Source organism: Limnobacter sp., assembly GCF_036846585.1.
Classification (GTDB): Bacteria; Pseudomonadota; Gammaproteobacteria; order Burkholderiales; family Burkholderiaceae_B; genus Limnobacter.
In genome coordinates this window covers 1-56615 of sequence record NZ_DAIUBR010000014.1, presented here as the reverse complement: position 1 = coordinate 56615, position 56615 = coordinate 1, and the positions used below count along the sequence as shown (strand labels likewise).

General features: G+C 53.2%; 61 protein-coding genes (1 of these 61 running past the window's edge). 18 read left to right on the top strand and 43 right to left on the bottom strand.

Annotated elements, in window-relative coordinates:
• Positions 1-1594, bottom strand: partial view of a S8 family peptidase gene (locus V7028_RS08395; RefSeq protein ID WP_334119632.1) — the 5' portion only. 341 nt of this gene lie to the left of the window's left edge; 1594 of the gene's 1935 nt are visible here — the first part of the coding sequence; the start codon lies at positions 1592-1594; its stop codon lies off the left edge, out of view.
• 241 nt (positions 1595-1835) lie between these two features.
• On the opposite strand from V7028_RS08395, the gene V7028_RS08390 reads away from it, so the two are divergent.
• Both V7028_RS08390 and V7028_RS08385 read left to right on the top strand, forming a co-directional pair.
• A complete protein-coding gene (locus tag V7028_RS08390; RefSeq protein WP_334119631.1) occupies positions 1836-1973 on the top strand; it encodes a hypothetical protein in 138 nt (45 codons plus the stop codon).
• Between the two features lie 130 nt (positions 1974-2103).
• Positions 2104-3729 (top strand): methyl-accepting chemotaxis protein, encoded by a 1626-nt coding sequence (locus V7028_RS08385; protein ID WP_334119630.1) that lies wholly within the window; start codon positions 2104-2106, stop codon positions 3727-3729.
• A gap of 19 nt (positions 3730-3748) precedes the next feature.
• On the opposite strand, the gene V7028_RS08380 is transcribed toward V7028_RS08385, so the two are convergent.
• The 6 genes from V7028_RS08380 to mltG are packed head-to-tail and all read right to left on the bottom strand — an operon-like array spanning position 3749 to position 8306.
• Positions 3749-4405 carry an ankyrin repeat domain-containing protein gene (locus V7028_RS08380; RefSeq protein ID WP_334119629.1) on the bottom strand — a complete coding sequence of 219 codons (657 nt, stop codon included), beginning with the start codon at positions 4403-4405 and terminating at the stop codon, positions 3749-3751.
• A 14-nt stretch (positions 4406-4419) separates the two neighbouring features.
• Positions 4420-5208, bottom strand: coding sequence for a TatD family hydrolase (locus V7028_RS08375; protein WP_334119628.1), 789 nt, complete (start codon positions 5206-5208; stop codon positions 4420-4422).
• Positions 5208-5591 (bottom strand): PilZ domain-containing protein, encoded by a 384-nt coding sequence (locus V7028_RS08370; RefSeq protein WP_334119627.1) that lies wholly within the window; start codon positions 5589-5591, stop codon positions 5208-5210. Before V7028_RS08370 ends, V7028_RS08375 begins: the two co-directional genes overlap by 1 nt.
• A gap of 21 nt (positions 5592-5612) precedes the next feature.
• Entirely contained in the window at positions 5613-6608 is a 996-nt protein-coding gene (locus V7028_RS08365) for a hypothetical protein (protein ID WP_334119626.1), read from the bottom strand.
• Positions 6605-7255: a dTMP kinase gene (gene tmk / locus V7028_RS08360; protein ID WP_334119625.1), complete on the bottom strand. Its 651-nt coding sequence runs from the start codon at positions 7253-7255 to the stop codon at positions 6605-6607. The genes V7028_RS08365 and tmk overlap by 4 nt, the downstream gene beginning before the upstream one ends.
• A 7-nt stretch (positions 7256-7262) precedes the next feature.
• Positions 7263-8306: an endolytic transglycosylase MltG gene (gene mltG, locus V7028_RS08355; protein WP_334119624.1), complete on the bottom strand. Its 1044-nt coding sequence runs from the start codon at positions 8304-8306 to the stop codon at positions 7263-7265.
• Positions 8307-8448: 142 nt separating this feature from the next.
• Here mltG and ygfZ point away from each other — a divergent pair, with 142 nt between their 5' ends.
• The 3 genes from ygfZ to V7028_RS08340 are packed head-to-tail and all read left to right on the top strand — an operon-like array spanning position 8449 to position 10474.
• Positions 8449-9351, top strand: a complete 903-nt coding sequence (gene ygfZ / locus V7028_RS08350; protein WP_334119623.1) for a CAF17-like 4Fe-4S cluster assembly/insertion protein YgfZ — start codon at positions 8449-8451, stop codon at positions 9349-9351.
• A complete protein-coding gene (locus tag V7028_RS08345; RefSeq protein ID WP_334119622.1) occupies positions 9348-9662 on the top strand; it encodes a DUF4936 family protein in 315 nt (104 codons plus the stop codon). The genes ygfZ and V7028_RS08345 overlap by 4 nt, the downstream gene beginning before the upstream one ends.
• A complete protein-coding gene (locus V7028_RS08340) occupies positions 9653-10474 on the top strand; it encodes an NRDE family protein (protein WP_334119621.1) in 822 nt (273 codons plus the stop codon). The genes V7028_RS08345 and V7028_RS08340 overlap by 10 nt, the downstream gene beginning before the upstream one ends.
• Here the strand turns inward: V7028_RS08340 and V7028_RS08335 are convergent.
• Both V7028_RS08335 and V7028_RS08330 read right to left on the bottom strand, forming a co-directional pair.
• Positions 10462-10764: a Dabb family protein gene (locus tag V7028_RS08335; protein ID WP_334119620.1), complete on the bottom strand. Its 303-nt coding sequence runs from the start codon at positions 10762-10764 to the stop codon at positions 10462-10464. The two genes, V7028_RS08340 and V7028_RS08335, sit on opposite strands and share 13 nt — an antisense overlap.
• Before the next feature lie 8 nt (positions 10765-10772).
• Positions 10773-12410: a 3-(methylthio)propionyl-CoA ligase gene (locus tag V7028_RS08330; RefSeq protein ID WP_334119619.1), complete on the bottom strand. Its 1638-nt coding sequence runs from the start codon at positions 12408-12410 to the stop codon at positions 10773-10775.
• Between the two features lie 96 nt (positions 12411-12506).
• Between V7028_RS08330 and V7028_RS08325 the strand changes: the two genes are divergently transcribed.
• The 5 genes from V7028_RS08325 to V7028_RS08305 are packed head-to-tail and all read left to right on the top strand — an operon-like array spanning position 12507 to position 16192.
• Positions 12507-14033: a protein adenylyltransferase SelO gene (locus V7028_RS08325; RefSeq protein ID WP_334119618.1), complete on the top strand. Its 1527-nt coding sequence runs from the start codon at positions 12507-12509 to the stop codon at positions 14031-14033.
• A 12-nt stretch (positions 14034-14045) separates the two neighbouring features.
• Complete coding sequence (msrB, locus tag V7028_RS08320) at positions 14046-14459, top strand: peptide-methionine (R)-S-oxide reductase MsrB (RefSeq protein WP_334119617.1); 414 nt, start codon at positions 14046-14048, stop codon at positions 14457-14459.
• An 8-nt stretch (positions 14460-14467) separates the two neighbouring features.
• Complete coding sequence (locus V7028_RS08315; protein ID WP_334119616.1) at positions 14468-15091, top strand: septation protein A; 624 nt, start codon at positions 14468-14470, stop codon at positions 15089-15091.
• A 4-nt stretch (positions 15092-15095) separates the two neighbouring features.
• On the top strand, positions 15096-15368 hold the full coding sequence (locus V7028_RS08310) for a BolA family protein (protein WP_334119615.1): 273 nt from the start codon (positions 15096-15098) through the stop codon (positions 15366-15368).
• A 41-nt stretch (positions 15369-15409) separates the two neighbouring features.
• Positions 15410-16192, top strand: coding sequence for a peptidylprolyl isomerase (locus V7028_RS08305; protein WP_334119614.1), 783 nt, complete (start codon positions 15410-15412; stop codon positions 16190-16192).
• A 53-nt stretch (positions 16193-16245) separates the two neighbouring features.
• Here the strand turns inward: V7028_RS08305 and nagZ are convergent, their stop codons facing one another.
• The 21 genes from nagZ to V7028_RS08200 form a co-directional block, all read right to left on the bottom strand.
• Entirely contained in the window at positions 16246-17268 is a 1023-nt protein-coding gene (nagZ, locus tag V7028_RS08300) for a beta-N-acetylhexosaminidase (protein ID WP_334119613.1), read from the bottom strand.
• Between the two features lie 18 nt (positions 17269-17286).
• Entirely contained in the window at positions 17287-17697 is a 411-nt protein-coding gene (acpS, locus tag V7028_RS08295; protein ID WP_334119612.1) for a holo-ACP synthase, read from the bottom strand.
• 14 nt (positions 17698-17711) lie between these two features.
• Entirely contained in the window at positions 17712-18452 is a 741-nt protein-coding gene (locus tag V7028_RS08290; RefSeq protein WP_334119611.1) for a pyridoxine 5'-phosphate synthase, read from the bottom strand.
• On the bottom strand, positions 18449-19183 hold the full coding sequence (gene recO / locus V7028_RS08285) for a DNA repair protein RecO (protein WP_334119610.1): 735 nt from the start codon (positions 19181-19183) through the stop codon (positions 18449-18451). Before recO ends, V7028_RS08290 begins: the two co-directional genes overlap by 4 nt.
• Positions 19176-20072 (bottom strand): GTPase Era, encoded by an 897-nt coding sequence (gene era, locus V7028_RS08280; protein ID WP_334119609.1) that lies wholly within the window; start codon positions 20070-20072, stop codon positions 19176-19178. The genes recO and era overlap by 8 nt, the downstream gene beginning before the upstream one ends.
• Positions 20073-20074: 2 nt before the next feature.
• A complete protein-coding gene (gene rnc, locus V7028_RS08275) occupies positions 20075-20791 on the bottom strand; it encodes a ribonuclease III (RefSeq protein WP_334119608.1) in 717 nt (238 codons plus the stop codon).
• Between the two features lie 20 nt (positions 20792-20811).
• Positions 20812-21678 (bottom strand): signal peptidase I, encoded by an 867-nt coding sequence (lepB, locus tag V7028_RS08270; RefSeq protein ID WP_334119607.1) that lies wholly within the window; start codon positions 21676-21678, stop codon positions 20812-20814.
• A gap of 2 nt (positions 21679-21680) precedes the next feature.
• Positions 21681-23474 carry a translation elongation factor 4 gene (gene lepA, locus V7028_RS08265; RefSeq protein WP_334119651.1) on the bottom strand — a complete coding sequence of 598 codons (1794 nt, stop codon included), beginning with the start codon at positions 23472-23474 and terminating at the stop codon, positions 21681-21683.
• A 126-nt stretch (positions 23475-23600) separates the two neighbouring features.
• On the bottom strand, positions 23601-25073 hold the full coding sequence (locus V7028_RS08260) for a DegQ family serine endoprotease (protein ID WP_442918711.1): 1473 nt from the start codon (positions 25071-25073) through the stop codon (positions 23601-23603).
• Positions 25074-25088: 15 nt separating this feature from the next.
• Entirely contained in the window at positions 25089-26069 is a 981-nt protein-coding gene (locus V7028_RS08255; RefSeq protein ID WP_334119606.1) for a MucB/RseB C-terminal domain-containing protein, read from the bottom strand.
• Between the two features lie 14 nt (positions 26070-26083).
• Positions 26084-26734 (bottom strand): sigma-E factor negative regulatory protein, encoded by a 651-nt coding sequence (locus V7028_RS08250; protein WP_334119605.1) that lies wholly within the window; start codon positions 26732-26734, stop codon positions 26084-26086.
• Between the two features lie 21 nt (positions 26735-26755).
• Positions 26756-27358, bottom strand: a complete 603-nt coding sequence (gene rpoE / locus V7028_RS08245) for an RNA polymerase sigma factor RpoE (RefSeq protein WP_334119604.1) — start codon at positions 27356-27358, stop codon at positions 26756-26758.
• Positions 27345-27743 carry a hypothetical protein gene (locus V7028_RS08240; RefSeq protein WP_334119603.1) on the bottom strand — a complete coding sequence of 133 codons (399 nt, stop codon included), beginning with the start codon at positions 27741-27743 and terminating at the stop codon, positions 27345-27347. The genes rpoE and V7028_RS08240 overlap by 14 nt, the downstream gene beginning before the upstream one ends.
• Positions 27744-27754: 11 nt before the next feature.
• The gene (gene fabF, locus V7028_RS08235; protein ID WP_334119602.1) at positions 27755-28993 is read right to left on the bottom strand and encodes a beta-ketoacyl-ACP synthase II; all 1239 of its coding nucleotides are present in this window, start codon (positions 28991-28993) and stop codon (positions 27755-27757) included.
• A gap of 83 nt (positions 28994-29076) precedes the next feature.
• Positions 29077-29316 carry an acyl carrier protein gene (acpP, locus tag V7028_RS08230; RefSeq protein ID WP_008249131.1) on the bottom strand — a complete coding sequence of 80 codons (240 nt, stop codon included), beginning with the start codon at positions 29314-29316 and terminating at the stop codon, positions 29077-29079.
• An 83-nt stretch (positions 29317-29399) separates the two neighbouring features.
• A complete protein-coding gene (gene fabG, locus V7028_RS08225; RefSeq protein WP_334119601.1) occupies positions 29400-30152 on the bottom strand; it encodes a 3-oxoacyl-ACP reductase FabG in 753 nt (250 codons plus the stop codon).
• Positions 30153-30167: 15 nt separating this feature from the next.
• Positions 30168-31112, bottom strand: a complete 945-nt coding sequence (gene fabD, locus V7028_RS08220; RefSeq protein ID WP_334119600.1) for an ACP S-malonyltransferase — start codon at positions 31110-31112, stop codon at positions 30168-30170.
• A gap of 37 nt (positions 31113-31149) precedes the next feature.
• Positions 31150-32127, bottom strand: a complete 978-nt coding sequence (locus tag V7028_RS08215; RefSeq protein ID WP_334119599.1) for a beta-ketoacyl-ACP synthase III — start codon at positions 32125-32127, stop codon at positions 31150-31152.
• Entirely contained in the window at positions 32127-33209 is a 1083-nt protein-coding gene (gene plsX, locus V7028_RS08210) for a phosphate acyltransferase PlsX (protein WP_334119598.1), read from the bottom strand. Before plsX ends, V7028_RS08215 begins: the two co-directional genes overlap by 1 nt.
• A 66-nt stretch (positions 33210-33275) precedes the next feature.
• Entirely contained in the window at positions 33276-33458 is a 183-nt protein-coding gene (rpmF, locus tag V7028_RS08205; RefSeq protein WP_256763688.1) for a 50S ribosomal protein L32, read from the bottom strand.
• Between the two features lie 24 nt (positions 33459-33482).
• Complete coding sequence (locus V7028_RS08200; RefSeq protein WP_334119597.1) at positions 33483-34073, bottom strand: YceD family protein; 591 nt, start codon at positions 34071-34073, stop codon at positions 33483-33485.
• A 74-nt stretch (positions 34074-34147) separates the two neighbouring features.
• Here V7028_RS08200 and V7028_RS08195 point away from each other — a divergent pair, with 74 nt between their 5' ends.
• Together V7028_RS08195 and V7028_RS08190 are read left to right on the top strand one after the other, a co-directional pair.
• Positions 34148-34729, top strand: coding sequence for a Maf family protein (locus V7028_RS08195; protein ID WP_334119596.1), 582 nt, complete (start codon positions 34148-34150; stop codon positions 34727-34729).
• A 1-nt stretch (position 34730) separates the two neighbouring features.
• The gene (locus V7028_RS08190; RefSeq protein ID WP_334119595.1) at positions 34731-35426 is read left to right on the top strand and encodes an SAM-dependent methyltransferase; all 696 of its coding nucleotides are present in this window, start codon (positions 34731-34733) and stop codon (positions 35424-35426) included.
• 1 nt (position 35427) lies between these two features.
• On the opposite strand, the gene V7028_RS08185 is transcribed toward V7028_RS08190, so the two are convergent.
• Genes V7028_RS08185 through V7028_RS08170 form a run of 4 tightly spaced genes read right to left on the bottom strand, consistent with a single transcriptional unit; the run spans position 35428 to position 38434 of the window.
• Positions 35428-36384, bottom strand: coding sequence for a S49 family peptidase (locus V7028_RS08185; RefSeq protein ID WP_334119594.1), 957 nt, complete (start codon positions 36382-36384; stop codon positions 35428-35430).
• A gap of 2 nt (positions 36385-36386) precedes the next feature.
• Positions 36387-36764: a Rieske (2Fe-2S) protein gene (locus V7028_RS08180; protein ID WP_334119593.1), complete on the bottom strand. Its 378-nt coding sequence runs from the start codon at positions 36762-36764 to the stop codon at positions 36387-36389.
• Positions 36765-36767: 3 nt separating this feature from the next.
• A complete protein-coding gene (locus tag V7028_RS08175) occupies positions 36768-37430 on the bottom strand; it encodes an HAD-IA family hydrolase (protein ID WP_334119592.1) in 663 nt (220 codons plus the stop codon).
• On the bottom strand, positions 37427-38434 hold the full coding sequence (locus tag V7028_RS08170; protein ID WP_334119591.1) for an RluA family pseudouridine synthase: 1008 nt from the start codon (positions 38432-38434) through the stop codon (positions 37427-37429). Before V7028_RS08170 ends, V7028_RS08175 begins: the two co-directional genes overlap by 4 nt.
• A 420-nt stretch (positions 38435-38854) precedes the next feature.
• Between V7028_RS08170 and V7028_RS08165 the strand changes: the two genes are divergently transcribed.
• A complete protein-coding gene (locus tag V7028_RS08165) occupies positions 38855-41785 on the top strand; it encodes an Rne/Rng family ribonuclease (RefSeq protein ID WP_334119590.1) in 2931 nt (976 codons plus the stop codon).
• A 180-nt stretch (positions 41786-41965) separates the two neighbouring features.
• Here the strand turns inward: V7028_RS08165 and V7028_RS08160 are convergent, their stop codons facing one another.
• From V7028_RS08160 to V7028_RS08120, 9 genes are all read right to left on the bottom strand, one after another.
• A complete protein-coding gene (locus V7028_RS08160) occupies positions 41966-43042 on the bottom strand; it encodes a formate dehydrogenase subunit gamma (protein WP_334119589.1) in 1077 nt (358 codons plus the stop codon).
• A 12-nt stretch (positions 43043-43054) separates the two neighbouring features.
• Complete coding sequence (locus V7028_RS08155) at positions 43055-43318, bottom strand: hypothetical protein (RefSeq protein WP_334119588.1); 264 nt, start codon at positions 43316-43318, stop codon at positions 43055-43057.
• Between the two features lie 2 nt (positions 43319-43320).
• The gene (fdh3B, locus tag V7028_RS08150) at positions 43321-43923 is read right to left on the bottom strand and encodes a formate dehydrogenase FDH3 subunit beta (protein ID WP_130556483.1); all 603 of its coding nucleotides are present in this window, start codon (positions 43921-43923) and stop codon (positions 43321-43323) included.
• Between the two features lie 25 nt (positions 43924-43948).
• On the bottom strand, positions 43949-46888 hold the full coding sequence (locus V7028_RS08145) for a molybdopterin-dependent oxidoreductase (protein ID WP_334119587.1): 2940 nt from the start codon (positions 46886-46888) through the stop codon (positions 43949-43951).
• Between the two features lie 15 nt (positions 46889-46903).
• Positions 46904-47122 (bottom strand): twin-arginine translocation signal domain-containing protein, encoded by a 219-nt coding sequence (locus V7028_RS08140; RefSeq protein ID WP_334119586.1) that lies wholly within the window; start codon positions 47120-47122, stop codon positions 46904-46906.
• A gap of 14 nt (positions 47123-47136) precedes the next feature.
• Positions 47137-47763 carry a TorD/DmsD family molecular chaperone gene (locus V7028_RS08135; RefSeq protein ID WP_334119585.1) on the bottom strand — a complete coding sequence of 209 codons (627 nt, stop codon included), beginning with the start codon at positions 47761-47763 and terminating at the stop codon, positions 47137-47139.
• The gene (locus V7028_RS08130) at positions 47760-49874 is read right to left on the bottom strand and encodes a 4Fe-4S binding protein (RefSeq protein ID WP_334119584.1); all 2115 of its coding nucleotides are present in this window, start codon (positions 49872-49874) and stop codon (positions 47760-47762) included. The genes V7028_RS08135 and V7028_RS08130 overlap by 4 nt, the downstream gene beginning before the upstream one ends.
• Before the next feature lie 176 nt (positions 49875-50050).
• Positions 50051-50713 (bottom strand): DUF3306 domain-containing protein, encoded by a 663-nt coding sequence (locus tag V7028_RS08125; protein ID WP_334119583.1) that lies wholly within the window; start codon positions 50711-50713, stop codon positions 50051-50053.
• A 4-nt stretch (positions 50714-50717) separates the two neighbouring features.
• Complete coding sequence (locus V7028_RS08120; protein ID WP_334119582.1) at positions 50718-51164, bottom strand: DUF3305 domain-containing protein; 447 nt, start codon at positions 51162-51164, stop codon at positions 50718-50720.
• 141 nt (positions 51165-51305) lie between these two features.
• Between V7028_RS08120 and moaA the strand changes: the two genes are divergently transcribed.
• The 5 genes from moaA to V7028_RS08095 all read left to right on the top strand — a co-directional run.
• Positions 51306-52424 carry a GTP 3',8-cyclase MoaA gene (gene moaA, locus V7028_RS08115; RefSeq protein ID WP_334119581.1) on the top strand — a complete coding sequence of 373 codons (1119 nt, stop codon included), beginning with the start codon at positions 51306-51308 and terminating at the stop codon, positions 52422-52424.
• Positions 52425-52434: 10 nt separating this feature from the next.
• Positions 52435-53304 (top strand): formate dehydrogenase accessory sulfurtransferase FdhD, encoded by an 870-nt coding sequence (locus tag V7028_RS08110; protein ID WP_334119580.1) that lies wholly within the window; start codon positions 52435-52437, stop codon positions 53302-53304.
• Positions 53301-53894: a molybdenum cofactor guanylyltransferase MobA gene (gene mobA / locus V7028_RS08105; RefSeq protein ID WP_334119579.1), complete on the top strand. Its 594-nt coding sequence runs from the start codon at positions 53301-53303 to the stop codon at positions 53892-53894. Before V7028_RS08110 ends, mobA begins: the two co-directional genes overlap by 4 nt.
• Before the next feature lie 14 nt (positions 53895-53908).
• A complete protein-coding gene (gene moeA / locus V7028_RS08100; RefSeq protein WP_334119578.1) occupies positions 53909-55153 on the top strand; it encodes a molybdopterin molybdotransferase MoeA in 1245 nt (414 codons plus the stop codon).
• A gap of 114 nt (positions 55154-55267) precedes the next feature.
• Positions 55268-56615, top strand: a 1348-nt coding sequence (locus V7028_RS08095) for an ABC transporter transmembrane domain-containing protein (protein WP_334119577.1), incomplete at its 3' end; no start/stop codon positions are given.

Below are 56615 nucleotides of genomic sequence, written 5' to 3'. Positions count from 1 at the left end.
TGGGGACATCGGGGCTTGATTTAATCACATTGATCACATCGAACGACACCGCAGACACTTCCTGTCCGGATGCATTGAACGATCCTTCGGATGAAAAAGTTCGTGTTTCACCCGGGGGAATTACGTTGCCAGTGTTGGAAAACAGGTTGGTCAAACCGCCAAATACTTGAGTATTGACCAGATTGGCAACATCCAGCATGCCTGCACCGCAAAGCGCTTGCGTGCAGTTGCATTCGGTGTTCGTCAAATCCGCCGAGCAGGCAGGGCGGTTGTTCAGGGACAAAAATGGGCGAGATGTCGATTTCAGCAGGCTCTCGACCATATCCACCGATGCAGCCGGGTTCAATGACCAATACAGGGACGCCGCCGAAGCAACCATGGGTGCAGAAAAACTGGTGCCCACCTTGGTGCTGTAGGTGTTGCTGACAGGCCCATCGGTGCCAGTGTTCGATGCGCTCCAGATAGGAAATGCACCATCACCACCCGGTGCGGCAAGTTGAATGCCAGGTCCAAAATTACTGTAACTCGCCTTCAAACCCTCCTGATCAATGGCTGCCACACCGAACGCACCGGGGCAATTGGCAGGCGAATCAACGGTACTGCCGTCGTTGCCGGCAGAAACCAGCACCAAGGCACCGACCTGGCGCGCCGCTGTAATGGCAGCGCCTTCAATAGACGCCACGCAGGCACCTTGCGCGCCAAGGCTAAGATTGATCACCTTGGCAGGGAAGGGGTTTGCAGGTGCCCCAGGCACGCCTAGCCCGGCAGCCCACCGAATGGCATCGGCCAGATCACTGGAAAAGCCACCACATTTGCCCAACACGCGAACCGGGAGAATGGCTGCATTCCAGTTCACGGAAAATATGCCTTCGCTGGCAATGGGGTTACCGGCCACCAGGCTGCTTACAAACGTGCCATGCCAGCTTGATTGGCTAAGCTGCCCACACACCGGGTCGGCAGCAAGATCGGCTGGCGTCACCCCATCACCGGGGTCTGAAGGATCTGAATCACGGTCTGTAGAACCCGTGCTTTGTCCATCTGCCGCGATAACCGGATCACTGATGAAATCGTAACCGGGCAACAAATGGCCTTGCAGCATGGGATGGGAAGGCAACACACCGGTGTCCAGTACAGCAACAACCGTGGGTGCCGTTCCGTGAAAATTTGTCCACATTACACCCGTGTTTATCGAGGCAGGTTGTGTAGCCAGGTCCTGATGAAACCACGAGCGGCTTTGCCGCGCGGGGTCGAGCGCATTGAGCAAACCAATCAAGGGTGACTGGGCACGCAACTGGATGCGGCGATCCTGATCAACCGATTCAATCGCAGGATCAGACAACAAACGCTGACGCACCTGTGCAGGTTCGTCGCTGTCAGCGACAACTACTGCACCTCGTTCTCCGAATGGACGAATAAGAAGAAAATTCTGCTTGTGCACGCGGGCAAGTTCTGAAATCTTGCCTGAAAGTTGCTTTGCGTCGCCAATCGTACCTGGCTTGAATTGAATGACCCAGCGCTCGGCTGACAAGGCAGCAGAGGACACCGAGGAAAAAGAAACAGCCAACGCACAAGCGATAAAAGGTCGTAACCACATGGTGAGCCCAAATCGAAGTTCGCATGATGTTTATACCGAACGTGCGGGGGATGCGGATTCAGATATGCGGTTCAAACCACGAAGAATCCACTAGTTTACATAATACAAATTATGCGCCAAATCGAATGGGCGCTTTAAATGGGTTACCTAGAGTGATCCCCACCAATTCTGGCGATGCTTTCAACCCGAAAACAACCGAAAAAGTACATAGGTTCTTTTATTTTATATTCGAGGTATCGCCATGTACAAATTCATGTTTTTCGCTTTGGTTGCATGCGCTGTATATCCCGATTGGCCAGTTGAAGCGATGGCTGCCGGCCAGGGGTTGATTGGCAACCTTCAAACCAAAGTCATTGTGGTCGGTCAACTAAGCCAGTAAAACCCGTTCGGAAATATTTCAATGCAAATCAGCAAGCTGAGGTCCTAATCGACCTCTTTTGCTGATCTTCTAAAATTGGCGAATTTGTATGATGGGTAGGATTCTTCCTCCATCTTTATGCGAAATCGCCATGTCAAACCTATCACAATCCGAATTAAAAGGCCGCAGCGCCCGTATGGCTGTACCCACAACAGGCGTTGAGCGCCTGCTTGACCCCAAAATTCCCATTGTGACCAAAACAGACCTGAAGGGGCGAATTACCTACGCAAACCCGGCTTTTGTGGACATTTCGGGCTTTACCCTGGATGAATTGCTGGGCCAACCGCACAACATTGTTCGCCACCCGGACATGCCCCGCGATGCGTTCAAAGACCTTTGGAACACCAACCACCGCGATGATCCCTGGAAAGGCCTGGTCAAAAACCGCTGCAAAGACGGTGGCTATTACTGGGTGGATGCCTACGTTACGCCGTTGACGCAAAATGGCGAAAAAATTGGTTACATGTCCGTTCGCTCAAAACCAAGCGACACGCAAAAAGCGCAAGCCGATGCATTGTACAAGGCCATCAATTCCGGCAGCGCCAGTTTTCCGTTCACGAAAACCACCAAAGGGCGCCCGTTCATTGTTGACATGGCTGTGGTGGGTTTCCTTCCCGTGCTCATCGCCCTGCTCTCGCTGATCGATATTCCCGCCGTTGTCTACGGCAGCACCGCTGCTTCATTTGTTGTGGCTGCGCTTGGGTTGATGTGGCTTAAAGGGCGTGTGGAGCACACCAACAATGCCATGCTGAACGCATTGCGTGCCTTGGCTGAGGGCAATTTCAAACATGAAATTCCGGAATCGTCGACGCGGGAATTCAACAAGGTTCACACCGCATTCAAAAACATGCAGGTCAATCTGCGTGCCATTATTGCCGACGTGGTGTCCAGTTCAAGCGAAGTAAAAAACAATGCCGAAACATTGAGCAAGCTGGCCATTAATTTGATGAGCCGATCGCAACAACAATCAGATGGCATCAACGGTGTGGCTTCTGCGCTGGAAGAATTGTCGGTGTCAGTATCTGAAATTTCAGAGGCAACCAGCAAAAGTTCATCGCACGCGAGAAACGCCATGGAAGTAGTCGACAGGGGTGCACAAAGCATGGACAAGTCCACACAGGCCACCCAGAAAGTGTCGATGGTGGTTCAAGACGCCAAACAAAACATCGAGGAACTTAACCGTGCTGTGCAAAAGATCAGCAGCGTAACCCGAACCATTACCGAAATTGCAGAAAGAACAAACCTGCTCGCCTTGAACGCTGCCATTGAGGCTGCACGCGCCGGCGAATCCGGACGAGGCTTTGCTGTGGTGGCTGATGAGGTGCGCAAACTTGCGGAAATGACTCGCCAATCAACCACTGAAATTGCGGCCACGGTGCAGGAAGTACAAAGTGGCACCAACAAAGGCTTGGAAACCATGGGGCGTGCAGTGGACGAGGTAAACATTGGAACCGCGCTCATTCACGATGCCAGTGAAAGCCTGCAAGCCATCAAGATGGCCAGCAGTGGCGTGGCACAATCCGCCAAAGACATTTCATCCATGCTGGAGCAGCAATCCCAAGCCTCGCTTGAAGTGGCCAACAGCATGGAAAAAATGAGTGCCTTGACGGAAAGTAACGTGGCAGCCATTAACGACCTGGACGGGGCGGCCAAAAAACTGGCCTCCACCTCCGGCGAATTGCGCACACTGGTCAAACATTTTGAGGCCAGTTTATAAAGCAAAATACGCGAACAGGCTAATTGGGCTTGTTCGGTTTCAAGGGCGCTGTTCGCAGCGCCTTTTCTTTTTTCATAATTTCAAAAGCAAGTTCCTTGCGCCCTGCTTTCATGGCGTACCCTGCTGCGTTATAGCCTGCCTGGTTGGTCAGCGCGGGGTTTGCTCCCAGCTTTAACAGCGTGCGCACCGCATCTTCCCTGCCCTCACGCGCCGCCATCATTAGCGGTGTGGTTTCATTGGGTGACAGCACATCCACTTCTCCGTGGGCATTGACCAACAATTCAATTGACCGGGAAGAACCCGAGGCGGCCGCGTTGTGCAAGGCAGTCCATTGTCCGTCTGCACCCTGTTTTGCACCTTTGACCAGCAATGTGGCCACCCATTGTGGTTTATTCAAGGTGCTGGCCACCATCAGGGGCGTTTCACCGCGACGGTCTGGCTGGTTTGGATCCAGTTTCCCAGACAACAACAACGCCCGCACAGCGTTGGGTGAATCTTGCATCATCGCGAACGTGATGGCGGGAAACCCGTCCCCGTTCACGGTATTCGGGTCCATGCCTTTGAGCAGCAAGGCCCGCAAACGGGGCTCATCATCAAATTGAATGGCCAGGAAAAAATCTTCAAATGCGCCAGCACAAACCACACCGGAGAGGGTCAGCAACCCTACACAGGCCATGAACATGCGCCGCTTCAAATGGCGGCCACACCCGACGATTGCACAAAACCAAACAGGCGATCGAAGTTAAGGGATGTTTGAACACCCACTTCCTCCGTGGAAACGCCCTTTTCCTGCCCAATCACTTTGGCCACATGTGGCACGAAACTGGGTTCATTGGTTTTGCCGCGGTGTGGAACAGGTGCAAGGTAAGGTGAATCGGTTTCGATCAGGATTCGGTCCATGGGTGCGAATTTCGCCACCTCTCGCAGATCGGCTGCATTCTTGAAACTGACAATACCCGAGAACGACAAATACATGCCCAGATCAAGCGCCTTGCGCGCAAATTCAAGGCTTTCAGTGAAACAGTGAATAATGCCACCACAGCCCTGCACATTTTCCTCGGCCAGAATGCGCAAGGTGTCATCACCAGCAGACCGGGTGTGAACAATCACCGGTTTTTTGCACACATTCGCAGCGCGCAAATGCACCCGAAAACGCTCGCGCTGCCATTCCAAGTCACCCTTCAAGCGAAAGTAATCCAAGCCGGTTTCACCAATGCCAATTACCTTGGGGTGATTGGCCAGTTCCAGTAGCTTGCCCACTGTTGGCTCAGAAATGTCTTCATAATCTGGATGTACGCCGGCAGTGGCCCACAGGTTGGTGTGGTTTTCGGCCAGGGCCAGCACATTAGGGAAGTCTTCAAGTTGAACGGAAATGCACAAGGCGCGGCTAACCTGCGCAGCTTTCATGCGGTTCAGAATTTCTGGGAGCTGCTCGACCAGACCGGGAAAATCAAGATGGCAATGTGAATCAGTAAACACTACAAGGTTGCTGTTTTTTTCATGGAACTTTGCATTTTACCTATCATTTGCTCGATTGCCACCCGGGCACCATCACCACTGTCGTCTTTCGGGAACTGAATACCGATTCCCTGCGCCTTGTCGCCGCGCGCATTGGCGCTGCAAATCCACACCACCTTGCCGTTGATCGGGAATTTTTTGGCGTCTTCACCCACGGTCAACAACACAAACACCGGGTCGCCCAGGCAATATTCCTTGTCTGATTCCACAAACACCCCACCACCCTTGATAAAAGGCATGTACAAACTGGCAGCCGTTGTTTTGTCAGCCAATGTCAGTGACAACATCCAAGGGCGATTGGCTTCTTTGTTCATGCGGGAATTTGCGATCAGCTTGCTGCTCATGGCATATGGCGTCCGGTAGTGTTATCTGGTTAAAGTTTGCCATTGTTGACCCACATACTCTAGCGCCAAACGGGGGTTAATTGGATGGTTTGCCAAGCGAAATTCTTTTTGAAGGTTTTGATAAAGCTGGCTGAGCCGGTCAACACCCACTGCTTTGACCCACATCAGTTTGGGTTGCAACCAGGGAAAATTGCTGCCTTTCAAACCATGGGCTTGCTGCACGCAGTCACTACACAGGCGCATCGCCAATTCAAGAACAATGGGCAAACCCACCTTTTCCAATCCGGCAGGCGGGTTGGCGTGCTGTTCCGGATTGGCCAGCCAATCCAGAAACTTTTTTCGCAAATCCAGTTGATCTGTTGAATTGTTGGCCAAATCAAGCGCCTCAAAGGGGTCGTTCATGGCCACACCCAAGGCCACATCGGCTTGCGCAACGCCATGCCCTTCAAGCCAGCTTAAACACTCGGCAATTGCAGGCATTGGCATGGTCAGTTCCTGGCAGCGGGAACGGATGGTTGGCAACAGCTTGTCGATCCGGCTGCCCACCAGCACAAAACGCAGGCCATTGGCGGGCTCTTCCAGCGTTTTAAGCAAGGCATTGGCCGTGTTGGCATTCATGTGATCGAAGGGGTACACCAGTACATAACGCGAAGCGCCGCGGCTTGATGCCGTGTTGAAATAGTTTTGCAAATCACGCACATCATCAATTCGAATGTCCTGGCTGGGCTTCACGCCACTTTTTACCTCAACATTGAAACCCAATTCCAGCGCCTTGGCCTGGGGCATCAAATAACGCAGATCAGGATGATTGCCAGCAAGGCGCATGTGGCAGCCAGGGCACTGCAGGCAGGGTTTTGTGCCAGAAGGCGCTTCACACAATTCTTCGGCAAGGTGTTGGCTTGCCAACTCGTAAAGGCCCTTCGGTTGATGCCCGTGCACCAATATTGGCGCAGTGGTGGTTTGCATCAAATTCGCCAATTGGCCCTGGGCACGCAGCAACCAGCTGGCAGTGCTCATGCCAGCCCCAGATTCAAATGGGTGCGCATGAATTTGTCGAGTTCAGCCAATACGGTTTCCCCCACCACCTCCTCGGCGGGCTGCGCATCGATCAGGCGAATTCGGCGCGGGTTCAGTTGCGCCCGTTTGATGAAACCTGCCCGCACGGCCTCGAAATACGCAACCGGTTTCCCTTCGAATTTGTCACTGGCCCCCGCCCTGCCCTGAATACGTGCTTGCGACACGGCAATGGGTAAGTCGAACAAAAAAGTCAGCGTGGGCTCAAAACCCTTCAAGGCCCATTTGCCAAGCTGTTGGCAATCTTCCCAGCTGGCACCGCCCGCACCAGCCTGGTAGGCAAAGCTGCTGTCCTCGAACCTGTCTGTGATAACCCACACACCGCGGTCAAGTGCAGGTTGAATGGTTTGCACCATGTGTTGCCTGCGTGCCGCATACATCAGCAACAACTCGGTGTTCACATCCATCTCGTGGTGCAGCACCAGTTCCCGAATGGCTTCGCCCACGGGCGTGCCGCCGGGCTCGCGGGTTTGAAGGCATTCATAACCCATTTCCTCGAGGCGGGCCTTGACACGCGCAATGTGCGAAGACTTTCCCGCACCATCCACGCCTTCAAAACTGATCAGGTAACCCGGTTTGTGTTTTTTCATGGAACGTTCACCGCCTCAGTTGGTACTTGCGCACTGCGTTGTTGTGTTCATTCAGATTCTTGCTGAAATAACTGCTGCCGTCACCTTTGGCCACAAAATAAAAATAAGGCGTTTTTTCAGGATTCAATGCGGCATGCAACGCAGCCTTGCCGGGGTTTGCAATCGGCGTGGGCGGCAAACCTGCACGGGTGTAGCTGTTGTAGGGTGTATCGGTTTGCAGGTGTTTGCGGGTCAAGTTGCCATCAAAGGTCTCGCCCACACCGTAAATCACAGTGGGGTCGGTTTGCAGCAACATGCCCACACGCAAGCGGTTAACAAACACGCTGGCCACTTTGCCACGGTCACTGGCAAGGCCTGTTTCCTTCTCCACGATCGATGCCATTTTCAAGGCATCGTATGGCGTTTTCAACGGGCTTTGCGGATCGCGTTGAACCCAGGCTTTGTCAAGTTCAACCTTTTGCAAACGCACGGCCCTGCCCAGCAATTCCGACAACTTCGAGCCGGGGGAGTATTTGTAGGTGTCCGGGTAAATCCAGCCTTCCAGACTGTTGCCTTCCAAGCCCATTTTCACGGCAATTTCACGGTGATCCATGCCCGGCAAATCATCCACCAAATCGATCTGGGTGCGCAATTTGGCAAGCAAGGCGCCTGCTGTTTGCCCTTCTACAAGGGCCACACTGCTAAGCACACCCTGCCCTTTGCTTAAATAGTCCACCAACCCCAATGTGCTGATACCGTCGGGCAGGTCATACCGCCCAGCTTTCAGCTGACTGGCCCGGCCCGTAACCCGGGCAGCAAGCACAAACATGTCAGGATTGACATCAAGCCCCTGCTGGTTCAGTTCATTGGCAATGCCACGGGCACTCAAGCCGCTGCTGACGTGCGCATCAACCCTTGCCTGAGTGCGGTCAATCGACAAACTCAACGCAAAATACACACCAACAATAGCTGCGCAAAGCAGGACAACACCCGCCACCGCAATGCGCTTGATCCATTGCCACGGCGATGTTTTTTTCTTCAGCACTTTCCTGGATTTTTTGCCTTTGCGCACGACTTTGCTTCACCTTGGGTTACTGGAAGGCGAGACCTTACCAGATGCCACTACAATATGGGAATTGGCCTACATGATAGCGGGAATCTTTTTCAGATTCGCTGCCACAGGGTTTGTTTCACTGGATACAAAGGATTTGAACATGTCTGCACAGTTTTTATCGCGTTGGGGTGTCATTGGCGTGGACGGGGACGACGCAGTAACCTTTCTTCAGTCACAGCTTAGCAACGACGTGGCAGGCATGGCTGAAAACCAACTCCGCATGGCCGGGCTTTGCACCGCAAAGGGCCGCCTGCTGGGCAGTTTTTTCGTAATGCGCCGTGGCCCACAAGTGTTGTTGATGTGCCGCAAGGAAACCGTGCCTGCGCTGGTAAAGCGCCTCGGCATGTTTGTGTTGCGCAGCAAATGCAAGGTGCGTGATTGCTCGGCTGAATACCAACTGGCTTATCTGGCCGACTCTGGCCTGATGGCCCCCATGCGCGTGCAATGGGACGAACAGGGCAATGCGACCGCCAGCTTGCGGGCCATACAAGGCACTGCCCCCGGCATTCAATTGCAGGCCAGTGATTCACCACCCGAACAGGCCGATGGTGATGACGCGTTTGAACACGCCTTGCAACAACTGGGCATTGCGTATGTGTCGCAAGCCACGGTGGAAGTGTTTGTGCCGCAAGCGATCAATTTTGACCTGGTGGGAGGGGTCAGTTTCAGCAAGGGTTGTTACCCAGGACAGGAAATCGTGGCGCGCAGCCATTATTTAGGCAAAGTCAAACGGCGGGTGTTTCAGGCCACTGCGCCGGATTCAATTCCCGTAAGCGCAGGGCAAGACGTGTGGTTAAGCGGCAAGGAAAACGAGCCCGCCGGCGTTGTTGCAACCGCAGTAACTTTCAACAATCAGCAATATTTGCTGGTGGAACTGACCGTAGACGATGCCGAAAAGGCTGGTGCCCAATTCGCGGTGAAAAGCGATGCAGGCGAAGCCCGCCTGCGAGTGCAGGCACCGCCCTACGATGTACACCAGAAAGGCAATGTGTTCGAGCCATGACATGCCAGTTGTTCATCTACTACCGCATCCCGAAAACCGACATTGTCTTGGGCTTGGCGTGCGCAAGAAACTTGATGGAATCGGTTCGGCAGCAGGGCTGGGGGCAAGGTAAATTATTCCAACGCGAAGAAGCTGACAAACCCTATTTCACATTGATGGAAGTGATTGAACCCGCAGCACCACATGCAACGCATGTTGCGGAATTCAGCGTGCAAATTGAACTGCTGGCTGCACGTTGTTTTGCGGATTTTACCAATGCGCCCAACCGCCATATTGAGGTGTTCCACGAGGTGTCAAACCCATGTGCCTAGCAGCAGTTGCCATTAACACACACCCTGATTTCCCGTTTGTTTGCCTGGCCAATCGGGACGAATTTCATGATCGCCCCACTGCGCCATTGCATGCCTGGGAAGATGAGGCAGGCACCCTGTATGCAGGCAAAGACATGCAGTCGGGCGGCACCTGGCTGGGTGTGGGCAGCAATGCCGAATTCGCGCTGTTGACCAATGTGCGCAACAGCACACTGAACATGCCCGGCACTGCACCCTCGCGCGGCGCACTGGTGGTCAATGCCATACAAAACGGGCACGGACCAGGCGAAGCGGAATCAGTGTATTACGCTGGCTTTAACCTGATTCACGGCAATTTGGGCTCACTGGCCTTGCGCTACACCAGCAACCAGGGCTTGCGGTTGAACAATGGTTTTCCATTTTCATCGGCGTTGCGGCAAGGCATTCACACATTGTCCAACGGACATCTGGACGCACCCTGGCCAAAGTCCCGCCGCTTGAAAGAAGGGCTGACGGCAGAAATTGACAAGTCAATTTCCAGCCCCGTCGAATTACCGGAATTTGAGCAATCACTGCTCACTCTGCTTGAGCACACTGGCTTGGCTGACGACGGCGAATTGCCAAGCACAGGGGTGCCCCATGAATGGGAAAAAATGTTGTCTGCCGTAAAAATAATTTCGCCACTGTACGGCACCCGCTCCAGTGCCATTATGTTGCTGGACAGGCACCATACTGTTCATTTCACTGAAATTACTTTCGACACAGCTGGCCGTGAAATTGAGCGACAAAGGTTTGAAATACCCCTGCCACCCAACTCGCCTTACACTTCGTAATCCATGCACTGGCGTGCGCTGCGCACTTCACCAATCAAGCCTTTAATGGCCTCGTGTTGGGGGTGAACCTGGTAGGCATCCAGTGCGGCCTTGTTCTCGAATGTTGAATACAAGGCCACGTCATACGTGCACTCCAGGCCCTTGCCACCCAGGCCCACTTCAAAGTCCAGCATGCCGGGCACGATGTTGGCGCAGGCCATCAACTTTTCCTTCACCAGTTCCATGTTCTGGGCCTTGGTGTTGCCAAGGGCTTCGTCTTTAAACTGCCAAAATACGATGTGCTTGATCATTGAATACCTCAATTTGGTAACTGATAGTCTTTGAACTGCTCGCGCAATTTCAATTTCTGGATTTTACCAGTCGCGGTGTGGGGCAATTCATCCACAAATGCCACATCGTTGGGCAAACAGTATTTGGCTACTTTGCCTTCATAGAATTTAAGCAATTCTTCCTTGCCCACTTCCACGCCTGGCTTGCGCACCACCACCAGCAAGGGGCGCTCATCCCACTTGGGGTGGTGCACGGAAATGACTGCTGCCTCGTGCACGGCCGGGTGCGCCATGGCCACGTTCTCCAGTTCAATTGAACTGATCCATTCACCGCCCGACTTGATCACGTCTTTGCTTCGGTCCGTGATCTGCATAAAGCCTTCGCGGTCAATCTTCGACACATCACCCGTGGCAAACCACTTCTTGCCGGCTTTGTCGGTCGTGAATGCCTTGCCGCCTTCCCCACCGTAGTAGCTGTCAATTACCCAGTGCCCGCGCACCAGCAAATCGCCAAAGGCGTTGCCATCCCATGGCAATTCCTCGCCATCGTCGCTGACAATTTTCATGTCCACGCCGAAAATTGCAGTGCCCTGCTTTTGCATGATTTTCTGTTTTTCTTCCAGCGGCAAATCAAGGTGCTGCGCCTTCAAACGGCACACTGTGCCCAGCGGTGAAAGCTCGGTCATGCCCCAGGCATGAATCACCTCCACACCCAGGCTGTTCAGTGTTTTGATCATGGCCTCCGGTGCAGCAGAACCACCAATCACCGTGCGGTTGAAGTGGTTGAACTTCAAACCGTTTTGCTGCACATGGTTCAACAGGCCCAACCACACCGTGGGCACGCCTGCCGAAAAATTCACCTTCTCGCTTTCCAGCAGTTCGTAAATGGACGCACCATCCAAAGCAGCGCCGGGCATCACCATTTTTGCGCCGGTAATGGCCGCAATGTATGGAATACCCCAGGCGTTCACGTGGAACATGGGCACAACAGGCAAAATTGTATCTCGGCTACTTAGGCCCAGCGCATCTGGCGTGCAGGCAGCCATGGCATGCAGCACGGTTGAACGGTGGGAATACAAGGCACCCTTGGGGTTACCGGTGGTGCCCGATGTGTAACACAGGCCCGAAGCGGCATTTTCATCCAGCTGCGGCCACACGTATTGGTCCGAAGCATCTTTGATCAAGGCTTCGTAATTCAGGCAGCCAGCAACTGCGGGTTCTTCGGGCATTGCGGCCTCGTCGCACATTTGCACCCAACGCTTCACCGTGGGGCAAGCTGGCGCAATTGCTTTCACCAGCGGTGCAAAAGTGCTGTCGAAAAATACCATGGTGTCTTTGGCGTGGTTGATGATGTACACCAACTGCTCGGGAAACAGGCGCGGGTTCAGCGTGTGTACAACCGCCCCCATACCCGACACCGCATAATAAATTTCAACGTGGCGGTAGCCGTTCCAGGCCAGTGTGGCAATGTTCTCGCCCTGCACCACGCCAAGCGCGGTCAGCGTGTTGGCCAACTTCTTGGCGCGCCTGGCCACTTGCCCGTAACTTGTTCGATGAATGTCGCCTTCAGTGCGGCGGGACACAATTTCACCATGCGGGTGGTGCCGTTCTGCGTGTTCCATCACCGATGAAATCAACAGGGGCATATTCATCATCAAACCTTGCATTTGCGGTCTCTCCTCCAGCTCAATTGTTTGTTCTCGTGTGTTACCCGACTACAATGGTAGGGTTGTTCTATCGAAACTATACTGCAGGACCACCCTTTGTTTCATAACCACGATTCTATTTTGGTTCAGGAATACGCAAGTTTGGGCGCCCCCTACCTTGCCGAAGTACCCGCCACGCCGCTGCGAACCGAACCGGCTTTGCTGCATTTGAATACGCAATTGGCAGCTGATATTGGTTTGAATGCCGATGAACTTGCAAGCAAACCCGGCATTGATGTGCTTGGCGGCAACGCCCCATGGCCAGGCTACGCCAGCCGCGCCAGCGTATATTGCGGCCACCAGTTTGGCGTATTTGTGCCACAACTGGGCGACGGCCGGGCGCTGCTACTTGCCGAGGTGCGCAAAGGCAAACAGTACCGGCAACTGCAACTGAAAGGCGCAGGCCCAACCCCCTATTCACGCCACGCCGATGGCCGTGCGGTGCTTCGTTCATCAATCCGCGAATACCTGGCTTCTGAAGCCATGCACGCCTTGGGCATACCCACCACACGCGCCCTCAGCCTGACCGCAAGTGCCGACCCCGTGTTTCGTGAAACCACCGAAACAGCCGCCGTGGTGTGCCGCGTCAGCGAAAGCTTCTTGCGCTTTGGGCATGCAGAATTTTTCTGCTACACCAATCAACTGGAAGCACTGCGCAACCTGTTGACCTGGCACATTGAGCAGCACCACCCGGAAATTGACCTGGGCAACACCGATGCCAGTTTCCACCAAGGCCTGCTGCAATGGCTTGGCACTGTGATCGAACGAACAGCGCAAATGGTGGCGCAGTGGCAGGCCGTGGGCTTTTGCCACGGTGTGATGAACACCGACAACATGAGCTTGCTGGGCCTGACCATTGACTATGGCCCCTATGGCTTTGTTGATGGCTTCGACATTGACCACATTTGCAACCATTCCGACCACCAAGGCCGCTACAGCTACCGCAACCAGCCTCGCATCGCGCATTGGAACCTGTACGCGCTGGCACAAGCCATCAGCCCCTTGCTGCCCGACAGCAAGGAAACCCTGCAAAACCTGCTTGATAACTTTGCGGATATCTTTCAAACCCGGCACAGCGCCCTGTTTGCCAACAAGCTGGGGTTGCCTTCAGAACAAGGCGAGGCCGCGAACACACTGATCGAAAACACCCTGAAATTCATGCATGAACACACACTGGATTTCACCCGATTTTTCCGCTCGCTCTCTGCATTAAACCCAACCGCCAGCGTTGCCGGAAATTTTGCAGCCTGGCAGCAAAGTCCGTTCTTTCCACTTGCATTGGGTGATGAAGCGCAAGTGAACAACGCCCAGACCTGGATCGAACAATGGCTTGCACTTGCAGGCCAAACCCCTGTAGAACCTGGCGTTTGGCGCACCCGGCTTGACCGCAGCAACCCTGCTTTTGTACTGCGAAACCACTTGCTGCAAAACTCCATTGAACAGGCACAAAAAGGCGACTTCGCTGAAGTGAACCGTTTATACAAAGCCTTGTCTGACCCGTACACGGCAGAAAAACTGGCGCCAGAATACACAAGCGAGCCACCCGACTGGGCCAAAACGCTGGTGCTGAGCTGTTCATCTTGAGGAAACACGCAAATGGCTGACAAAGTAAGCAAGACCGAAGCCCAGTGGCGTGAAGAATTAACGCCCACCAGCTTTGAAGTAACCCGCAAAAAAGGCACGGAACGCGCTTTCACCGGCGAATACTGGGATCACCATGAACCTGGAATTTATCGCTGCATTTGCTGCAAAACGCCCCTGTTTGCTTCTGACACCAAATTCGATTCCGGTTGCGGATGGCCCAGTTATTTCGCGCCATTGAACCCGGACAACATTGAAGAACACACAGACCGCAGCCACGGGATGATCCGCACAGAAGTGACATGTAAAATATGCGATTCGCATTTGGGCCACGTATTTGAGGACGGGCCAGCGCCAACGGGCCTGCGGTATTGCATCAACTCGGTCAGCCTGGCCTTTGAACCCTTTGCATCCGATTCCTCGGCATAATCAAACCCATGAAACTGTTACTCGATTTCCTTCCGATTGTTCTGTTTTTTGTCAGCTTCAAATGGGCTGGCAGCAACCCCGAACAAGCCCAATCCATCTTGCAGCCCATTTTGGGCAGCATTTCCAACGCCGAAGTACAAACAGCCCAGCTACCCATTTTGCTGGCAACCGTAGTCGCCATCGTGACCACCGTGCTGCAAATTGTTTACCAGAAAGCCACTGGCAAGAAAGTAGAAAACATGCAGTGGATCGGCCTGGTACTGATTGCCGTGTTTGGTGGTGCCACACTGATTCTGCAAAACGAAACCTTCATCAAGTGGAAACCCACAGTACTTTATCTGGCCATGGCGGTCGGCTTTCTGATTGCCCATGCCTTCAAACGCAACCCCATTGAAATGATGATGAAGGGACAAGTTGAATTGCCAAGGCACGTCTGGGTAAATTTGTTGTGGGCCTGGGTCGGCTTTTTTGTCACCATGGCCGTTTTGAACATCATGGTCGCCTACTCGTTCTCAACCGACGTGTGGGTCGATTTCAAATTGTTTGGCTCCCTGGGGGCGACGTTGGTATTTGTATTCGGGCAAGGCTTTTACATGTCCAAACACATGAAACAAAGCAGCGAGGCCAAGTAACAGCATGGTCACCAGTGAAGACATCAAAAAGCGCCTGGAAACTACGCTAAGCGCCGAAGTAGAAGTGATCGACGAATCGCACCTGCATGCCGGGCATGAGGGTGCAAAATCAGGTGGTCGGCACTATCGGGTGAAATTGAAGTCTGCCCGGTTCAATGGCTTGAGAACCTTAGCGCGCCATCGTCTCGTGTATGATGCTTTGGCAGAATGGATGAAAAAAGAAATCCACGCTTTGGCAATCGATGCCGCTGAGGACACTACTGAAGACGCCAGCTAGAGCCCACGTATTAACTCATTGAGACACAAGGTTATTTTTTTATGTTGAAAACCACACTGAAAGCAACTTGCCTGGCCGCCGTATTGGTTCTGGGCAACCCGGTTCACGCTCAAAACGCCGCAGTGGTGAATGGCCAGTCCATTCCCAGCGCATTGGTCGACTTCATCATGGCCGAACAGGAAAAGCGCGGTCAAGCCGCCTCACCTGAAATGCGCGCCACCATTCGCCAGGAACTGATCAACCAGGAAGTGATGAAGCAGGAAGCCGTTAAGAAAGGCTTGGCTAGTGCACCTGAAGTAAAATATCAGGTGCAAATGATGAACCAGGCCATTTTGGCCAACGCCCTGCGCGAAGACTTCTACAAGAACACCAAGCTGACCGACAAAGAAGTGCAAGACGCCTACGAGAAAATTGCACAAATGATGGGCGGCAGTGAATACCGTGCCAGCCACATTTTGGTGGAAAAGGAAGAAGAAGCCAAAGCCATCATCGACAAACTGGGCAAAGGCGGAAAATTTGAAGATCTGGCCAAAGCCCAGTCCAAAGACCCCGGTTCTGCACCCAATGGTGGCGACCTTGACTGGGCCAACCCAAACAGCTTTGTGCCCGAGTTTTCACAAGCAATGGTGAGCCTGAAAAAAGGTGAATTCACCAAAACGCCCGTGAAAAGCCAGTTCGGTTACCACGTCATTTTGTTGGCCGATACCCGCCAAGCCACTCCACCCAAGCTGGACGAAATTCGCCCGCAGCTTGAACAGAAAATGATCAACGACAAGTGGGAAGAGTACCAAGGCAAGTTGCTTTCAAGCGCCAAGGTCAAGTAAACCGCAGCAATGTAAAAAAAGCCGCCTGTTTTTTAAACAGGCGGCTTTTTTTATCAAAGGTTCGTAATTCGGTCAATAGCAGCTTGATACATGTAGGTTTGACGCAAGCTCTCCCAATCCAGCAATGGCCCCGACAACAAACGGCTCAACCGGCGATCGCGTACTTCCCGATTTTCATGCACCTCTGGTACCGGGTTGTTTACCAAGGTGTCAATGTCGTCGAAGTTGTTGCATACCAGAACCGCATCACACCCCGCCTGCAAAGCGGCACTGGCGCGGGCGCGAATATCGCCCACCCCGTGCGCACCCACCATGTCCAAGTCGTCGCTGATCACGGCACCATCAAAACTGAATTTCACACGCAGCACTTCCTGAATCCAGAAACTGGAAAAGCAAGCGGGCTTGGGATCCACTTCTGAATAAACTACATGGGCAGGCATGATGCTGGCCATATTCAGCGTGGAATTCAACTGATAAGGCAAAGCATCCACCTTCAGAATGTCATTCAACGGGCGGGGATCGTGTGGCAGGGCCAAATGACTGTCCTGCTTTACCCAACCATGGCCAGGAAAGTGTTTACCACACGCCTGCATGCCGGCCAGCATCATGCCGTTCATTAGCGCTGCTGACAGGCGAGCCACCATGCGGGCATCTGGTCCGAAGGAACGATCACCAATAATCTCGCTATTGCCCCAGTCAAGATCCAGAACGGGCGCAAAGCTCATGTCAATGCCGCAGGCCCGAAGCTCGGCTGCCATGACAAAGCCCGCCTCGCGCGCAAGCAGCACCGCATCGTCAAAATCCACTTCAGCCCGTTGGCCGATTTGGCGCATGGACGGTATTGCTGTGAATCCTTCACGGAACCGCTGAACACGCCCACCTTCGTGATCAACAAAAACTGGTTTGTGTTCACCACCATTTATACGAATAGATTCCACCAAATCAATAAGCTGCGCTTTGCTTTCAAAGTTTCTTGTAAAAAGAATCAAACCGCCAACAGCAGGATTTTGAATTCGTACAACGTCCTCTGAAGACAAAGTCAAACCTGTCAAACCAATGATGAATGGACCTAGCATGGAGAATAAATTCCTCTTTTAAGTTATTGTTTTTGAATACAAAATAACCGTTGACATGGCATAATGTTGTTCATCACTGATTGACACTTGAGCAAAAGCCCGTTTTGATTCTAGCCAAAGCGCCAATTTCTCGGAATAGACCAAGATGGGTTGCCCTGTGTCTTGATTCAACACCGACAAATCCTGAAACGAAAAATGTTCGCCAACACCCGTGCCCATGGCCTTGGAAAACGCCTCTTTGGCGCAGTACCTGGTCGCGATGTACAAGGTGCCGCGAATGGCTGATTTGTCCAACCTGCGTTCATATTCGACAATCTCAGCGCTGGTTAACACGCGCTTGATAAAACTGTCCCGCCCCTTGCGCAGCAAATTCTCCAGCCTCTCGACCTCAAGAATGTCACAACCCAAACCAAGAACATCTTCTATCATCGCGCATTTACCAATTATCTTGGCCGTATTGATTCCAATCTTGCAGTAACCATCAATTCTTTCATTTTTTTGATTGCAGCTTCCCAACCCATGAAAACCGCATTGGCCACAATACTGTGCCCAATATTCAGTTCGGAAATGGTTTCAATTGCCGCAATTGGCGACACATTGTCATAATTCAAACCATGGCCAGCGTTTACTCGCAAACCTTCCGCAACGCCAAAGTTCGCCGCATTGCGGATGCGCTCCAGCTCCGCCTGGTGCGCAGCGCCGTTTGCATGAGCGTAGCTTCCCGTGTGCAATTCGATTGCATCTGCCCCGCATTTCAAAGCAGCCTCTATCTGATCCAGATCCGGGTCGATAAAAAGGGAAATGCGCATGCCTTGGCTTTTCAAACGGGCCACTGCTGGCGCAATCAAATGAAAACCACCAATTACATCCAGTCCACCTTCAGTGGTCACTTCTTCCCGGCGTTCCGGCACAAAACACACATCATGCGGCTTGATCTCCTCGACCAAACGAATCATTTCTTCAACCACCGCACACTCAAAATTCAAGCGCGTACTGATTTGCGGGCGAATGCGGCGCACATCATCGTCTTGCATGTGTCGCCGGTCTTCCCGCACATGCACGGTTATGGCGTCAGCACCAAATTCTTCAGCCAGCAAAGCAGCTTTCAATGGATCCGGCTCGTGACCGCGCCGCGCTTGGCGAATTGTGGCCACGTGATCAATATTTACACCAAGTTCAATCATGCTCTTAACAAATGCTCCATCCAGACTCTAGACATCAAACCATTGGGTGCAACATGGGTCAGCAGCAATTTCCGGGTAACGGGTTTTAACGCACTGGCGGCCACTTTTGACCACTGCCCCTGCTGAATTTGAGCGATCAACAGTCCTTGGACCGAATAATCAACGGCGGCGTTCTGCAATCCGTTTACATCCCCCCCGCTTGAGGGAGTCCAGCCAACTTGATCCACCCAAACATAATCACGCGACGTGTCAATTTCCCTTCCCTGCGCATCGTTCTGCCAATCCAGACCATACCCAAATGCTTGCAACAAACCCACCTCAAAGCGGCGCACACACAAATTCATGTCTTCACCACCCACCAGGCCCATCAGGGTGTCCTGATACAAATCAAAAAGCTCGGGATGGGCGTCTTCCCGGCTTAACCCACGCATCAACAATTCGTTCAGATAATAAGCCGCAAAAAGGGCCTTGCCATCGGGTGCCATCAGGCCGCCCATCCACTCGGCATGGCTCAGCGTTTTAACTTCTGATTTGCCACTAAACCGAACCTGCAAAGGCTGAAAGCTGACCAGCACCGCACGCAAACCAGAATATGGCCGCTTGGCCCCTTTGGCCACCACAGGCAATCGCCCATGCTCCCTACAGAACAATTCAACAATCAAACTGGTTTCCTTGTACGGCACGCTGTGCAGTACATAGGCAAAATCAGCATTGAACCGAGGGTTATTCATACCCCAGGCTTTGCAGCAGTGTCGCGTTATCAGCCCAGCCACTGCGCACCTTGACCCAGGTTTCAAGGTGCACGCTACCGCCGAACAGGCGTTCCATGTCCTGACGCGCCTCGGAACCAATGCGCTTTAGCTTCTCGCCGCCCTTGCCGATAATCATCGCCTTGTGCGAGGAACGATCGACCAGAATGGACGCAAAAATAACCCGGCGCCCCTCTTCAATTTCAAATTTGTCGATCACCACGGTGCAGGTGTAAGGCAATTCATCACCCACCAAGCGAAACAATTTCTCGCGAATGCGTTCCGCAGCCAGAAACTTTTCGGGGCGATCAGTCAGCGTGTCTTCGTCGTAGAAAAAAGGCTGTTCTGGCAACAGCGCCGACACAGCTTCTTTCAGGCTGTCCAGGTTTTTGTTGGCCTGGGCACTGAGGGGCACAATTGCATCAAAATTGCGTTGCCCGCTCACCTTCTGCAAGAACGGCAACACTTCATTTTTTTTCTCAAGCAGATCAACCTTGTTCACCACAGCCACCAAGGGCACGCCTTTGGGGCAAAGCTCCAGCACCTTGAGGTCGGCTGGCGTCAACTTGCCTTGCTCGATCACCCACACAATCACATTCACATCCGCCAGCGCGGTCAGCACCGCACGATTCATGGTTTTGTTCAAGGCGTTGGAATGCTTGGTCTGGAAACCGGGGGTGTCTACAAAAATAAACTGCGTGGGCACGTCTTTCACAGTTTCAGTCATCACACCCAACACGCGGTGGCGGGTGGTTTGGGGCTTACTGGACGTGATCGACAAATGCTCGCCAATCATTCCATTCATCAATGTGGACTTGCCCACATTCGGGCGCCCTACTACGGCAATCACGCCACATTTTGATTCGGCCATGGTTATTGCCTCCTGCTGGTTTGATTGGGATCAGAATACTCCCGCTCAAGCAATTCGATAAGCACCGCTTGCGCGGCGTGCTGTTCGGCAACTCGCCGGGAATGCCCCTGCCCGACCGTGGTAATTTCCAGGTCATCAATTGAACATTCAACGCTGAATTCCGGGCTGGCCGATGTACCACCTTCAACCAACACCCGATAGGTGGGCAATTTCATCCGCTTGCCCTGCAACAATTCCTGAAGGCGTGTTTTGGGATCTTTGCCCATGGATTCGATGGGCGTTTCAAGCATCACGGGGGTCAGCAAGCGAATGACACAATCGCGCGCATCTTCAAAACCGGAATCCAGAAGAATAGCGCCGAACAAGGCTTCCAGACCATCGGCCACGATGCTGTCTTTGATGGTCTTTGCGCTGCGCAATTCGCCCGCCCCCAAAGACAAATACCTGTCCAGCTGAAGGTTGCGACCAATCATGGCCAGACAATCCTGCTTCACCAAATGGGAACGAACACGGGACATTTTCCCCTCATCCATGTCTGGATGTGTTTCAAACAGCAAGATGGACGCAGCGCAGTTCAGCACGCTGTCCCCGAGAAACTCCAAACGTTCATTGTGCTGGCTGCAATAGCTGCGGTGGGTCAGCGCAACCTGAAGCAACGCCTGATCCTTGAAATGATAACCAAGCGCCGATTCAAGTCCTGAAAACCTGGAACTATTCATTTGAAACCCCCAAGCTGGCTTTAATGAAACAGGCCAATTCTGGAAAAGTCATTGAAATTCATCCACACCAGAAACGCTTTTCCAACCACCTGATCATCGGACACAAATCCCCAGATACGGCTGTCGCTCGAGTTGTCGCGGTTGTCACCCATCATGAAATAATGCCCTTGTGGCACCACACAACGGAAACCATTGACATCGTATTTGCAGTTGTCCCGGTTCTTGAATGTTTGCGCACCAATGACATAGGGTGGTGCATCCTCGTCGTTCAGTACCAGGTGCTTTTTGGCATTCAAAGTTTCCTGATACTGCAAGGAATACGAAAAGTTATTGGGATCGTAATATTTGTCGAGTTGCTTCACTGGCAGCGCCTTGCCGTTGATCAACAGTTTTTTGTTGCGGTATTCAACCACATCACCACCTACACCCACCACACGCTTGATGTAGTCCAGTGAGGGGTCCAGCGGGTAACGAAACACCATGACATCACCGCGTTGCGGATCTGAAACCGGGATGATTTTTTTGTCGATGATTGGCAGGCGAATGCCATAGGTGAATTTGTTGACCAGAATCAAATCACCGATCAGCAAGGTGGGAATCATGGAGCCCGACGGGATTTTGAACGGCTCAACAACGAAAGAACGCAACACAAATACAAACAGAATGACCGGAAAAAAACTGGCACTGTATTCCAGCCACAAGGGCTGCTTCATGTATTGGTTGCGAATGCGCTGCTCGGCATCCCCTTTCAGCGTTGCAGCACCCGCCGTACAAGCCAGCGCCTGTTCTGCTGCCATTCTTCGTTTTGGCTTGAAAACCATCAGGTCAAGCACGTAGAAAAAACCGGTAAAAAGCACCAGCAAAAATAAAATCAGGGAAAAATTCATTGTTATTTGTCTTCCACTTGGAGAATGGCAAGGAAAGCTTCTTGTGGAATTTCCACGTTGCCCACCTGCTTCATGCGTTTTTTACCTGCTTTCTGTTTTTCCAAGAGTTTTTTCTTTCTTGAAATATCACCGCCGTAACATTTGGCCAGCACATTCTTGCGCAGGGCTTTCACGGTTTCACGCGCAATAATGTTGGCACCGATTGCAGCCTGAATGGCCACATCAAACATTTGGCGAGAAATGATCTCGCGCATTTTCCCGGCCACGGCACGGCCACGATACACCGCATTGCCCCGATGAACCATGATGGATAAGGCATCCACTTTCTCGCCGTTGATCAACATGTCCACTTTCACAATATCGGCCGGACGGTATTCCTTAAAGGCGTAGTCCATCGACGCATAGCCACGGGAAGTTGATTTCAATTTGTCAAAAAAATCCAGCACAATTTCAGCCATGGGCATCTCGAACGTCAAACGCACCTGGCGACCGTGATAAACCATGTTTGTTTGTGTGCCACGCCGCCCGGTACACAGAGTCATGACAGACCCCACATATTCCTGCGGCATCAACAAGTTCACGATCACGATCGGCTCCCGAATTTCGTCGACCTTGCTCAGGTCGGGCATTTTCGACGGGTTGTCCACTCGCAAAATGGTGCCATCACGCTGCTTGATTTCATAGACCACAGTGGGGGCCGTGGTAATCAAGTCCATGTCAAATTCGCGCTCCAGGCGCTCCTGCACAATGTCCATGTGCAACATGCCCAGGAAACCACAGCGAAAACCAAAGCCCAAGGCTTGTGACACTTCGGGTTCGTAGTTCAGGGCCGCATCATTCAGACGCAATTTGTCCAGCGCTTCGCGCAACGCCTCGTATTGGTTCGACTCCACCGGAAACAAACCGGCAAACACCTGCGACTGCACTTCCTTGAAGCCAGGCAATGGCTTGTCCGCAGGCTTGCCAGCCAGGGTTACCGTATCGCCCACTTTTGCGCTTTCAAGCATCTTGATGCCCGCATTGATATAACCCACCTCACCGGCCGACAACGATTCACGCGGAATCGACTTCGGGGTGAACACGCCCACATCGTCGGCAATGTAGGTGTCGCCAGTGGCCATCAACTTGATTTTGTCTTTGCGGTTCAACACCCCATTGACAACGCGAACCAGCATCACCACGCCCACGTAGTTGTCAAACCAGCTGTCAATGATCAAGGCCTGCAACGGCGCATCACGGCTACCCCGTGCAGCCGGAACCTTGTTGACCACCAGTTCAAGCACCTCATCGACACCCAAACCGGTTTTGGCGGAAATGGCAATTGCGCCTGACGCATCAATACCAATCACATCTTCAATTTCAGATTTTGCGTTTTCGGGGTCGGCCTGGGGCAGATCGATTTTGTTCAGCACAGGCAACACTTCAACACCCAGATCAAGCGCGGTGTAGCAATTGGCCACCGTTTGCGCTTCTACACCCTGGGAAGCATCCACCACCAGCAAAGCGCCTTCACAGGCAGACAAGGAGCGGCTAACCTCGTAGGAAAAATCCACATGGCCCGGGGTGTCGATCAGGTTAAGCAGGTAAGTGTTGCCATCTTTGGCCTTGTAGGTCAATGCCGCGGTTTGGGCCTTGATGGTGATGCCGCGTTCTCGCTCAATGTCCATTGAGTCAAGCACCTGCGTGTCCATTTCCCGATCGCTCAGCCCCCCGCACATTTGAATCAAACGATCCGCTAGCGTAGATTTCCCGTGATCAATGTGGGCGATGATCGAAAAATTGCGTATGTGCTGCATTTGCATCATTAAAAAGGGGGCTTCTTGGCCCCCTGAAAATTTCGGTAACACGTTATTTTACCTGATCAGACCTTGCTTTACAGCATATTTCGCAAGGCCCGTGCGCCCACGGCGGGCGCGGATGGATCAAGGCGTGATGACCACGAAGAATGAGTTTTCGCCGCGACGCACCAACAAGGGCGCAGCCTGACCTTTTGGAATGGCTTTGACCAATTCAGCAAACTGTTTTTCGGAGGTGATATCAGTGCGCCCAAGCCGCAAAATAACATCGCCCGTGGCGATACCGGCTGCTGCCGCCATACCCACGGAATTTCGCACAACAACACCGCCGGTCAGACCCAAGGACGATTTCTCTTGTGCAGTGGGGTCAGTCACAGTCAAGCCCAATTTGTCTGTTTCGGCAGGCTTGGGTTTCTCTGCAGGCGCGGGCGTGGCCTTGGCTGCATCCGCCTCAAATTCCGCCACTGTAATGGCAACAGCTTTTTCAGTGCCTTTGCGCCACAGCACCATGCTCACCTTCGAACCGGGCTTGGTTTCACCCACAATACGGGGCAAATCAGAGGCCTTCACAACTTTTTTGCCATCGAAACGCAAAATAATGTCGCCTGCAATGACACCGGCTTTCTCGGCCGGGCTGTCTTTGCCCACCGATCCAACCAAAGCACCCACAGCCGAATCAAGCCCCAGGGCTTTGGCCACGTCTTTGTCCACTTCGCCAATGCCCACGCCGATGCGGCCGCGGCTTACCTTGCCGTTTTCACGCAACTGCTTGGCCACACGCATGGCTTCATCAATTGGAATGGCAAAGGAAATACCCATAAAACCACCTGTGCGGCTGTAAATCTGGGAATTGATACCAATCACTTCACCGTCCAGGTTCAGCAATGGGCCACCCGAGTTGCCGGGGTTCACCGCCACGTCAGTTTGAATGAAAGGCAGGTATTCGCCTGTATCGCGGCCCTTGGCACTTACAATACCGGCTGTTACCGAATTCTCAAGACCGAATGGTGAGCCAATGGCAACTACCCACTGCCCCACCTTGGTGTTGTTCACATTGCCGATTTTCAGGAAGGGCAGGTTTTTGCCTTCAATTTTAACCAAGGCAACATCGGTGCGCTGGTCTGAACCAATCACCTTGCCCTTGAATTCACGCTTGTCCGGGAAAGTCACAATGATGGATTCTGCGCCATCAACCACATGGTGGTTGGTCAGCAGATAGCCATCGGCGTCGATCACAAACCCGGAACCCACACCACTGGGAACTTCGCGCTCAGGTGCAGGGGCGCCTCGAGGTGTTTGACCCGGTTGGCCTGGTTGACCCGGCATGGGTGTTCCGGGCGGCATAAAGCGCCGAAAAAACTCAAAGAACGGATCGTTGGGATCCATCCCGGGAAAGCCCTGGGGATTTTGGCTTACTTTCTGGGTGGTACGAATATTCACCACACCTGGACCAACACGATCCACCAGATCGGAAAAGTCGGGCAAATCACGCGCAGCCGCATTCACGGGTGCGGAAAAATTCAGCACCGACACTGCCATGGCCAGAAAAAGAAAAGCCGTCCAAACAATTTTTCGGGAATTCAACACTTCAGATCTCATTTAAAAATTTCCTTGTTATTGAGATTTCCAACGCACAGACTTCAAAAAAAGTCCCAGAGTCTTTTCGGGCACCTCGCCCAAAACGGTCACCATGTGCCCGCCCTGTGTTTCTGATTTCGACATCACTGCCCCGTGACTCATGGGAACCTGCGGCATGGAATGGTTTGCCTGATGCTTTTGAATAAAAACGGACAAGGTGGACAAACCGTCTGAGTACACAGTTTGGTGAATCTGTTCATCTTTGCCCTTGACCCTGCAAACCGTATCGGCCTTTTTAAAACCGAAAGCCAGATCGGGCAAATCATAGGGTAACTCATTCGAATCCAGTGAACGCACTTCGGTGCTGCTGGTGCGCCATCCGGGGCCAGCCTTCACCAACGAAGGGGTTTCAATCAAGGCAGGCTCGAAAGAAATTTCCTTGAACCCCACATTCTCGAGCACATCGCCCCGTGGTGAATACAATTCCGAGCGCAACAGCAACTTGTTTTCCCGATCCAGATAAAGGCGGTATTCGTAACGCATGTCATCGTTCGGGCTTAATTTCAGCACACGAACAGCCCTGCCGGCAACTCGCCGCCCCGGCAGTTCACTGATGCTGTAAAAGCGTTCCAGCATGGACGCACCATTGGCTTCGGCCAACACTCGGGGAAACGAAACAGACGTGTGCCGACGATCGGTCAATATCATTTTGCGATCGGGAATGACGCACTGAATTTGGTCGTTGTGGCGAATCCATTTGGCGGGCTGACCATCGAGCCGTTCAAGCACCTCGAATTCACTACCCCCGGTGGACTGATGAAGCAAACGGCTGCTTTGGGAATATTTGCCTGACTCGGTGATCAGCAAGCCAGAATAACTCAGGGACTTGGCCTGTTCATGGCTGGCCCAAACCAAATTCCACAGGCCTTGATCCGCCTGCACACCCAATGCAATACTGGCGAGAAACACGCCAGTTACGAATTGCCTGATTAAACGAAGCGGGCGGTACAACATCATGGCTTGGTCGTCACTCAACGGCTGGAGGAAACATAATTAAATTGCACGGACTGATCAGTGCCGTACGCAGAGGGCTCCCAGACATTCATCCATTCGGCAGCACCCAGGTTGTTGACGATCACACGTTCTGTGTTGTTCAGCGAGGGGCGATCGGCCTCTACACGAGCAATCGGAGACACACCGGAAAGGCCACTGCGAACACTGTTTTGCTGGTGGGCCATAAAATATTCTTGCCACAGGGCCAGCTCTTCATCCGTGAAGGCACTGTCAACAGCTTGTGTGCGTACCATTTGGACCTGGCTGTCCAGCGGAGGTATCGCCTGGTTCATTGCAAAACTGAAGAAACCCACAGCGGCGAGTGAAGCCAGCAAACGTTTTGAAAGGCCCACTGCGAACACGCGCTGCGCCGCCGATTGCCGAACCAGGACTGTGGCCAATACAGGTGCAAGCACCGTGGGTTCCTGCTCCAGACTTTCCCCGATTCTCTGAAGCAAGGGCGGTGAGTGAAACGCCGCTGTATCAGACGATCGAATCAAATCGCCCACAGCGCAGTAACCTTGCCACGCCTGCACGTCCTCATCGGCCATCGAAGACAACATGGCTTTCAGGCTTGCTTCATCAAGCTCGCCGTCCAGCATCGCGGAAATTTGTTCGTTCCTGTTCATCACTTTATTCACCTGACCTGTTTACCAACGCTTGCTACCCTTGGGTTCTAACAAGGGCTTGATTTTTGCTGCAATGGACTCCCGGGCACGAAAAATTCGTGACCGAACGGTTCCAATTGGACAATCCATCGCTGCTGCAATCTCTTCATAGCTGAGTCCGTCGATTTCCCGCATTACAATTGCAGACCTTAATTCTTCAGGCAACGCAGCCATGGCTTCATTGACCGCCTCGCCAATCTGCTTGGTTTGATACAACGATTCAGGCGTGTCAATGTTACTAAGAGCGGCATTGTCTTCAAAAGTTTCACTGTCACCGTCATTTGACTCTTTTAAGGTAGATGGGCGTCTTCCCTGGGTCACCAACAGGTTTTTTGCAGTGTTGATCGCGATCCGGTAAATCCAGGTGTAAAACGCGCTGTCTCCCCGGAAGTTGCCAATTGCTCGGTACGCCTTGATAAAGGTTTCCTGCACAATATCTTCTATGTCTTCCTGATTTCGCACCATGCGCGTCAACAAACGCCCAACACGCCGGTGGTACTTGCTGACCAACAGGTTAAATGCCAACTTGTCGCCAGCCTGAACCCGCTGGACGATCAACAGGTCATCGTCTTTATCGGAGGACATTCATCCTCCAGAAATAGGCTGACAGCGTGGGTTTGTCCAACGACTCATCGGAACGCAAGCGGTTCAAACAGGTACGCAGCATTGCGCTTGGGGAACTTGACGCTGAAACAAACAAGGTGCAAGCAGACCCACGGGGGGCGCCGCGGATGAACAGAAAAGTACCAAAAAACAGGGTCCAGGCGCGGACCAGTTCAACGGGCGTATGATCTGACTGCGAGCCCTGCGGGATCAGCAGGAAAAACCGGGGACTGAATTTGACAGCAGGATCCAGTTCATCACACAAGCTGAACCGCACTACCCATTGCTTAAAGGCAGACAAAGCAGACACATCACGGGCAGCGAACATGAATTCATTCAAGATGCCGCCCGGCCGTGTGTTTGACAAGGAGTGCCCCGTTACACCCGTGCAATGGCCAAAGTACCGTTGGTACCGCCAAAGCCAAAGGAGTTGGACAAGGCCAGTTTGATGTTCATGTCCCGTGCCGTGTTGGCGCAGTAATCAAGGTCGCAGCCCTCGCCGGCTTCAAGCAGGTTGATGGTGGGTGGCGACACCTGGTAGTGAACAGCCAGCGCGGTGAACACCGCTTCAATGCCACCCGCAGCACCCAGCAAGTGACCGGTCATGCTTTTCGTGGAATTCACCACGGTTTTGAATGCATGGTCGCCCAAGGCGCGCTTCACGGCCATTGTTTCGGCCACATCGCCCAAGGGGGTCGAAGTGCCGTGTGCATTCAGATAATGTACGTCTTCGGGGTTCATGCCGGCATTGCGCAAGGCGGCCTTCATGCAACGCGCAGCGCCATCACCATCTACACAAGGTGCGGTCATGTGGCTGGCATCGGCACTCATGCCGTACCCTACTACTTCACCATAAATTTTTGCACCGCGCTTTTTGGCATGCTCGTATTCCTCAAGCACCAATACACCCGCGCCCTCGCCCAGCACGAAACCGTCACGGTCTTTGTCCCAAGGGCGGCTGGCTGCCGCAGGGTCATCATTGCGGGTAGACAAAGCGCGCATGGCCGCAAAACCGCCCACGCCCAAGGGCGAAACGGTGGATTCAGCGCCACCTGCAATCATCACGTCAGCATCGCCGTATTCAATGATACGCGCAGCTTCACCAATGGAGTGGGTGCCCGTGGTACACGCGGTCACCATGGCAATGTTCGGGCCTTTCAAGCCGTACATGATGGACATATGGCCAGAAATCATGTTGATGATGCTGCCTGGCACGAAAAACGGGGAAATTCGACGGTAGCCTTTGTTGGTCAAATCGGTGTGCGTGTCTTCAATCATTGGCAAGCCGCCAATGCCAGAGCCAATGCTGACACCAATTCGCTCAGAATTTTGGTCGGTCACTTCCAGACCGGAATCTTTGAATGCCTGAATACCAGCGGCCAAACCATAATGGATAAAGGTATCCATGCGGGCAGCTTCCTTTCCGGGAATGTACTCAGCCACGTCGAAGCCTTTGACTTCGCCGGCAATTTTGACGCTCAAAGCCTCTGTTTCGAACCGGGTAATGGACGAAATTCCAGATTTGCCTTGGGTCAGGCTTGTCCAAGCCTCGCTTACAGAATTACCCACAGGGCTGATGATGCCCAAACCGGTAATAACAACACGTCTACGGCTCACAAGCCCTCCTTTATCTGGTTTCTGCTTAAACCACCAGGGGTAAAAACGGCCTTGGCCGCTTTTACCCACCGGCAATTCAACCATTAAGACTTAGAGTTTGTCTTAACGTAATCAATCGCTTGCTGGACAGTCGTGATCTTTTCAGCTTCTTCGTCAGGAATTTCTGTTTCAAATTCTTCTTCCAAAGCCATGACCAATTCCACTGTATCCAAGGAATCAGCGCCCAGATCATCTACGAAAGAAGATTCGTTTTTGATTTCCTCTTCTTTGACGCCGAGCTGTTCGGCCACAATCTTTTTAACGCGCTGTTCAATGTTTTCCATTACGGAGCCTCCGTGGGTTTTTAATAAAAATCAAAAGAGTGTAGCAAAGCGATATGACAGATCATATTCTAAATGCCTTGCCATCACCCCATCCACATTCCACCATTCACGTGTAACGTGGTTCCAGTTACATACCCCGCTTGATCGCTGGCCAAATACAACACCGCAGCTGCGATGTCTGTGACTTGGCCCATGCGGCCCAGCGGGATTTGTTGCTTCAACTGATCCACCTGTGTTTCAGACAGTGCATCAGTCATGTCAGTTTGAATAAATCCGGGCGCCACACAGTTTACAGTGATATTGCGGCTTCCCAGTTCACGCGCCAGCGCTTTTGTCATTCCAGCAACGCCTGCCTTGGCGGCGGCATAATTTGCCTGCCCGGCATTGCCGCTGGTGCCCACCACAGATGTGATGTTGATCATACGCCCGGTGCGTGCTTTCATCATTGGTTTCATGGCCAATTTCGACAGCTTGAACACCGACGACAGGTTCGTGGCAATTACGGCATCCCAGTCGTCGTCTTTCATGCGCATGGCCAATTGATCGCGGGTAATGCCCGCGTTATTCACCAGAATAGACAGTGGACCCAATTCTTCTGCAATGCGCGCAAACAGGGGCTCAAGGCTGGTAGTGTCTGTTACGTTCAGCACAGCGCCAAAACCTTTTGCACCAACAGCATTCAGCCCGGCCGTAATGTCGGCAGCGCCCGCCTCGGAGGTGGCTGTACCCACCACAGTTGCCCCGGCTTTGCCCAGGGTAACGGCGATTTCACGACCAATGCCACGGCTTGCGCCAGTGACCAATGCAATTTTTCCAGTCAAGTCGAATAAGTACATTCGTTTTTTCCTTTTTTACTGCGCCTGCAAGGCCGCATGAATGCTGTCCGGATCAAAAATATTGACCACAGGCACATCGCTGATGCGCTTGACCAGACCAGCCAGCACCTTGCCGGGGCCGCATTCTACAAACAGTGTGGTTCCGGCTGCAGTCATGGCTTCAATGGTTTCAACCCAGCGCACCGGACCATAGGCCTGGCGCACCAGCGCATCGCGGATTCTTGCGGGGTCGGATTCTACAGCCACATCAATGTTGTTGTATACAGGCAATGTTGGCGCGTTGAATTTTGCGTGCCCCAGAGCCGCCGCCAATTTCACGGAAGCAGGCTTCATCAGACTTGAATGAAACGGCGCAGAAACCGGCAATTCAAGCGCACGCTTGGCACCCAAGGCTTTGGCAGCGTCGCAGGCGGCTTTCACACCCCGCGCACTGCCAGCAATCACAACTTGGTTGGGTGCATTGAAGTTCACAGCCTCGGCCACTTCACCGTTCACACTGGCCTGTTGGCATGCCTGTTTTACCTGATCGTCGCTTAAACCCAAAATGGCGGCCATTCCGCCCTGCCCGACCGGCACGGCTTCCTGCATTGCCTGGGCACGAATACGCACCAAGCCAAGGCCTTCGGACAAACTGAGCACACCTGCCGCAACCAGTGCAGCGTATTCACCCAATGAATGCCCGGCCACCAGATTTGGCACCTCACCGCCCGCAGCCAACCAGGCGCGCAACACCAGCACATCGGCCATCAGCATGGCGGGCTGGGTGTTGATGGTCAGGTTCAAGGATTCAGCAGGGCCGTTTTCAATCAGCGTAGCCAAATCCTGGCCCAAAGCCTGATCGGCTTCCACTGCTGTGGAGGCATACAGACTGGCCGTTGCAGGGTGAGCTTTGAATGCATTGAGCATTCCCACCGCTTGTGAACCCTGCCCGGGAAACAGGAAAGCAATTTGTTTTGTCATTTTGGAGGAATTCATCTAATTTGCAATCTGCGTTATTTTACATGCGAACAAGTACGCTACCCCAAGTAAAACCGCCTCCCACACCCTGTAAAAGCACGTTATCGCCTTTTTTGATCTGTTTTTGGGCAACCGCATGGTTCAAAGCCAGCGGAACCGAAGCTGCCGACGTGTTGCCATGCTGGGCCACGGTCATGACCACCCTTTCTTCTGGCAGTTTCAATTTTTTGGCCACAGAATGAAGAATTCGCACATTGGCCTGGTGAGGCACCAGAAAATCCAGGTCTTCCAGCTTGAAATTCAGGGCTTCAAACAACTCCAGAGCACTGTTGCCCAACACTGATACGGCTTGCCGGAATACGGCCTGGCCATCCATGCGCAGGAATGGGTCGCCGACAATTTTGCCACCCTCTATGCGACCGGTGGTGTTAAGAATGCAACCCAGGGTGCCATCCGAATGGAGCTTGCACCCCAAAATACCGGGCTCATCGCTGCCTTGCAGGTACACGGCACCGGCGCCGTCACCGAACAGCACGCACGTGGTTCGATCGTGCCAATCCATCAGGCGGCTGAACACCTCTGAACCAATTACCAGTGCATTTCTGGCCTGCCCTGCACGAATCATGGAATCTGCCACGGTGAGCGCGTACACGAAGCCACTGCAAACAGCCTGGATATCAAATGCCATCGCATGCCTGGCACCAATTTGGGCTTGTACAGCGCAGGCTGTTGAGGGAAACACTTGATCGGGCGTGGATGTGGCCAAAACAATCAGATCGACCTGATCGGGCAGCACACCAGCCGCGTTCAAAGCCTGCAAGGCCGCCTTGCTGGCCATGTCGCAGTTGGTTTCATCGGGTTCGCAAAGATACCTTTGCTGGATACCGGTGCGTGTTTCAATCCATTCAGCACTGGTTTCCACGCCTTTTGCAGCAAGAAACACAGTCAATTCCTGGTTTGATACCGCACGCCTTGGCAGGCTTGCGCCGGTGCCAAGGATTGCACTGTATTGAGACATTAAATCACTTGGTCTGGTTTGGCCTCGACTTGCGCGGAAACCGCCTCCCCCATGCCTGGGGCCGCCGGGGCTGCCAAAGGCACATAGTGCGACATGGTGAGCCTGATGCTGTCCAGCAAATTGCCGTTGGCCGCATCGTAGGCGCGCTTGATCGCATGGAAGAAGGCATAGGCATCTGCCGAGCCGTGGCTTTTGATCACAATCCCTTTAAGCCCAAGCAATGCTGCTCCGTTGTAGCGGCGGTGGTCCACCCTTTTTTTGAATCGAAGCAACACTGGCGCGGCAAATACCGCAGCAACTTTGGGCCACAGGCCTCTCTTGAACTCTGTCTTGATAATGTCGCCCAGCATTTGTGCCAGGCCCTCTGACGTTTTAAGGGCAACATTGCCCACAAAACCATCGCACACCACTACATCGGTGGTGCCTTTGTATATGTCGTTGCCTTCCACGTTGCCGTAGAAGTTCAATTCGCTTGCGCGCAGCAATTCAGAGGCTTTTTTCACAACCTCATTGCCTTTGATCACTTCTTCGCCAATATTGAGCAAACCCACAGTCGGCCTTTCAATGCCTTCAGTGCCTTTGACAAACGCCGAACCCATGACAGCAAACTGAAACAGGTGCTCAGGTTCGCAATCCACATTGGCCCCCAGGTCAAGCATCAACGTGCCCGTGCCTTTCATATTGGGCAGGGCCGATGCAATGGCCGGGCGATCAATGCTGTCCATTGTTTTGAGCACGAAGCGGGAGATCGCCATCAAGGCGCCGGTGTTGCCGGCACTGACGAACGCAGACGCCAACCCGTCTTTCACCAGGTTGGCACACACTCGAATTGAAGAATCTTTTTTATTGCGCAGGGCTTGGGCCGGGGGCTCATCCATTTCAACCACTTCACTGGCGTGACGAATGGTGATCTGGGGGTGCTCCAAGGCCTTTTTCCTGGCGAGTGCTGCCTCAATTTCGGCCTGCTTTCCCACCAACACAAGCTGCACATCGGGATGCAGCTTGAGAAAACGCAAACAGGCTGGGATGGTGACCGACAAACCGTGGTCTCCACCCATGCAATCAATCGCTATGCGAACCATCCGTTCCTAGACCTTTTGGTTTTCATGGCAACATGACTGCAGTTGCCTTGTTGAAGAGTCAATAAATTACTCGTCAGCTTTGGTTTTTACCACTTTCTTGCCACGGTACATGCCGTTGGGGCTGATGTGGTGACGCAGGTGTGTTTCACCAGAAGCTGAGTCAGCGGACAAGGTTGGCGCTGTCAGGTTTTGGTGCGAGCGGTGCATGCCACGCTTGGAAGGTGATTTTTTGTTCTGTTGAACGGCCATTTTAAAGCTCCATGTATAAAAGTGTTACTTCTTGCTACCCTTGAGCAAATCGCCCAGGTTGGCAAAAGGACGCTGTACTTCCTGTGTTGGGCCATCAGCAGTGTCATCCTGATGGTCGTCAGTATTCTCTTCGTGCTCACCCTCTTCCTGCCAACTGCGTGCGTCCAGTTCGGCGCAGGCTTCGTGTTTTGGAAACATGGGGCAAGCCAGCAATATTTCGTCTTCCAGCCAATCTCTCAAGTTTATCGCACCCGGGCATGCAACAACGTCTGTATTGTCGTCCAGCGTGTCTTCGTCGTAGGCATCGGCCTGCGCTTCAGAAGTTTTGAGAATCAAATGACGATCAAAATCGGTGGCATGCTGCACACCTGAACCACACACTACACACGATAACTCTGCGTTAAAGCGGCCTTGAAACCGAATGACGCTTTCAGACTTGGCGTTAATTCGCCCGGACACTTCCCAATGCGTCACTTCGCAAGACAACATGTTTTCGTCGTTGCCCAGGCGCGGGAAATCAAACTTCACGTCTGCGCTGCCAATTCGACCGCCCAAGCGAGAAAACGACCATGCGTCGAATTCATCAAACTGTTTTTGTGGGGCTTTGTGCCGCATGCAGATTAGAAAAGCAGGAAACGCGCGATAATACTCCTCCAATCGTTTTATGTCAAAGCCGCAAGCCACCCCAAATGACCCGTTCCTTGTATTTAGCGTCCAGCTCGAAGTACCGCCGTGAACTTCTGACCCGCCTGCAGCTTAACTTTCACTGCGAAGCACCGCAAATTGATGAATCGCCGAGAAAAGGCGAAACACCCTTGGAAACTTGCCAGCGTTTGGCCAGGGAAAAGGCAGTGGCCGTGGCAAAAGAACACCCCGGCGCAATTGTGATTGGTTCGGACCAGGTGGCCGATGTAGAAGGTGTGGCCATCAGCAAACCTGGAACTCACGACAAGGCGCGGGCACAATTGCGAAGCATGAGCGGCAAAACAATCATATTTCACACTGCCGTGTGTGTGCGCTGCGATGAAATGGCCCAAACACTTGAATTCACCGTACCCACGTCGGTGGAGTTCCGTGAACTAAGCCCCGCTGAAATTGAACGCTACCTGATTGCAGAAGAACCTTATGACTGCGCCGGTTCGGCCAAAAGCGAAGGCTTGGGCATTTCATTGCTGAAACGTATTGAATCAAGCGACCCCACAGCGTTGATCGGCTTGCCGCTGATCGAGGTATCGAACGCACTGCGACAATTTAACGTGACCCTGCCCTGACATGCTTTATTTGGTACCCAGCCCGCTTAGCCAAAAAACGCCAAAACTGCCTGTGCTGGCAGCCGACCTGCCGCTTGTTCAACAATGCAAAACCTGGCTGGTTGAAAACGCCAAGCCAGCGCGGGCCGCTTTGGGGCATTTCAATATGCCGGCGCCCATCCGTGAACTGCAAATTCTGGAAATTGCCCAGCTGAACCCGCAACAGCGCCAAACACTGATTGAACAATGCAAGGCAGGCGAACCCATTGCGGTGATGAGCGATGCGGGCTGCCCTGGCGTGGCCGACCCCGGCGCTGAAATTGTGGCGCTGGCCCATCGATTGGGCTGCCCCGTTCACCCGCTGGTTGGGCCAAGTTCAATATTATTGGCACTGATGGGAAGCGGCTTGAACGGTCAAAGCTTCCGGTTTCATGGTTATCCGCCCTTGGAGCCTGCACAACGGGACGCGTGGATCAAACAAACCGAGCGTGAATCAAAGGTGCAGAAATGCACGCAGATAGTGATCGAAACCCCTTTTCGGAATGAAAAGCTGATTGAAGCATTGTTGAAGCAGCTTTCCGACACTACCTTGCTGTGTATTGGCTGGGACTTGACTGGCGAGGACGAATGCATCCAAACAAAAACCATTGCGCAGTGGCGCAAGCAGCCAGCCTTTCCAGGCAAGTTACCCTGCCTTTTCTTGTGGCTGGCCGAATAGCCTACTGAAAGCTCAAACGCTGACTGGTTCCAAATTCTGGAAATACGCTGCGAACGCCCTGACCAAATACCACACCCACCCGTTCGGCCAAGCGCTCGGCCAGGGAATCCTGTTCGGTGTAATCCAGAATTTCTTCGGTTTTAAATACATCGCGGGCCACAGTGTCAAGCGATCCGAGCTCGTCGGCAAGGCCCAGATCGACGCTTTTGGCCCCAGTCCACACCAAACCGCTAAACAGTTCTGGTGCCTGTTTCAGCTTGTCACCACGCCCTTCCTGAACCACTTTGATGAACTGCTGGTGAATTTCTTCTGCCATTTGCCGGGCAAACTCGGTTTGATATGGGTCTGCCGCGCTGAATGGATCCAGAAAGCCTTTGTTTTCACCTGCGGTGATCAAGCGGCGCTCAACCCCAAGCTTTTCCATGGTGCCGGTAAAACCAAAACCGTTCATGACCACACCGATTGAGCCGACCAGGCTGGCTTTGTCCACATATATTTTGTCTGCAGCCACAGCCACGTAGTAACCACCGGAGGCGCACACTTCCTCAACAACGACATAAAGCGGTTTGGCAGGGTATTTGACCCGAAGCCGCTTGATCTCGTCATTAATCAACCCTGCCTGAACAGGGCTGCCACCGGGGCTATTGATTCGCAGAACAACACCAACGGAGCCAGTGCTTTCGAAAGCGCTGCGCAGGCTGGCGTTTACACGATCGGCGCTGGCCAGGCTGTCGGATGAAATAACGCCCTCCAGATCAACCAATGCAGTGTGCCGTGTTTCCTCCAACCCGGGACCAGCGCTTAACCCAAGTATAGAGGCGATCAACACACCCACGTAAACCAGACCGATCAGCTTGAAAAATATTCCCCAGCGGCGTTTTCTGCGTTGTTCGACCAGTGCCTCAGAAGCCAGCTTTTCAAGCAGCTTTCGCTCCCATTGATTGTCTTGTTCGCTCATGTTCAGTCCTCAATGCCGTCTGCCGGCACTGTAATTAATTCAGTTGGGGTCCAGTACACTGCACCATTTTTTTCTTCAATATTCAATCGCACCAAGGGGTTGCCATCGCAAGGGCCTCCAAGGCAACTGCCATCGGTGGCGTCATAGCTTGCGCCATGGGTGGCACACACCACAATGCGCCCGGAATCATCCAGAAACTCCCCGTAATTCCAGTCAAGTTCTACCGGTACATGCGAACATCGGTTCAGGAAACAGCGAACAGCGTTGTCAACGCGCACAATGAAAGCGGTGGTCTCTTCGCCGTTGTACAACACTTTGAAACGATAGCCAGTACCACCTTCTTCAAGGTCACTGGATTGGCAAACAAGCAATTCAGACATGATTTATTGATGCGCAGAAATGGTTTGAATCAGCCAGGGAGCCAATTCATTGATTGAACGGAAGGATTGAAGGTGGGGCACCTGATTCAATAACTTGGGTGGGTGCGCCCCGGTTTGAACTGACAAGGCATTCACACCAGCGGCCTGTGCCATGTTCAGGTCGTGGGTGGTGTCTCCAATCATGACAACATGGGCCGGGTCGGTGCCGAATTCTTCCATCAGCTCGAGAATCATTTGTGGATGCGGCTTGCTGTGGCATTCGTCAGCACACCGCGAACCCATGAAATACCGCGCCGTGTCTGAATTGGACATGGCCCTGTTCAGCCCCTGGCGGCTTTTGCCAGTGGCAACCGTGCAAATCACGCCCATTTTATTGAGGGTTTGAAGCAAAGGCACCGCACCCGTGAACAATTCGAGCTCATGGTCTTTGCTTAGGTAATGTTTGCGGTAACTTTCAACCAACAAGGCAATTTGCGTTTCGCTGGCACCCGGCGCAGCGTGACGCAAGGCGTCACTGAGGCCCAAACCAATCACATAAGAAGCAATTTCCTCGCCGGGATCGGGCAAGCCTGCATCAAGACACGCACGCTGAATGGATCGGGTGATTGCGCCAGTTGAGTCGAGTATGGTGCCATCCCAGTCAAACACCACCATTTTGTAAGTCATCTGCTGTTTACTGCCTGTAAGGATTTTAAAAAACTGTCCAATTCCGGGGCCAAGGGCGCCTCTATCACTATAGTTTCATTTGTCGCCGGGTGAATCAACTGCAGGCGTGCGGCGTGCAAAAACATGCGCTTCAAACCATGCCGGGCCAATTGCTTGTTCATTTCAAAGTTGCCATACCGGTCGTCGCCCGCGATTGGAAACTTGTTGGCACTGGTGTGGACCCGAATTTGATGGGTGCGACCAGTGAGAATTTGCGCCTGAATTAATGTAAAGCTTGAATAATTTGCTTTATATAACTGAATTATCTTGAATTTCGTGCAAGCATTGTCGCCGCTTGGATCAACAAACACACGCGCCTCTTTTTCGCCGCTTTGGGTCTTCAGCAAGGGCAAGTCCACCTGCTTCAAGGCTTCAGGCCAAAGCCCAAGCACCAGGGTTTTGTAATACTTTTTCCAGGAACGGGCTCGAAGTTGCTCTTGTAACTTCCTGAGTGCACTTCGTTTTTTTGAAAGAATCAATATGCCAGAGGTTTCACGATCAATTCGGTGCACCAGCTCAAGGTCTTCATGGGTTTCTGCCCTAAGTGCCCGAATACATTCAATTAAACCAAACGATGAGCCTGAGCCACCATGCACCGCCATGCCGGAAGGCTTGTTGACCACCAACAGGTGATCGTCTTCAAACAATATGGGAATGTCTGCTGCACTTTTTAAAAGCTGTACCTTATTGAACGTACCACTTGAAGGTAGCGACTCAATGCTTTGTTTTTCCAGCACCTGAATGGGGGGAATACGCACCACATCACCGACGCACAATTTGGTTTTCGCCTCTGCCCGTTTGCGGTTGATTCGCACCTCGCCCGAGCGAATGATGCGGAACACATGGCTTTTGGGCACACCCTTACACACACTGCACAAAAAATTGTCCAGACGCTGGTCTTGATGTTTTTCGTCAATTTCGAGCAAAACAGCCCTGTCGGGATTGGGTTTTTCCTGTGTTTTCAATTCTTTGTTTTACCAATTGGGCGGGTTCAGCATATAATCGAATTATCGCTTGGGAAGCGTCCGAATTCACTTCTGGATACGCCCCACAGTGATTTTATTTAGTGGGTGTGCCGCCTACCCTGGATGGTGGCAATGATGGCTGAAAAAGAGGCGCGCGGCTGAATGCCCGCCTTAAGCTGAAAACAAAGAATTTTACGCACCAGCGCGCACAAGAAGCGCTGGGTACTAACAAAAACGACGCAGGCCCACCTTACGCAGGTGAAATTTGAACCAATATTTATTATTAAATATCAATGCCTTAGTATAATCGCCGCTCTTGGTTAAAGCCGAGCGGCCTTTGTTGTATTCGTTTTTGAATCTCTTTGTTTCCTTCCGCTTTTTCAGCATCTCTTTTCGCACTGCGGTGCCATTGGAGTGTGCATGAAGCGCATGTTATTTAACGCAACTCATTCAGAAGAGTTGCGGGTCGCAATTGTCGACGGCCAAAAACTCATCGACATTGACATTGAAACAGCTGGCCGTGAACAACGGAAAAGCAACATTTACAAAGGTGTTATCACCCGCGTAGAGCCAAGTCTTGAGGCCTGTTTTGTCAATTACGGCGAAGACCGTCATGGTTTTCTGCCCTTCAAGGAAATTTCCCGACAATATTTCAAGGAAGGCGTTGAAGCTGGCAAGGCCCGCATTCAAGACGTCGTCAAGGAAGGTCAGGAACTGTTCGTTCAGGTTGAAAAGGAAGAACGTGGCAACAAGGGCGCAGCCCTGACCACTTTCATTTCACTGGCTGGCCGTTACCTGGTGCTGATGCCGAACAATCCGCGTGGTGGTGGCGTTTCCCGCCGAATCGAAGGAGAAGAACGTCAGGAACTGCGCGAAGCGCTGGACAAACTGGAATACCCCAAGGGCATGAGCATTATTGCCCGCACAGCCGGTATTGGCCGCTCGGTTGAAGAACTGCAGTGGGACCTGAACTACCTCCTGCAACTGTGGACAGCCATCGACGGTGCAGGCAAATCAGCCAATGGTGCATTCCTTATTTATCAGGAAAGCAGCCTGGTGATTCGCGCCATTCGCGACTACTTCAGCCCGGACATCGGCGAAGTGCTGATCGACACCGACGAAATTTACGATCAGGCCAAACAATTCATGCAGCACGTGATGCCTGACATGATGAATTTGGTGAAGCGTTATCGCGACGACATCCCCCTGTTCAGCCGTTTCCAGATTGAACACCAGATTGAAACCGCGTATAGCCGCATGGTTCCCCTGCCCTCAGGTGGCGCGATCGTGATCGACCACACTGAAGCATTGGTGTCGATCGACGTGAACTCGGCCCGCTCCACACGCGGAACCGACATTGAAGACACTGCCTTGCGCACCAACCTGGAAGCCGCCGAAGAAGTGGCCCGCCAGTTGCGTTTGCGCGACCTGGGTGGCTTGATCGTGATCGATTTCATCGACATGGAAAAAGCCGGCAACCAGAAAGAGGTTGAGAACCGCGTAAAAGACAGCCTGCACTTTGACCGTGCACGGGTGCAAATGGGCAAAATCAGCCGTTTCGGCTTGATGGAACTTAGCCGCCAGCGCATTCGCCCTGCCCTGAACGAAGGTTCGCACACCACTTGCCCACGCTGTAACGGCACTGGCGTGATTCGTGACACGGAAAGCACGGCTTTGCATGTGCTGCGCATTCTGCAAGAAGAAGCCATGAAGGAAGGCACTGCCAGCGTACACACGCAGGTGCCAGTTGACGTGGCCACATTTCTGTTAAACGAGAAGCGATCCGAGATTTACAAGCTGGAAGCGCGTTTGAAGGTAAATGTACTGTTGATTCCAAACAAACATCTGGAAACACCGCACTACGAAATTACGCGTTTGCGCCACGACGACGAACGGCTGGAAGACACACGCCAAAGTTTTGAATTGGCCACGCCAAAAGAAGAGCAAAACTACTACGACAAGAAAGTAGAAGGCGAGGCTGTAAAACGCCAGGAAGCCGTGATCAAGGGCGTAATTCCAACCCAGCCTGCGCCGCCCCATCAGGAACGCAAGCCGAAGACAGAATTGGTTGTTGCTGCTGCACCAGCTGGTCCCTCTTTGATTCAGCGAATTATCGCCTGGTTCAAGCGGGACGGTACAACAGAAAAACCTGCGGCAGTTGTGGAACAAAAAACAGGTGAACGCGGTGGTCGCGGACAAGGTCGCTCACAAGGTGACCGTGGCGACTCACGCGGAGGCCGAGGCCGCAATCGCCGTCGTGGAGGCGGTCGTGGTCGTGAAGACGAGGCCACAACAGCCTCGGCAACTGCTGGTGAAGAAACAAAGGCAGGAGACGCACAACAACCCCGTTCTGCCCAACAAGGCCGCGGTGGCCGTGGTAAGCCCCGCGAGGAACGCGCGGCCGGTGCAGAGGTGCTTGAAGTCAAGCCATTGGCAGCCGTAGAAGCTACCGCTGGTGATGCTGCAGATGCAGCAGAATTGAGCGAACGCACGGGCGGCCGCCGCCGCCGTCGTCGTGGCCGTGGTGGTCGCGGCGCAGGTGAAGGCGAAACCGGTTCGGGACAGGAACAATCTGCACTTCAATCCGAGGACGCATTCCAGGCTGCAGATGCAGCAGACGATGAGGAATTGGCCAACAAGATTGCCGAAACCATGTCGTATGGCAGCGATGACGAAGCCAGTGGTGATGAACCACGTCGCCGTCGTCGCCGAGGCCGTGGCGGTCGTGGTGGCAATCGCGACGGTGCCCGTGAAGTGGTGGGTGTTGATCAAGCAGCAGAAGGTACTGAGCATGTTGAATCAGCGGCCCCTGTGGCCACTGCTTCAATGGGTTTGCCGGCGGAACCCACGCAAATGGGTTCGACCGAAAACAATCCGGACGAATCCAATGTGCCCAGCCGTGAAGTTGTTCAAGCTGTCCAATCTGTCGTTGAAGCGGTAGCACAAACCAGCGAAACAGCACTGGAAGTTGCTATTGAAACTCCACCTGCCGAAAGCGAATCAACGGTTGAAGCTGCACCCAAAGTGCAGGAATCTGTCGAAGTGATTGCGCAAGCTAAAGTGATCGCTCCCCTTGATGCTCCTGCTCCCGCAGTGGCAGCTTCGGTGACAACTGTTGCTGCTGCTCCACCTGTTTCGCTGGACAAGGAAGCCCTGGAGCAAATGTTGACCAGCGCAGGCATGTTGTGGGTGGAAACAGACCAGGATAAATGGTCTGTGGTTCAATCCAACCTGGCTGCGGCACCGAAACCCGTTCAAGTACCACGCGAACGAAAACCGGTGGCTCAAATTGCAACGGACAACCTGGTGCTGGTTGAAACCAAAGCCGAGTTCGGAAACAATACGAACTGAAGTTCAAGCCAACTAGTCAAGCAAGGCGAGCAATCGCCTGAACAGAAAAACGCCCGGTGAGCAATGTTCACCGGGCGTTTTTCTTTTGATGGCTGGCAACTGGAAGGCATAAAAAACCCGCTCATTGCTGAGCGGGTTTTGACTTCACGGCTGTTGCCAATAAACTTTTTATTGAACTGTTTACCGAGCCATCACTTGTGAACCCATGGCTGTAGCACCTTCCTTGGAACGTACTGCAGACACTTTGCCGGCCTTGATGTCGTCGTACCAGGCATCGTGGTGGGCTTTGGCCCATGTTTCATCCACATAGCCATCGCGCATGGCCTCAAGCGCACCTTCCATACCAATGGAACCGATATAGATGTGACCCAACGACATGATGATGAACAACAAGGCTGCACTGGCATGAATAACATGCGTTTGCTGCATCAACAGGCGAGGCTGGTCGAAGTTGGGAAAGTCAAGAATAAGACCTGTGGCTGATACCACAATGCCCAATACCGTGACGCCGCCCCAGAACCAGATTTTCTCGCCCATGTTGAAGCGCCCTGCTGGCGCATGGCCCAACAAACCGCCACCCTTCTTTAGCCACTCGATGTCATTTTTCTCGGGCAGGTTGTCTTTCACATACATGATGAAAAACACGATGATGCTGACCGCGAACACTGGGCCCACAAAGTTGTGAATCACAATGCTGATCGATGCAAGCCAGGAATTGAGCGTAAGGCCCATCCAGGGTGCCAGCACGTGTTTGCCAAACATCAGCAACAAACCGGTCAAAGCCAAGGCCACGAAACTGAATGCCATGGTCCAGTGGGCCACACGTTCCGCCGAGGTAAAGCGTTCGATCAGTCTGCCTGTGCGTGGCTCGGGCAATTTAACCGGCCCTTTCACCAGGTGCGCCGCCACGAGCAACAAAAACACCACTGCCACGGCCCATCCGCCGTAGAAAGAAATGTTGTCGTTGCGCATCTGGCGCCAGGCTTCACCGCTCTTGTTGATCAACACGCCGGTTTCACGGCCTTTGGTGACGGTGGTGAATGAATCACCCGACGCCACGGCTGACCAAACCGGTGAGTTGTTCAGGGGCTGCGTTTGTTGCTTCTGAACCTGTGCTTGCGCGCGTTCAGTTGCCTCTTGCGCCATGGCCCCCATTGACCACAGTGAGCACACTGCGAACACCAAGGCGGTGAACAAGGCCAACATCGCCTTGCTCATGCCCGGCTGTGCAGCAGCCCGAATGGTTGAATGTGTCATGATTGACTCTCCTTATTTGGCCTTTGCCGAATCGCCAGTACGAACGTATTCGTTCTGTGCTTTGGCTCGGACGTTCAGGTTGTCTGCCCAGCTTTCCTTGTCACCCGCTTTGAAACCACCGGCGGTGAATTCACCGCCGCCGGTTGCATAAGCCGGTGTGTCAGCCTTGCCTGCGTACCCCTTGCCTTCGTTGGCATCTTCCAGGGGTGAACAGCCAGTGGCCAGAACAAGGCCTGCAAAGGCCCCGGAAAGGATCAACTTGCTACGAAGCGCCATAATTACGCGCCCTCCTTGGCTGGTTGACCATAAGCAGAACTCCAGCCCCACACTTCAGCGCCTTTGCCGCGAACAACCACGCGATTGCGGAAGATGTCGGAAACCACGTCACCGTCACCTGCCAACAAGGCCTTGGTTGAACACATTTCGGCGCACAGTGGCAACTTGCCTTCGGCCAAACGGTTGCGACCATACTTCTCGAACTCGGCTTCGGAAGTATCTTCTTCAGGACCACCTGCACAGAATGTGCACTTGTCCATCTTGCCACGCTGACCGAAAGCACCTTCCTGAGGGAATTGTGGTGCGCCAAACGGGCAGGCGTAGAAGCAGTAACCGCAACCGATACACAGGTCCTTGTCATGCAACACAACACCTTCGTCGGTTTTGTAGAAGCAGTTCACAGGGCAAACGGCCTGGCAAGGCGCGTCTGAACAATGCATACAAGCCACGGAGATTGAACGTTCTCCAGGTTCGCCATCGTTAATCGTTACAACGCGGCGGCGGTTAATACCCCATGCCACCTCGTGCTCGTTTTTACATGCGGTGACGCAGCCATTGCACTCAATGCAACGCTCGGCATCACACAGAAACTTCATTCGTGCCATTTTGTTATCTCCTTTGCATTAGTGCTTATGCCAACTTCTCAATTTGGCAAACGGTGGTCTTTGTTTCCTGCATCATGGTGACCACGTCGTAACCGTAGGTAGTTGCGGTGTTAACCGCCTCGCCACGGACAACGGGTGCTGCACCTTCAGGGTAGTACTGCAGAAGGTCTTTGCCTTCCCAATGCCCGGAGAAGTGGAACGGCAGGAACACGGTGTCTTCACCCACGCGGCGTGTGACCAAGGCTTGCACCTGGATCTTCGCACCGGTTGGTGTTGTTACGCGAACCTGGTCACCATGCTTGATGCCACGGTCGTTCGCTGCCTTGGGGTGAAGCTCAACAAACATGTTTTGTTGAAGTTCAGCCAGCCATGGGTTGGAACGTGTTTCTTCACCACCACCTTCGTATTCCACCAAACGACCTGAAGTCATGATCAAGGGGAAGGACTTGCCAATGTCGGCATTCTTTTCCTGAATCGACTTGTACAGGGTTGGCAGGCGCCAGAAAGCAGCCTTGTCATCGTGCGTTGGGTACTTGGCCACCAAATCGGGCTTGGTGGAGTACAGCGGCTCGCGGTGCTTGGGCACTGGATCCGGGAAGTTCCACACCACGGCACGCGCCTTGGCATTGCCAAATGGGTGGCAACCGTGCTTCATGACCACGCGCTGGATACCGCCTGAAAGGTCGGTTTTCCAGTTCTTGCCTTCGGCCTCGGTTTTCTCGGCTTCGGTCAGGTCGTCCCACCAGCCCAATTGCTTGAGCATGTCGGCCGTGAACTCTGGGTAACCAGTGGTGATCTCCGCATCTTTGGAATAAGAACCGTCGCTGGCCAGCAGGCTGACACCGTCTTTCTCCACACCAAAGTTGGCACGGAAGTTACCACCACCGTCCATCACGTGTTTGTCGGTCTGGTACAAGTTGGGCGAACCGGGGTGCTTGATGTCGGCCGTGCCGTAACAAGGCCATGGCAAACCGAAGTAATCGCCATCACAAGGACCGCCTTCGGCTTTCAGCGTGCGAACGTTGAAGGTGTGCATGTTTTTCATGTGCAGCTTCAAACGCTCTGGGCTTTGGCCGGTGTAACCAATTGTCCAGGTGCCTTTGTTGATTTCCTTCAGGACGGATTCCATTTCCGGTTCCATCATGCCGCCCTTGCCTTTCACCATGGTGAATGACTTGGTGAACTCTTCGGCAAAACCAAGCTTTTCGGCCAACTGAGCCATGATCATGTGGTCGGTGCGGCTGTCGAACATGGGCTCGATCACCTTTTCACGCCACTGAAGTGAACGGTTCGACGCGGTGCATGAACCAGAGCACTCAAACTGAGTGGCTGCGGGCAGCAAGTACACTTCGCGGTTGGCATTCAAACCAGCAGGATCGCCTGGCATGGCAGCCATGGAGGCTGTGGCTGAAGGATAAGGATCAACCACCACGAGCAAGTCGAGCTTGTCCATGGCTTTTTTCATGTCCAGACCACGGGTTTGCGAGTTTGGCGCATGGCCCCAGAAGAACAGACCGCGCAGGTTGCCGGATTTCTGATCAATCAACTCGGGGTTTTCAAGCACACCATCTACCCAACGCGACACGGTCATGCCAGCCTTGGTGGTCATGCCCTCTGCGTAGCGGCTCTTGATGTATTCGTAATCCACACCCCATACGCGGCACCAGTGTTTCCAGGAACCTTCCGCAACACCGTAGTAACCGGGCAACGAATCGGGGTTTGGACCCACATCGGTTGCGCCCTGTACGTTGTCGTGGCCGCGGAAAATGTTTGCACCGCCGCCAGAGACACCAATGTTGCCCAGGGCCAGTTGCAAAATACAAGAAGCACGAACCATGGCATTACCAATGGTGTGCTGGGTTTGACCCATACACCATACAATCGTGCTTGGGCGGTTCTTGGCAAACATTTCCGCCACTTTGTACATTTGGGCTTCGTCCACGCCGCAGGCTTCTTCTACCTTGTCGGGTGTCCAGTTGGCCAGTACTTCAGCCTTGATCTGGTCCATGCCGTACACGCGGTCATTGATGTACTTTTTGTCTTCCCAGCCGTTCTTGAAAATGTGGTGCAGCAAACCAAACAGGAAAGGAATGTCCGAACCTGAGCGGATACGAACGTATTCGTCTGCACGTGCTGCAGTGCGCGTGAAGCGTGGGTCGACCACGATCATCTTCGCGCCGGTTTCCTTGGCGTGAAGCATGTGCAACAAAGACACTGGGTGTGCTTCAGCGGCGTTGGAGCCGATGTACAAGGCACACTTGGTGTTCTGCATGTCGTTGTAGGAGTTGGTCATTGCACCATAACCCCAGGTATTCGCAACACCAGCCACTGTGGTGGAGTGGCAAATACGCGCCTGGTGGTCACAGTTGTTACTGCCCCACATTGACACCCACTTGCGCAGTAAGTAGGACTGTTCATTGTTGTGCTTGGATGAACCGATGATGAACACGGAATCTGGGCCGTTTTCTTCACGCAGTGCCAGCATTTTCTTGGTAATGCCGTCCAGGGCTTCATCCCAGGAAATTTTCTGGTACTTGCCGTCCACCAGCTTCATTGGATACTTCAAGCGGTATTCGCCGTGGCCGTGCTCGCGCAGCGCTGCACCCTTGGCGCAGTGCGCACCCAGGTTGATGGGGCTGTCGAACACGGGGTTCTGGCGAATCCACACGCCGTTCTGTACAACCGCATCCGTGGCGCAACCCACAGAGCAGTGCGTACAAATTGTGCGCTTGATTTCAATTGTGCCGCCGGCCGTGCTGCCATCGGCAGCCGCCTCAGCGCGCTTGACCATGCCAAAAGGCAGGCTGCCTGCAACGGCACCCGCACCCACACCGATACCGGAGCGCTTCAGGAAAGCGCGGCGGTCCATGGTGGCACCCAAGCGTGACCCAATTTTATTGAGCAGGCTGTGGTTGTGATTTGGGATCACTTTGGCCACTGTCTTGTCGTCTCTTCTCTTTAACATCCTGGTCTCCTTGAGTTACACCAGCAAGGTTCTGTAATAGGTTTTCACATGCTCAGAGAGCTGGTAACCCTTCGATTTTTTCTCAGTGCCTGCGGCAGCAGCCTGTTCAGCCACTTCAGGTTGTTTGCTAACTACCAGTGCAGCACCGGCGGCAGCGACGCCCACACCCGCACCCACCAGAAACTGGCGTCGTGCAAGCTTGGGTTTGTCTTGATTTATCATTTTCTTGGTCATCTCATCACCTCCAATCAAACGGCACTTTCAAAATCGAAAGACTGTGTTTCAACATCAAAGAACACGCGGGCCAAACGACCCACAGTTTTATAAAAATCAGTGTTGCTGGCGGCCTCTATGTCGTCAGCCATGCGGCCATACCAACTGGCCATGTGGGCCTGGAAAAAAGCACGCTGCTCGGCAAACGACACGGGGGGGTCGTCGGCCAGAATCAGGTAGCGCATCACTTCGCACAAAAATGCGATGTGGTCTTCGGTTTCAGTCAACGCTTCATCGCGGGTCAGCCCAAACTTTGCAAGATCGTCACGCAGGGCGATCAAGGGCTTTTCATTCAAAAAACCCGCAATGTAATACGATCCATACAGCATCACTTCAGGGCGACCTACGCCGATGAAGTTGTCGACAAATTCCTGATTAATTTTCTTGCTGTCGAATTGCCCCACCACACGAATCAGCTCGGAAAACTCGAAGCCCAACGGGGTTGTAATGTCCAGCGATTCACGGTCGATTTCGCGGAAACGAGCCAGAAATTCATCGGTCACGTTGCCGGAAAACATTTGGGACAAAAGGCCGTAAAAATCAGCACGGGCCCAGTCTTCACCAGCGATCAGGTTGTCTTCCTGTTGAGCCTGGGTGTTCATTTTTTCACCTCGAATATGGTCATTTCGTCTTTGGCACTGTACATGTCGGTTACGCGGCAATCGGCACACATTTTCAAACGGTTTGCGTTGCGCTCAAACATGCTGTGCGCACTCAGTTTTGCAAACATGTTTTCAATCATGTGCTTGGTGCCAAATGCCTTGCCACAGCTGATGCAGTGAAATGGCTGCGATTCATTCAACACTCGTTTTTCACGTGCAGCTGGGCCCAACAACAACTGGGGAACCAGTTCCATGGCGTTTTCAGGGCAGGTTTCAACGCACAAACCACACTGCACACAGTTGCGTTCAATAAAGCGCAGTTGGGGCATTTCGGGGTTATCGATCAATGCTGAGGCTGGGCAAGCACTGGTGCAACTCATGCACAGGGTGCATTTTTCCTTGTTCACCAACACAGCACCAAAAGGCGCGGCGACCGGCAAAGCAATGGGTTCAGCAAAGCTTTGTTTGGCGTGCTTTTGAGCATGTTCAGCCAAATGATCAACTGCAAATTCCATGCGAGTACGCTTGTTGGAAGACAACTCGAAGCTGGCGGGCTCGACACCCGACGCGCTCAAGTCGCTGTGCGCAAACAATTGCTCAATTTGCCCAGTGTGCAGCACGCGAACACGGCGCTGCAAACCCAAGGCTTCCAGCAAGGCGTTCACCCAGCCAGCCTGCGCGGCCAGGGGTTCGGCGTAATGACTTGATTCAACGGCAGATTGCACCACGGTAATTCGGTCGGCGCCAAACGCCAGGGCAGACAGCCACAGGTCTGGGCCAACGCTTGCGCTGTGGTTCAATTCAATGGGCAACAGACTGAAATCAGAGACAGACGCTTTGCCGGACAACGTTTTGCTCGATTTTTTGGCCGCTTCCAGCCAGTTGTGTTCCATGTCGGGACCATGCAGCACCAATTCAAGCTTGGCACCACCATTGGCACGGAATGCTTTCACAGCGGTTTTAATGGCCCTGCCCTGAACTGTGGCCGGGCTTAACGCAAACTGAATGGCACCGGTTGGGCACACAGTGGTGCATGCGCCGCAACCCAGGCACAGGTGCGGATTGACTTCAATTTTCTCGCCAGCGGATTTGATCGCCTTGGTGCTGCACGCATCGATGCAATTGTTGCAACCTTCCTTGCTGGAACGGCTGTGCGCGCAAATGCTGGGCTTGTACTCGAAAAACTTGGGCTTCTCGAATTCACCCACAGTTTGAACGGCATCCAGCATGGCTTCAAGCAACAACTGTTCGCTGTCACCCACATGCCAATAACCCAAAGGTGCTTGGCGATCTGCAAACAAACCGGGCATGGTGCAGTCGATCACCATGTCATATTCACGCTCGCTGATGGTATTCAAATCAGCAAATGAAATCGCCTTGAATTCACCACAGGCCTTGATACAGGCTCCGCTTTGATCGCAACTGTTCAGGTCGATGGTGAGGGAATCTTTTGAAATGGACTGAGTAGGGCAAGCATCTACACAGGCTCCGCAACGCGTGCACATTTCCATGTCCACGGGATTGGTTTTGCGTGTGCTTAGCTGAAATGCCCCCAGGTAGCCGGTAGCTGCCTGTACGGTCAGCGCCAGCACATTCAGATCGCGTTTGGCTGGCAGCACTATGTCAGAGGCGTCTGCCAGCAACAGATCAACCGTCAAGTTGTTGGCCAGGGTCTGGGCGTGATGCAACTGCTTGCCACTGTTTGCGACAATGGCCACACGACCTTTGGAATTGAACAGAACAGCCGGTACGGGTTCAACCTGAAAATCAGTTTCATAAGCAGCCAGCGCAGCCACCGCAGCTGCGGCCTGCTTTGATGATTGCTCTGCCGGTTGCCCGCGCAGCAAGCCACGCAGATTCACGAACTCGATGGTTTGGATGGAAGACTCTTCGGCGATTGACTCAAAGACCGCCTGCTCTTGCGTGCAACCTACAAAACAGCGTGCACCGCTGGATTTGTTCTTTGAACTCAGCACCGTCGAAATTCCATCACGACAGGCGCGCTGTGCAGACACAAAACGAATACCTTCAACGTTCACGTTTTGCAACGCTTTGTCGACTGTCTCGCCGCTACCCTGGCAACCACACACAAAAACATCCGAGTTGGTCATCTATCACTTCTAATTTGGTTATTTGGCAATTAATTGCAAAACTTGTGCCAAGCTAACCCTGTAAATTTTCCTATTTAGAATCATTACACTAGAGTGACAACCCTGCGCGCAGACGCGGGTGGTGGTGCATTTTGTCTGTATCCAATTGGGCATTGGATACGACAAAATGTACCAGTTCATTTTGGTTTTTTAGGGGATTTTTCGAACGAACGTTCTGTAGAGACTTGTTCAGAATCAATGGCTTGAGATTCATCAGGGATAACCCTAATGTTTTCGTGGTTTTTTTCAGAAGCCACTTCCGGTTCCATTTGCAATTCAGCTTGCTCAGGCTCGGGCTCCAGCGTTTCTTCCGGCTCGATCACTTTCGCCAACAGCGACTTGTTCTCGCCAGACATGTCATCGATTTTCGGTAGTTCCAGATCAGGCCTGCTCAGCAATTGCTTAGAGAAAGTCATCTTGTCGATGTCTTCTTTGCTCAATGGTGTGAACTTGTTGTAGTCGTCAATGTAAATGTCCAGGCCATCCATCACATTGAATTCCGGCCGGGAAAACAGGGCCTTGAAGGCTTTGTTTTTCAAGTCCTTCGACACCTTGTCAATCAGAAACGCCTTGATGTCGCCACCCTGCTCCACAGCACGCAAATCGTCTTCAGTGGGCACCGGGGGGGCCACCTCAACGGGTCCTGGCGGCGCGTTGTCCACCTCGACAAGCCCCTGGCTTCCCACGGGTTCGGTCTTGGCAAGTGCATCTTCCTGCAGCGGCAAATTCTCGGCCAGGCGTTCATTTTCCCGCACTTCCAGCTTGCGCTTTGACCACCGACTTAAAAAATTCTCACTCATCGCATCATCCGCGCTTATCAGGTTTTACAAACGATTGCGGGCGCCGCCGCTGCTTGGGCTCTGGCTGGTACCGCGCCTGCACCAGTTCGGCCAGCCAGCTGGCCACCGCCGCAGGCAATGGCAGGGTTTGCACTTCTTCATTGGCGTCCATCCAGCGAGCTGCTTCGTCATAACTCAGGGTTGCATCAAACACCGAAGGCATCAGGTTTTTGTTTTCTTCGGGATAACGCACACAAAAAAACACGTACGGCACATCGGTGTCAAGGTTCAGGAAATAGCCTTGCAGTTGGTCTTGATACACCTCTGCCTTCACGGTTTGCACACATTCATCATTGCCCTGGGGCATATGGGCGTCTGCCGGGGCCAGTTCAAGCACCTGCCAGCGAAAAGGCTGCCAGGGCGAACTTTGGGCCACCTTGCCTGTCTTCACCTTGAAGGAGACTTCACCCAATACTAAAAAATTTGCACTCAAAAAACACCTCTGCGAGTTGCCGGGCCCCGTCAGTAAGGGCACAATTCAGTTGATTAGATTAGAAGATACACGACAAGTATCACAATAGGAGTTTGCCCCATGGGGGCGAGGGATTGAACGATGACAGACCGTGTTATTCAACTGGTCCAAGACAACTCGCGCGTCATTCCATTGAATTTCAGCGCACCGCAAAGCAGTGAAGTACCCGCCAAAGATCATTTCAGTCGCAGGCTTCATGACTTGCGTATTTCTGTCACGGACCGCTGCAATTTCCGCTGCGTATACTGCATGCCCAAGTCGATTTTCGACAAAGACTACCAGTTTTTGCCGCACAAGGATTTGCTCAGCTTCGAGGAAATTGAACAGGTTGCCCGCCAGTTTGTGGCTTTGGGCGTTGAAAAAATACGCCTGACCGGTGGCGAGCCCCTGCTTCGCAAAAACATCGAGATTTTGATTGAGCAGCTTGCGCGCCTGCGCACGCCAGCCGGTAAGCCTGTTGAAATCACCTTGACCACCAACGGCACCCTGCTTCGCAAAAAAGCCAAAACATTGAAGCAAGCGGGCCTGAGCCGTGTCACCGTGAGCCTGGATGCGATCGACGATGCCGTGTTCAAAGCCATGAACGATGTGGACTTCTCGGTCGATGAAGTGCTTGACGGGATTGAAGCCGCCTTTGAGGCCGGCCTTGGCCCCATCAAGGTGAACATGGTGGTCAAAGGCGGCATGAACGACGACCAGGTGCTGCCCATGGCAAGGCATTTCAAAGGCACACCGCACATTCTGCGCTTTATCGAGTACATGGACGTGGGCAGCAGCAATGGCTGGAAAATGGATGAAGTGGTGCCCTCTGCGCGCATCATCAACATGATTTCCCAAGGCCTTTCGCAACTGCAAATGCAGGATGCCAATTACACCGGCGAAGTGGCCGAGCGCTGGAAGTACAGCGACGGCTGTGGCGAAATCGGCGTTATTTCTTCTGTAACACAAGCCTTCTGCAAAGACTGCACACGCATTCGCCTGTCAACAGAAGGCAAGCTGTACACCTGCCTGTTCGCCAGCAAGGGACACGATCTCAAACCCCTGATCCGATCAGGCGATGAAGCGTCCTCAGTTGACACCCAGTTGGGCAATGCAATTCGCAACCTGTGGGCCATTCGCGCCGACCGTTACAGTGAAATTCGCACTGAACACACGGCGCAACCCAAAGACAGAATTGAAATGTCGTACATCGGAGGCTAAGGGCTTTTCAATGGCAGCACACATTCAAACCACCCACGCCAGCATACCCAGCACGGTAGAAATTACAGCGATCAATGAGCGCGGCGAACAGGTACCCGTTCAAATTTCGGGCGAACACCCGCTGACGCTTTATTTTGACAAAAAAGAACTTTTGACCATCATGACATTGGGTTCTCAACCTGAGGCATTGGCGCTTGGATGGCTTAGGAATCAAAGACTTGTAGAACGTTCTTCAGAAATTGCTGCAATTCATGTTGACTGGGAAACAGAAAGCGTTGCGGTGACATCGACCGTGCTGAAAAACACGGGCCAAACCATTTGGGAAACCACAGAAAAAGCCCAAATGCTTGAGAAACGAACCACCACCTCGGGCTGTGGCCAAGGCACCGTATTCGGCGACTTGATGGAAGACCTGGACAAGGTGCAATTGAGCAACGCCTACAACCTGTCGCAAGAAGTGTTGTATGGCGTGATGGATCAGGTTCGAAAACATGAATCCGTCTACAAGCAGGCCGGGGCCGTGCATGGCTGCGCATTGTGTTCCAACAGTGGCGAAAACCGCGGTGAAATTCTGCTGTTTGTTGAAGACGTTGGGCGCCACAACGCAGTGGACACCATTGCAGGGCAAATGTGGCTGCACGACATGACAGGTGAGGACAAAATTTTTTACACCACGGGAAGGCTGACTTCCGAGATGGTCATTAAATGCGCCCAAATGGGAATTCCCGTGCTGGTGTCCCGTTCAGGGCTTACGCAGATGGGCCATGAAATTGCCCAGAAACTGAACATCACCATGCTGGGCCGTTGCCAGGGCAAACATTATTTGCTGTACACCGGCACACACCGATTCAACACTTTAAACGACACACAATACGCATGAGCATTTCACTGGACGACATCACCGGCGTCATTCTGGCTGGTGGCATGGGCCGCCGTATGGGCGGTATCGACAAAGGCCTTCAAAACTTCAAACAGGCGCCGCTGGCACTGCACGCCATGATGCGCCTGAATGGCCAGGTGGGCAGCATGACCATCAATGCCAACCGGAACATCGGCGTGTACGAAGGCTTTGGCATTCCGGTCATTTGCGACCATCAAGCCGATTTCGCCGGGCCGCTGGCAGGCATGCAAACGGCGCTAAGCTACGCCACCGTGCCCTTTCTGGTCACCGTGCCTTGCGACGTACCCATGTTCCCGACCGACCTGGTGAAAAAACTGGGCGAGCCCTTTGAAAAAAATGTTGGCTTGATGCTGACGGTGGCTGCCACGAACGGTCGCCATCACCCCGTGTTCTGCATGATGCGCACCGAATTGCTGCCCAGCATGGAAGAATTTCTGCGCAAAGGTGGCCGGAAAATTGACGCTTGGTATGCCGACATTCCACACCAGGCCGTGGAGTTTGGTGACGAAGCGGCCTTTCACAATGTCAACACATTGCAAGAACTGAAAGAACTTGAAAAGAAATCCTGAGTGACGAACCCTGCATGCAAACTGACTTTCAAACCGTAGACCAGGCCCGACAAAGCATACTTGCGCAGCTTGTAGCCATTTCAGGCACGCGCACAGTCGCTATTCGTGACGCACTGGATCAAGTACTGGCCTTCGATGTACTGTCACCAATCAACGTACCCGCGCAGGACAATTCCGCAATGGACGGTTACGCCTTTAATAGCACCTGCCTGCAAAGTGGCGCGATCACCGCGCTGAAACTGGTGGGCACAGCCTATGCTGGCAAGGTATTCACGGGGCAATGCGGCGCGGGCGAATGCGTGCGCATCATGACGGGTGCGGTGATGCCTGCCCACTGCGACACCGTGCTGGTTCAGGAAAACGCCACCGTGAACGGCGTCACCATCAGCTTTCCGCCCGGTGCAGTGAAGGCGGGTGACAACCGCCGCCAGGCAGGCGAAGACCTGACCGCTGGAAAAACCGCCCTGCCCGCCGGCAAGGTATTGCGCCCCGCAGATCTGGGTTTGCTTGCATCACTGGGCGTGGCAGAAATTGCCGTGCGCCGAAAACTGCGTGTGGCGTTTTTCTCCACAGGCGACGAATTGCGATCGCTCGGCCAAACCCTCGACGAAGGCTGTGTATACGATAGCAACCGATACACCCTGTTTGGCATGCTGACCCGGCTTCGATTTATCGAACTTCTGGACATGGGCGTGGTACAAGACTCCCCCGAAGCCCTTGAACAAGCCATGCTGCAAGCCATTGAACAGGCCGACGTCATTCTGACATCGGGCGGGGTGTCAGTGGGCGAAGCCGATTACACCAAAGACGTCATGGAAAAACTGGGCAGCGTGAACTTCTGGAAAATTGCCATGCGCCCCGGCCGCCCCATGGCGTTTGGCCAGGTGCACAACAAAGCCAACGGCAACTCAGCTTTCCTGTTTGGCCTGCCCGGCAACCCGGTGGCAGTCATGGTCACCTTCTACGCTTTCGTGCGGGACGCACTGTTCAAACTGACCAACGCAAAAGCATTGCCCGTGCCCATGGTGTCAGCAAAACTGGCGCAAAGCGTACGCAAGCGCCCCGGCCGAACCGAATACCAACGTGCCCGCCTGGTGATGGAAAATGGTGTACTGACCGCGCACCTGACTGGCGCGCAGGGATCTGGCATTTTGCGCAGCATGTCTGAATCTGATGGTCTGCTGGTGCTGGAACACGCACAGGGCGACCTGGAAGCGGGCGACACCGTTCAAGCCTTGCCGTTCGAAGGGTTGATCTAAACAAAGCCACACTACCGGGTGACACCCCCCATCCAGTGTAGTGAACCAAGTGAGTGATTTTCAGGGTTGAATTCAAAGGCTACCATGGGTGCTCTTGAATTCAGGCCCCCTGTCATGCTGCAAGACCCACGCCCCATCAAACCGCTGCAACACGCCCTGTGCGAGCTGTTGGGGCAGCTCGGCATCGAATTTCTGCCCAGCCAGTGGCGAATGCAGGAAACACTGCTTGACCCAACAAAAGCCGATGAACTGGCCTTGCTGCGCGCCTATCTAACCGCCAGCAACATTTCCCACCAGGTTTTTGAGCAAATTTTGCCAGGGGAAACCAAGCACCTTACAGCCCATACCCTGGCCATGACACACACAGGCCAATCCGGGGTGCTGAAAGATTTGCGCCGCGCCACTGAAGAAAACCCGCCCTTGCAGTGGGCCTTGCAAATCGATGCCGTGAAAACACCGCCTGCACCAAGCCAGGAGAAACCACCGGAAAGCCTGCTGGGTTTTTGGCGAAAACTGCGCGAAAGCCTCTGGCTTCGTGAAGCCTTGAACTTCGAAAACGGCAGTTTCAAACCAGTTATTTATGCCTCCCTGTTGATCAACATTCTGGCACTGGCCGGCCCCCTGTTTTCACTGCAGGTGTACGACCGCATTATTCCAAACCAGGCCTATTCCTCCATGGTGGCACTGCTGTTGGGCGTGGCCATTTGCCTGGGGTTTGAACATGCGCTGAAGCATGCGCGACACAGGCTCATGGAAATTGCAGCCACATCGATCGACACACGCTGCGCGGGGCACTTGTCACAGTCGCTGCTGAATGTACCCATTCACAAAACCGAGCCCACAGTATTGCTTCAGCATTTGCGCTCGTTTGAACAGCTTCGTGAATTGATTACCGGAGTGTTTTTACTCGCCTTGATCGACCTGCCCTTTCTCACCCTGTTTCTGGTGGTGATCACCCTGATCCACCCCCTGTTTTTGTTGGTGGCGGGTGGCGTTATTGCCCTCACTTTACTGTTCGTAGTTAGTTCGCACCATAAATTGTCGCGCCTGGGGCAAGTGCACATGAAGCAAGCACGCGAAACACAAGGCCAGTGGCTTGATTCACTGGCGTGCCTGGACAACATTCAGGCACACGGCGTGCAACAGGCACATGGCAAACTGCTGAATCATTTGCAGCTGAAAGCGCGCATGGGCGGCAACGCCGTTCGGGACCAGCTTTTTCTGGTGAACCAGAAAATACACCTGCTTCAACAAGGCAGTTGGGTGCTTACCATTGCGCTTGGCGTGTACTTGATTGTGGAAAAACAGATGACCGTGGGTGGCTTGATTGCCGTGTCCATGTTGACCATGCGCTGCTTTGCACCCATTCAAAAACTGCAAAGCCACTTGGTACAAACCCATTCCGCCCAAGCCAGCTTTGAAGAACTGGATCAATTCCTGGGGCAAACCCTCCCCAACAGCA

Coding starts and splice junctions, on each gene's coding strand:
- tmk (WP_334119625.1), bottom strand. CDS start 7,255: ATGAAAAAACACAAACCGGGTTACCTGATCAGTTTTGAAGGCGTGGAT.
- V7028_RS08310 (WP_334119615.1), top strand. CDS start 15,096: ATGGTCACCAGTGAAGACATCAAAAAGCGCCTGGAAACTACGCTAAGC.
- V7028_RS08155 (WP_334119588.1), bottom strand. CDS start 43,318: ATGGCGCTTCGTAGCAAGTTGATCCTTTCCGGGGCCTTTGCAGGCCTT.
- acpS (WP_334119612.1), bottom strand. CDS start 17,697: ATGATAGAAGATGTTCTTGGTTTGGGTTGTGACATTCTTGAGGTCGAG.
- ygfZ (WP_334119623.1), top strand. CDS start 8,449: ATGTCTGCACAGTTTTTATCGCGTTGGGGTGTCATTGGCGTGGACGGG.
- V7028_RS08260 (WP_442918711.1), bottom strand. CDS start 25,073: ATGAGATCTGAAGTGTTGAATTCCCGAAAAATTGTTTGGACGGCTTTT.
- V7028_RS08345 (WP_334119622.1), top strand. CDS start 9,348: ATGACATGCCAGTTGTTCATCTACTACCGCATCCCGAAAACCGACATT.
- plsX (WP_334119598.1), bottom strand. CDS start 33,209: ATGGTTCGCATAGCGATTGATTGCATGGGTGGAGACCACGGTTTGTCG.
- V7028_RS08200 (WP_334119597.1), bottom strand. CDS start 34,073: ATGCGGCACAAAGCCCCACAAAAACAGTTTGATGAATTCGACGCATGG.
- V7028_RS08160 (WP_334119589.1), bottom strand. CDS start 43,042: ATGACACATTCAACCATTCGGGCTGCTGCACAGCCGGGCATGAGCAAG.
- moeA (WP_334119578.1), top strand. CDS start 53,909: ATGCAAACTGACTTTCAAACCGTAGACCAGGCCCGACAAAGCATACTT.
- acpP (WP_008249131.1), bottom strand. CDS start 29,316: ATGGAAAACATTGAACAGCGCGTTAAAAAGATTGTGGCCGAACAGCTC.
- rnc (WP_334119608.1), bottom strand. CDS start 20,791: ATGAATAGTTCCAGGTTTTCAGGACTTGAATCGGCGCTTGGTTATCAT.
- rpoE (WP_334119604.1), bottom strand. CDS start 27,358: ATGTCCTCCGATAAAGACGATGACCTGTTGATCGTCCAGCGGGTTCAG.
- nagZ (WP_334119613.1), bottom strand. CDS start 17,268: ATGCTAGGTCCATTCATCATTGGTTTGACAGGTTTGACTTTGTCTTCA.
- V7028_RS08390 (WP_334119631.1), top strand. CDS start 1,836: ATGTACAAATTCATGTTTTTCGCTTTGGTTGCATGCGCTGTATATCCC.
- fdh3B (WP_130556483.1), bottom strand. CDS start 43,923: ATGGCACGAATGAAGTTTCTGTGTGATGCCGAGCGTTGCATTGAGTGC.
- V7028_RS08185 (WP_334119594.1), bottom strand. CDS start 36,384: ATGAGCGAACAAGACAATCAATGGGAGCGAAAGCTGCTTGAAAAGCTG.
- V7028_RS08385 (WP_334119630.1), top strand. CDS start 2,104: ATGTCAAACCTATCACAATCCGAATTAAAAGGCCGCAGCGCCCGTATG.
- V7028_RS08165 (WP_334119590.1), top strand. CDS start 38,855: ATGAAGCGCATGTTATTTAACGCAACTCATTCAGAAGAGTTGCGGGTC.
- V7028_RS08145 (WP_334119587.1), bottom strand. CDS start 46,888: ATGTTAAAGAGAAGAGACGACAAGACAGTGGCCAAAGTGATCCCAAAT.
- V7028_RS08180 (WP_334119593.1), bottom strand. CDS start 36,764: ATGTCTGAATTGCTTGTTTGCCAATCCAGTGACCTTGAAGAAGGTGGT.
- moaA (WP_334119581.1), top strand. CDS start 51,306: ATGACAGACCGTGTTATTCAACTGGTCCAAGACAACTCGCGCGTCATT.
- V7028_RS08305 (WP_334119614.1), top strand. CDS start 15,410: ATGTTGAAAACCACACTGAAAGCAACTTGCCTGGCCGCCGTATTGGTT.
- fabD (WP_334119600.1), bottom strand. CDS start 31,112: ATGACAAAACAAATTGCTTTCCTGTTTCCCGGGCAGGGTTCACAAGCG.
- mobA (WP_334119579.1), top strand. CDS start 53,301: ATGAGCATTTCACTGGACGACATCACCGGCGTCATTCTGGCTGGTGGC.
- V7028_RS08190 (WP_334119595.1), top strand. CDS start 34,731: ATGCTTTATTTGGTACCCAGCCCGCTTAGCCAAAAAACGCCAAAACTG.
- era (WP_334119609.1), bottom strand. CDS start 20,072: ATGGCCGAATCAAAATGTGGCGTGATTGCCGTAGTAGGGCGCCCGAAT.
- V7028_RS08380 (WP_334119629.1), bottom strand. CDS start 4,405: ATGGCCTGTGTAGGGTTGCTGACCCTCTCCGGTGTGGTTTGTGCTGGC.
- V7028_RS08125 (WP_334119583.1), bottom strand. CDS start 50,713: ATGAGTGAGAATTTTTTAAGTCGGTGGTCAAAGCGCAAGCTGGAAGTG.
- V7028_RS08250 (WP_334119605.1), bottom strand. CDS start 26,734: ATGAACAGGAACGAACAAATTTCCGCGATGCTGGACGGCGAGCTTGAT.
- V7028_RS08335 (WP_334119620.1), bottom strand. CDS start 10,764: ATGATCAAGCACATCGTATTTTGGCAGTTTAAAGACGAAGCCCTTGGC.
- V7028_RS08315 (WP_334119616.1), top strand. CDS start 14,468: ATGAAACTGTTACTCGATTTCCTTCCGATTGTTCTGTTTTTTGTCAGC.
- V7028_RS08340 (WP_334119621.1), top strand. CDS start 9,653: ATGTGCCTAGCAGCAGTTGCCATTAACACACACCCTGATTTCCCGTTT.
- msrB (WP_334119617.1), top strand. CDS start 14,046: ATGGCTGACAAAGTAAGCAAGACCGAAGCCCAGTGGCGTGAAGAATTA.
- V7028_RS08195 (WP_334119596.1), top strand. CDS start 34,148: ATGACCCGTTCCTTGTATTTAGCGTCCAGCTCGAAGTACCGCCGTGAA.
- recO (WP_334119610.1), bottom strand. CDS start 19,183: ATGAATAACCCTCGGTTCAATGCTGATTTTGCCTATGTACTGCACAGC.
- V7028_RS08365 (WP_334119626.1), bottom strand. CDS start 6,608: ATGAGCACTGCCAGCTGGTTGCTGCGTGCCCAGGGCCAATTGGCGAAT.
- lepA (WP_334119651.1), bottom strand. CDS start 23,474: ATGCAGCACATACGCAATTTTTCGATCATCGCCCACATTGATCACGGG.
- V7028_RS08130 (WP_334119584.1), bottom strand. CDS start 49,874: ATGACCAACTCGGATGTTTTTGTGTGTGGTTGCCAGGGTAGCGGCGAG.
- rpmF (WP_256763688.1), bottom strand. CDS start 33,458: ATGGCCGTTCAACAGAACAAAAAATCACCTTCCAAGCGTGGCATGCAC.
- fabG (WP_334119601.1), bottom strand. CDS start 30,152: ATGTACTTATTCGACTTGACTGGAAAAATTGCATTGGTCACTGGCGCA.
- V7028_RS08255 (WP_334119606.1), bottom strand. CDS start 26,069: ATGATGTTGTACCGCCCGCTTCGTTTAATCAGGCAATTCGTAACTGGC.
- V7028_RS08135 (WP_334119585.1), bottom strand. CDS start 47,763: ATGAACACCCAGGCTCAACAGGAAGACAACCTGATCGCTGGTGAAGAC.
- lepB (WP_334119607.1), bottom strand. CDS start 21,678: ATGAATTTTTCCCTGATTTTATTTTTGCTGGTGCTTTTTACCGGTTTT.
- V7028_RS08110 (WP_334119580.1), top strand. CDS start 52,435: ATGGCAGCACACATTCAAACCACCCACGCCAGCATACCCAGCACGGTA.
- V7028_RS08140 (WP_334119586.1), bottom strand. CDS start 47,122: ATGACCAAGAAAATGATAAATCAAGACAAACCCAAGCTTGCACGACGC.
- V7028_RS08175 (WP_334119592.1), bottom strand. CDS start 37,430: ATGACTTACAAAATGGTGGTGTTTGACTGGGATGGCACCATACTCGAC.
- V7028_RS08330 (WP_334119619.1), bottom strand. CDS start 12,410: ATGCAAGGTTTGATGATGAATATGCCCCTGTTGATTTCATCGGTGATG.
- V7028_RS08215 (WP_334119599.1), bottom strand. CDS start 32,127: ATGTCTCAATACAGTGCAATCCTTGGCACCGGCGCAAGCCTGCCAAGG.
- V7028_RS08370 (WP_334119627.1), bottom strand. CDS start 5,591: ATGAGCAGCAAGCTGATCGCAAATTCCCGCATGAACAAAGAAGCCAAT.
- V7028_RS08290 (WP_334119611.1), bottom strand. CDS start 18,452: ATGATTGAACTTGGTGTAAATATTGATCACGTGGCCACAATTCGCCAA.